The sequence below is a fragment of the Mastigocoleus testarum BC008 genome, assembly GCF_001456025.1.
Lineage (GTDB): Bacteria > Cyanobacteriota > Cyanobacteriia > Cyanobacteriales > Nostocaceae > Mastigocoleus > Mastigocoleus testarum.
The window spans coordinates 1-57671 of record NZ_LMTZ01000142.1; the positions used below are offsets into that span (position 1 = coordinate 1).

At 38.2% G+C, this 57671-nt stretch carries 48 protein-coding genes (1 of these 48 running past the window's edge); 27 read left to right on the forward strand and 21 right to left on the reverse strand.

Annotation, left to right across the window (positions count from 1 at the left end):
* Window positions 1-466 precede the first annotated feature (466 nt).
* The gene (locus BC008_RS45905; RefSeq protein ID WP_063800850.1) at window positions 467-3037 is read right to left on the reverse strand and encodes an AAA-like domain-containing protein; all 2571 of its coding nucleotides are present in this window, start codon (window positions 3035-3037) and stop codon (window positions 467-469) included.
* On the opposite strand from BC008_RS45905, the gene BC008_RS48930 reads away from it, so the two are divergent.
* Complete coding sequence (locus tag BC008_RS48930; RefSeq protein ID WP_153009735.1) at window positions 3011-3265, forward strand: hypothetical protein; 255 nt, start codon at window positions 3011-3013, stop codon at window positions 3263-3265. The genes BC008_RS45905 and BC008_RS48930 overlap by 27 nt on opposite strands.
* A 47-nt stretch (window positions 3266-3312) precedes the next feature.
* Here BC008_RS48930 and BC008_RS38155 read toward each other — a convergent pair whose 3' ends face one another.
* The 3 genes from BC008_RS38155 to BC008_RS38165 are packed head-to-tail and all read right to left on the reverse strand — an operon-like array spanning window position 3313 to window position 8854.
* Complete coding sequence (locus tag BC008_RS38155) at window positions 3313-4353, reverse strand: AAA-like domain-containing protein (RefSeq protein ID WP_058184529.1); 1041 nt, start codon at window positions 4351-4353, stop codon at window positions 3313-3315.
* A complete protein-coding gene (locus tag BC008_RS51875) occupies window positions 4350-6638 on the reverse strand; it encodes an effector-associated domain EAD1-containing protein (RefSeq protein ID WP_235596006.1) in 2289 nt (762 codons plus the stop codon). Before BC008_RS51875 ends, BC008_RS38155 begins: the two co-directional genes overlap by 4 nt.
* On the reverse strand, window positions 6638-8854 hold the full coding sequence (locus BC008_RS38165) for an AAA family ATPase (protein ID WP_058184527.1): 2217 nt from the start codon (window positions 8852-8854) through the stop codon (window positions 6638-6640). The genes BC008_RS51875 and BC008_RS38165 overlap by 1 nt, the downstream gene beginning before the upstream one ends.
* A 712-nt stretch (window positions 8855-9566) precedes the next feature.
* Here BC008_RS38165 and BC008_RS38170 point away from each other — a divergent pair.
* Together BC008_RS38170 and BC008_RS38175 are read left to right on the forward strand one after the other, a co-directional pair.
* On the forward strand, window positions 9567-10448 hold the full coding sequence (locus tag BC008_RS38170; protein ID WP_082650729.1) for an acyl-CoA desaturase: 882 nt from the start codon (window positions 9567-9569) through the stop codon (window positions 10446-10448).
* A gap of 268 nt (window positions 10449-10716) precedes the next feature.
* Window positions 10717-12009 (forward strand): class I SAM-dependent methyltransferase, encoded by a 1293-nt coding sequence (locus BC008_RS38175; RefSeq protein WP_027845189.1) that lies wholly within the window; start codon window positions 10717-10719, stop codon window positions 12007-12009.
* 274 nt (window positions 12010-12283) lie between these two features.
* On the opposite strand, the gene BC008_RS38180 is transcribed toward BC008_RS38175, so the two are convergent.
* On the reverse strand, window positions 12284-12721 hold the full coding sequence (locus BC008_RS38180) for a hypothetical protein (protein WP_058184525.1): 438 nt from the start codon (window positions 12719-12721) through the stop codon (window positions 12284-12286).
* Window positions 12722-12778: 57 nt separating this feature from the next.
* A complete protein-coding gene (gene cobU, locus BC008_RS38185; RefSeq protein WP_027846620.1) occupies window positions 12779-13327 on the reverse strand; it encodes a bifunctional adenosylcobinamide kinase/adenosylcobinamide-phosphate guanylyltransferase in 549 nt (182 codons plus the stop codon).
* Window positions 13328-13537: 210 nt separating this feature from the next.
* Here cobU and BC008_RS38190 point away from each other — a divergent pair, with 210 nt between their 5' ends.
* From BC008_RS38190 to BC008_RS38200, 3 genes are all read left to right on the forward strand, one after another.
* Window positions 13538-14323 carry a hypothetical protein gene (locus tag BC008_RS38190; RefSeq protein ID WP_027846621.1) on the forward strand — a complete coding sequence of 262 codons (786 nt, stop codon included), beginning with the start codon at window positions 13538-13540 and terminating at the stop codon, window positions 14321-14323.
* Window positions 14324-14628: 305 nt separating this feature from the next.
* The gene (locus BC008_RS38195) at window positions 14629-15558 is read left to right on the forward strand and encodes a glycosyltransferase (protein ID WP_027846622.1); all 930 of its coding nucleotides are present in this window, start codon (window positions 14629-14631) and stop codon (window positions 15556-15558) included.
* A gap of 73 nt (window positions 15559-15631) precedes the next feature.
* A complete protein-coding gene (locus BC008_RS38200; protein WP_027846623.1) occupies window positions 15632-16579 on the forward strand; it encodes a glycosyltransferase family 2 protein in 948 nt (315 codons plus the stop codon).
* Here the strand turns inward: BC008_RS38200 and BC008_RS50040 are convergent.
* Complete coding sequence (locus tag BC008_RS50040) at window positions 16576-16734, reverse strand: hypothetical protein (RefSeq protein ID WP_161938213.1); 159 nt, start codon at window positions 16732-16734, stop codon at window positions 16576-16578. The two genes, BC008_RS38200 and BC008_RS50040, sit on opposite strands and share 4 nt — an antisense overlap.
* A 36-nt stretch (window positions 16735-16770) precedes the next feature.
* On the opposite strand from BC008_RS50040, the gene hpsU reads away from it, so the two are divergent.
* The 3 genes from hpsU to petJ all read left to right on the forward strand — a co-directional run bounded on the left by hpsU (window position 16771) and on the right by petJ (window position 18540).
* Window positions 16771-17358 (forward strand): hormogonium polysaccharide biosynthesis acetyltransferase HpsU, encoded by a 588-nt coding sequence (hpsU, locus tag BC008_RS38205; RefSeq protein ID WP_058184523.1) that lies wholly within the window; start codon window positions 16771-16773, stop codon window positions 17356-17358.
* A 163-nt stretch (window positions 17359-17521) separates the two neighbouring features.
* Window positions 17522-18049, forward strand: coding sequence for a DUF3122 domain-containing protein (locus BC008_RS38210; RefSeq protein WP_058184521.1), 528 nt, complete (start codon window positions 17522-17524; stop codon window positions 18047-18049).
* A gap of 107 nt (window positions 18050-18156) precedes the next feature.
* Window positions 18157-18540: a cytochrome c6 PetJ gene (petJ, locus tag BC008_RS38215; RefSeq protein WP_058184520.1), complete on the forward strand. Its 384-nt coding sequence runs from the start codon at window positions 18157-18159 to the stop codon at window positions 18538-18540.
* Between the two features lie 122 nt (window positions 18541-18662).
* Here the strand turns inward: petJ and dcd are convergent, their stop codons facing one another.
* Window positions 18663-19259: a dCTP deaminase gene (dcd, locus tag BC008_RS38220; protein WP_027845871.1), complete on the reverse strand. Its 597-nt coding sequence runs from the start codon at window positions 19257-19259 to the stop codon at window positions 18663-18665.
* A 174-nt stretch (window positions 19260-19433) separates the two neighbouring features.
* Window positions 19434-19970, reverse strand: a complete 537-nt coding sequence (locus BC008_RS38225) for a P-loop NTPase family protein (protein WP_027845872.1) — start codon at window positions 19968-19970, stop codon at window positions 19434-19436.
* A gap of 382 nt (window positions 19971-20352) precedes the next feature.
* Here BC008_RS38225 and BC008_RS38230 point away from each other — a divergent pair, with 382 nt between their 5' ends.
* The 3 genes from BC008_RS38230 (at window position 20353) to rph (ending at window position 24333) form a co-directional block, all read left to right on the forward strand.
* Window positions 20353-20898: an adenylate kinase family protein gene (locus BC008_RS38230; RefSeq protein WP_027845873.1), complete on the forward strand. Its 546-nt coding sequence runs from the start codon at window positions 20353-20355 to the stop codon at window positions 20896-20898.
* 1242 nt (window positions 20899-22140) lie between these two features.
* Entirely contained in the window at window positions 22141-23469 is a 1329-nt protein-coding gene (locus BC008_RS38235; protein ID WP_058184518.1) for a GAF domain-containing sensor histidine kinase, read from the forward strand.
* A gap of 123 nt (window positions 23470-23592) precedes the next feature.
* Window positions 23593-24333, forward strand: a complete 741-nt coding sequence (rph, locus tag BC008_RS38240) for a ribonuclease PH (RefSeq protein WP_027845874.1) — start codon at window positions 23593-23595, stop codon at window positions 24331-24333.
* A 14-nt stretch (window positions 24334-24347) separates the two neighbouring features.
* On the opposite strand, the gene BC008_RS52355 is transcribed toward rph, so the two are convergent.
* Window positions 24348-24479, reverse strand: a complete 132-nt coding sequence (locus BC008_RS52355; RefSeq protein ID WP_268768278.1) for a hypothetical protein — start codon at window positions 24477-24479, stop codon at window positions 24348-24350.
* Between the two features lie 244 nt (window positions 24480-24723).
* On the opposite strand from BC008_RS52355, the gene BC008_RS38245 reads away from it, so the two are divergent.
* The 6 genes from BC008_RS38245 (at window position 24724) to BC008_RS38270 (ending at window position 29986) form a co-directional block, all read left to right on the forward strand.
* On the forward strand, window positions 24724-25137 hold the full coding sequence (locus BC008_RS38245) for a MerR family transcriptional regulator (protein WP_036268658.1): 414 nt from the start codon (window positions 24724-24726) through the stop codon (window positions 25135-25137).
* Window positions 25091-25513, forward strand: coding sequence for a carboxymuconolactone decarboxylase family protein (locus tag BC008_RS38250; RefSeq protein WP_058184516.1), 423 nt, complete (start codon window positions 25091-25093; stop codon window positions 25511-25513). Before BC008_RS38245 ends, BC008_RS38250 begins: the two co-directional genes overlap by 47 nt.
* 142 nt (window positions 25514-25655) lie before the next feature.
* Window positions 25656-26777, forward strand: a complete 1122-nt coding sequence (locus BC008_RS38255) for an alkene reductase (protein ID WP_058184515.1) — start codon at window positions 25656-25658, stop codon at window positions 26775-26777.
* Between the two features lie 228 nt (window positions 26778-27005).
* Window positions 27006-27734 (forward strand): 6-phosphogluconolactonase, encoded by a 729-nt coding sequence (gene pgl / locus BC008_RS38260; protein WP_058184537.1) that lies wholly within the window; start codon window positions 27006-27008, stop codon window positions 27732-27734.
* Between the two features lie 208 nt (window positions 27735-27942).
* Window positions 27943-28929 carry an FHA domain-containing protein gene (locus tag BC008_RS38265; RefSeq protein WP_058184513.1) on the forward strand — a complete coding sequence of 329 codons (987 nt, stop codon included), beginning with the start codon at window positions 27943-27945 and terminating at the stop codon, window positions 28927-28929.
* A gap of 310 nt (window positions 28930-29239) precedes the next feature.
* Complete coding sequence (locus BC008_RS38270; protein WP_027843781.1) at window positions 29240-29986, forward strand: M50 family metallopeptidase; 747 nt, start codon at window positions 29240-29242, stop codon at window positions 29984-29986.
* 81 nt (window positions 29987-30067) lie between these two features.
* Here the strand turns inward: BC008_RS38270 and BC008_RS38275 are convergent, their stop codons facing one another.
* The 4 genes from BC008_RS38275 to BC008_RS38290 form a co-directional block, all read right to left on the reverse strand.
* A complete protein-coding gene (locus BC008_RS38275; RefSeq protein WP_027843782.1) occupies window positions 30068-30658 on the reverse strand; it encodes a hypothetical protein in 591 nt (196 codons plus the stop codon).
* A gap of 199 nt (window positions 30659-30857) precedes the next feature.
* Window positions 30858-32735, reverse strand: coding sequence for a bifunctional serine/threonine-protein kinase/formylglycine-generating enzyme family protein (locus BC008_RS38280; RefSeq protein ID WP_027843783.1), 1878 nt, complete (start codon window positions 32733-32735; stop codon window positions 30858-30860).
* A 167-nt stretch (window positions 32736-32902) separates the two neighbouring features.
* Window positions 32903-33391 carry a gluconokinase gene (locus tag BC008_RS38285; protein ID WP_027843784.1) on the reverse strand — a complete coding sequence of 163 codons (489 nt, stop codon included), beginning with the start codon at window positions 33389-33391 and terminating at the stop codon, window positions 32903-32905.
* Between the two features lie 126 nt (window positions 33392-33517).
* Window positions 33518-35473 (reverse strand): S9 family peptidase, encoded by a 1956-nt coding sequence (locus tag BC008_RS38290; RefSeq protein WP_027843785.1) that lies wholly within the window; start codon window positions 35471-35473, stop codon window positions 33518-33520.
* Window positions 35474-35676: 203 nt separating this feature from the next.
* Between BC008_RS38290 and BC008_RS38295 the strand changes: the two genes are divergently transcribed.
* On the forward strand, window positions 35677-36324 hold the full coding sequence (locus BC008_RS38295) for an HAD-IB family phosphatase (RefSeq protein ID WP_027843786.1): 648 nt from the start codon (window positions 35677-35679) through the stop codon (window positions 36322-36324).
* A 74-nt stretch (window positions 36325-36398) separates the two neighbouring features.
* On the opposite strand, the gene BC008_RS38300 is transcribed toward BC008_RS38295, so the two are convergent.
* Window positions 36399-36698 (reverse strand): hypothetical protein, encoded by a 300-nt coding sequence (locus tag BC008_RS38300; protein ID WP_058184511.1) that lies wholly within the window; start codon window positions 36696-36698, stop codon window positions 36399-36401.
* Window positions 36699-36852: 154 nt separating this feature from the next.
* On the reverse strand, window positions 36853-37974 hold the full coding sequence (bchI, locus tag BC008_RS38305) for a magnesium chelatase ATPase subunit I (protein ID WP_027843787.1): 1122 nt from the start codon (window positions 37972-37974) through the stop codon (window positions 36853-36855).
* 160 nt (window positions 37975-38134) lie between these two features.
* Between bchI and BC008_RS38310 the strand changes: the two genes are divergently transcribed.
* Entirely contained in the window at window positions 38135-38782 is a 648-nt protein-coding gene (locus BC008_RS38310) for a response regulator (RefSeq protein ID WP_027843788.1), read from the forward strand.
* A 187-nt stretch (window positions 38783-38969) separates the two neighbouring features.
* Here the strand turns inward: BC008_RS38310 and BC008_RS38315 are convergent, their stop codons facing one another.
* Entirely contained in the window at window positions 38970-40337 is a 1368-nt protein-coding gene (locus BC008_RS38315; protein WP_058184508.1) for a sensor histidine kinase, read from the reverse strand.
* A 371-nt stretch (window positions 40338-40708) separates the two neighbouring features.
* On the opposite strand from BC008_RS38315, the gene BC008_RS38320 reads away from it, so the two are divergent.
* Window positions 40709-42121: a serine hydrolase domain-containing protein gene (locus BC008_RS38320; protein ID WP_058184506.1), complete on the forward strand. Its 1413-nt coding sequence runs from the start codon at window positions 40709-40711 to the stop codon at window positions 42119-42121.
* Window positions 42122-42314: 193 nt separating this feature from the next.
* Here BC008_RS38320 and BC008_RS50900 read toward each other — a convergent pair whose 3' ends face one another.
* From BC008_RS50900 to codA, 4 genes are all read right to left on the reverse strand, one after another.
* Window positions 42315-42419 carry a hypothetical protein gene (locus tag BC008_RS50900; RefSeq protein WP_201026220.1) on the reverse strand — a complete coding sequence of 35 codons (105 nt, stop codon included), beginning with the start codon at window positions 42417-42419 and terminating at the stop codon, window positions 42315-42317.
* A 149-nt stretch (window positions 42420-42568) separates the two neighbouring features.
* Window positions 42569-45757, reverse strand: coding sequence for an efflux RND transporter permease subunit (locus BC008_RS38325; protein WP_027843789.1), 3189 nt, complete (start codon window positions 45755-45757; stop codon window positions 42569-42571).
* A gap of 143 nt (window positions 45758-45900) precedes the next feature.
* Window positions 45901-47217 (reverse strand): efflux RND transporter periplasmic adaptor subunit, encoded by a 1317-nt coding sequence (locus tag BC008_RS38330; RefSeq protein WP_027843790.1) that lies wholly within the window; start codon window positions 47215-47217, stop codon window positions 45901-45903.
* Window positions 47218-47644: 427 nt separating this feature from the next.
* A complete protein-coding gene (gene codA, locus BC008_RS38335) occupies window positions 47645-48922 on the reverse strand; it encodes a cytosine deaminase (protein WP_027843791.1) in 1278 nt (425 codons plus the stop codon).
* 1140 nt (window positions 48923-50062) lie between these two features.
* On the opposite strand from codA, the gene BC008_RS38340 reads away from it, so the two are divergent.
* From BC008_RS38340 to BC008_RS38365, 6 genes are all read left to right on the forward strand, one after another.
* Entirely contained in the window at window positions 50063-50545 is a 483-nt protein-coding gene (locus BC008_RS38340) for a hypothetical protein (RefSeq protein ID WP_201026219.1), read from the forward strand.
* A gap of 82 nt (window positions 50546-50627) precedes the next feature.
* Window positions 50628-51110, forward strand: coding sequence for a hypothetical protein (locus tag BC008_RS38345; protein WP_058184501.1), 483 nt, complete (start codon window positions 50628-50630; stop codon window positions 51108-51110).
* Window positions 51111-51144: 34 nt separating this feature from the next.
* The gene (locus BC008_RS38350) at window positions 51145-52521 is read left to right on the forward strand and encodes a hypothetical protein (RefSeq protein ID WP_027845440.1); all 1377 of its coding nucleotides are present in this window, start codon (window positions 51145-51147) and stop codon (window positions 52519-52521) included.
* 70 nt (window positions 52522-52591) lie between these two features.
* The gene (locus BC008_RS38355; RefSeq protein WP_036267328.1) at window positions 52592-54073 is read left to right on the forward strand and encodes a vWA domain-containing protein; all 1482 of its coding nucleotides are present in this window, start codon (window positions 52592-52594) and stop codon (window positions 54071-54073) included.
* 233 nt (window positions 54074-54306) lie between these two features.
* Entirely contained in the window at window positions 54307-55482 is a 1176-nt protein-coding gene (locus tag BC008_RS38360; protein WP_235596005.1) for an ATP-binding protein, read from the forward strand.
* 218 nt (window positions 55483-55700) lie between these two features.
* Window positions 55701-57671, forward strand: partial view of a DUF5682 family protein gene (locus BC008_RS38365; RefSeq protein ID WP_058184499.1) — the 5' portion only. 936 nt of this gene lie beyond the right edge of the window; 1971 of the gene's 2907 nt are visible here — the first part of the coding sequence; its start codon is at window positions 55701-55703; its stop codon lies off the right edge, out of view.

The window sequence follows — 57671 nt, forward strand, 5'->3', positions numbered from 1 at the left end:
AGTCCTCTTCTAATCCTTTTGGTTGGTCATGGATACCTGAGTAACTCCTTACCCCGGAATTTTGAGGGGATACGATTTTTTGTTGCTTATCGATTTCATTCACGGGTATTGGGTTTAAACTGAGATATTGCAGTCAGTATTCTCAATTAATCCCGATAATCCGCCTTGGAATAAATTCCCAGGCTCATAGGCGAAGTCTGATAAATCAGACTGGGTAAGGTTTGTAGTGCGTTTAAACGTACTTTGCTTATGACCCTTGTTCGCTAGAGCGGCAAAACTTTAGTGTTGAAATTGATTTCAAGGTGGGAATTTGGACAGAATGAGGTTGCTGGAAATTATCAGAAGCGGATTTTGTACGAGGTACAAACATACAGTTGTCTAGGTATTTACTTATGATTTTTTCCTAACGGCTAATCCTTCAAATCCTCTGTGGGGACTAGTTTATACCCAACGAACGCACTATATGTTACACTTTACAAGTCGCAGCGCGAGAAAATAAAATCCCCAGGAGTGAGCCCCCACCCCCAAACCAATCTCGTGGGAGTGATCCTTCTCGTGGAAGTGTACCTTCTGGTGCTTCTTGATAATTTTTATCGACTGTATTTATCACTTCTGTATACTGTGACCAATCCTTCCCACTATCATCATACCATCCCAGGCGGGAAATCCAACGAATATAAGCCTGTTGATCTTCTTGTTTAAACTCATCATTTATACCAATTCGATTTCCTGTCTTTAGCCAAATTTTCTTTTGTACGCTAAAACCAAAGCGTTGATCTGAGTGTTCTACCCATATTGAGTCAATATCTTGAAGGTCTTCGCAGGAGAAGTTTTTGAGGGAGTCTGAGTTCAAATAGTTTTGTTCTTCTCTATTCGCAACATAGAGCATAAGCTGATTCGTTCTTCTATCAGCTTGTCCCCATTTTTTGTTTACAAGTAAATTATTAAGGTCATCTAGATAATGTTCTTTTAAAGATTCCTTTACAGCCGTCTTAAGATTTTCATCCCCAGCTTTTGATAGTAAATCAATAAATTCTCGATGCAATGCTTCTACATTTTGTTTGGATAAAATTTTGATTTGCAGATTTTGGAATGGAGGACTGATATTAGCTATAGCTTTTCCTCTTTTTCCTTTGGATTTCAGACTTTTAAGGATATTGTAAGCTGATTTATATGCGTTAATCGCTTGCTGATTATTATCTTGCTCTTTAAATAAATTTCCTGAAGTTTTTAAAGTAAGGATACGAATTTGTGAAGCTGTATTAGAACTATATGCGTGTACTTTCTGTACATTACTGCGATCTAGATAATACTTTGCTTTTTTTAAATCCTTCGATTTTAACTTTTGGTAAGCATAAGATATACCAGAATATAGAACTGCTTTTCTGAGTTTATGGTCTTTTATATTTACGGATTGACCAGCTTGTGAAAACAATTCTTTGGCTTCAGAGTCAGAACCTTCATCTTCAAGTTCTCCTGCAAGTTTAGCCAATTTTTCAACTATTCCAAGATATTCATTACTATCTTGAATTTCTATGACTTTTTTTGCTGCTACAAAAGTTGATATCGCTGTAAATAATAAAGTAATAACTAAAACAATAGAACCAATACGAATCCGCTGTTTAGCTTTTTGATTCGCTTCACTCAATACCCGATTTATCTGTTCTATTGCTTCCTTTTCCTGAACAGCAATTTTCTCCTGAATTTCCTTCTCTCTACTAGCAGCTAAAAACTGCTTATCCTGATAACTTAAATTCTTATCTTTCGCCCATTTATCAGCATCTGCTAAAGCCTTTCCCCGCAAAAGTCGAGATTCATCTTTACCTCCAGAAGCAACCCAAAATTTAAAATTTTCCGAGTAGGGACGCAAATTATTTAATTCATTTTCAACCCAATTTTGGTTAAAAACTTCTTGATATATTTTGTTATAAACCCTTAATTTACCTTCTCGTCTCGCAACTAACCCCGAAAGCAGTAATTCACTTTGTTCAATAGTATTATCTGCTGTAATACTAATTGATAATGAACAAGATTCAAGCCCCCCTTCATAAGGGGGGTTGGGGGGATCTAAAATATCAGACTGCTCTTCTGAACACCGAATTTGTTGATATAAATCTAACAAATACCCAGCACGTTCCTCATTTCTAAAAATTCTGGAGCGAATCGTGCGTAAATGTTCCGGTTCATCTTGAGATTCCCAATTTTCAATAATTCGCGATTTGACAACTTCCTCAACAGTGCGCGAATTTTCTTGCTCCGATTCTTCGAGTATGAACTGACACAATTTTTGCGTCAGAAATGGTTGTCCCCCAGTCCAATATAAAATTTCTTCCATCACTGCTTGAGGTTCGCTAAATTTACCCTGCAAACCTTGTATTAACGGTTCAGTTTCATGCAATTGAAAACCTTTAAGAGAGATTGCTTTACCAATATTAAATGGGGTACGACTTTTATCTTGAATTAAATTTCCGGGTGATGCGACTCCCAACAAACAAAATGTGAGGCGTTTATATACGGGATTATCAACTCGCTGATTATAACAAGCACGAATAAAAGCAAAAAAATCATCCGTGGGAAACTTCAGACTGAGAACGCTATCAATTTCATCAATAAAAATAACAATATTTTCTTCAATTTCAACTAGTAGATGCTTTTCGAGAAAATTACTAAATCGCATCAAAGGTGAGTTTATTTGGTTTTTCTCCCACCAGTCTTTGAAGTTCAAATCCAGAACAAAGCTATCAATGAGCTTGACAATTAAATCTGCATACCAATTTTCTTGGGTAGCACTTTGAATACTTACAGAAGATAAATCAATCGATGCACATTCTACTCCAGCATCGGTTAGACGACTCATAGTTCTCACCCGCAAGCTGGATTTTCCCGATTGTCGGGAGTTCAGAACATAACAAAATTTACCATCTTGTAGCGCCTGATATAACTCATCATCAGCTTCCCGTTTGACGTAAGTGCTGGCATTTTCGGGTAAGCTGCCAGAAAATATATACTCATGAATATATTCGTCTTCGTCAAACATAATTCATATCACACCTATTTAAATAACCGTCATTGCGACATACACACTTACAGCAGTTCTCATTTATTTGAACAACACACCTCTTTCTTTCCTCCCTTGGGGGAGGTCAGGAGGGGGTTGGGGAGGTCAGGAAGAGGTTGGGGAGGTCAGGAGGGGGTTGGAGAAGGTCAGGAGGGGGTTGGAGGAGTTCAGGAGGAGGTTGAAGGAGTTCAGGGGGGGGTTAATTAACGCTTGGTATGTAGTAATCTATTTAATGGCGATTTGCTGGACATAAATTACCCTAAAAATTCTGAGAAGTACTGACGATATAAATTGCAACTAGGAACACAATCGTTACGAAGAATTTTAACCAAACCCAAACTGTGCAGTTTAAAAGTGATTTTCTGATCGAGTCGTACGGGTCGATCTGCATTCACCACTTGTTTATATGCTACCTCTAACTGAGAATCATTTTGTAAACTTTCTAACTGTTGTCCTAGGTGGTAACTAAAAATTCCTTGTACTGTGGGTGCAAGATTAATAAGTTCTTTTAAGGATATTTCCTGACTACCAAGGCTAGAAATTGCTTCCTGTAATAAATAAGGATGTCCTCCCACTAAACCCATTAATTCAATTATGTCTTGTTCTCCCAACTGACGATCTAATTCGTACTTCTTCACCAGTTCTTGTACTTGGTTTTGGTTAAACTCAGGTAATTCAACAGCTAATCCAACATTAAAGGGGGAGCGATTGATATCTAAAGTGGGATAAAGTTCAGTGGAATTAACCACCACTAACCGCAGTTTCCGCCAAATTTTACCCATTCTGTCCCCTTGCTTCGCGGTTTCATACCAACTCCGTAGCAATAAACAGAATTCAGGGAAAATATTTTCACATTGAAATAAACGCTCAAAATTATCGATCGCTAAAACTATAGGTTTATCAGTATTCGCTAATAAATATCTTTGAAAATAACGAGTACAACTAGTATTTAACCCCAAACTATCTTGCCAGTATTCATCCAAATTTGGCGGTTTATCTAAAATATCTGAAACATCAATACATAACCACTGTAAGAAACTTTTCAAGTCATTGAGAGTAGACTTATCCGCAAGCTTCAAGTCTAACTTTGCTGTTTGATAACCCTGCTGTCGAGCATGTTCCAATAATTTCTCTAACAGCAATGTTTTCCCCATTTTCTGCGCAGCTTTGATCCGAATTAACGCACCGGGTCGCAAAATTCCTTTTAAGCATTTTTCCTCAATGGGGGGTCGGTCAATATATATACTTATATTTGGATCTGGATTTCTCTCTGCTTCTACAGAATCTTCATTCACAGTTTTTTTTTCATCACCGGTATGGATTCTTGGGAAAAATCTTCCATTGCGATCGCAACCAAACCTTCATCAAAAGCTCTTTGGAAAATATCTTGATTGCTATCTTTTACTTCATACCCCAAAGCATCATAAAATCCTTGAGTAAATGCGATCGCAGTTTTGTCTTCAATCGGTTGGTTCATCCCGATCGCATAATTAATATGCTGACTAATTGCATTCGCAGACTCAAGAGAATTACAAGCATTGAGCAACACACAATTTACGTAATCAGCATGTAACCGAAACAGTAGTGCTAATCCTTGGGGTGGAACAGGTTTTTCATTACCTCCATCATCTTCTAACAGCAAACTACCATCTTCCAAACCATGTCCGCAGAAATGAACGATTTGGGGTTTTTCTTCAGCGATCGCTCTACGAATATCTTTGGGACGAACAGCAGTTCTTGTCCTAATATCAAATAAATCCCGTCTGCTTGCTCTACGGATTGCATCTTCAATTTCTCGTATTTCTTGATCCAAACGCAAACCAAGGGGGATTGCAGTCAAAATCAAAATTTTCTGCTGCTGAGTGTTTTGTTGTATGGGAGTATTAGGAATTGATATTACTTCTGGCTGGGAATTTTGTAACAGTTCTTCAGCAATAGCCTGTAAACTTAAATTTCCAGGATTTGACCTACGCGCAGCAGCAATTAAATCTTCAATCCAATTCTCAGCCTTTGATACTTTTATTAAATTAAATACAATTACTTGTAAGTTACTTCCACCAGCAATACTATCTAGATTTTTATCTAATTCAAAAGATAACATTTGCTCCAGTGATGCTTTGTTGGGAAAAGCATCCATCAAAGCATAGGTTAATTTCTTACTTTGTGGACCGGAAATATTCATATAACTTAATATAACTTCTTCCTCTTGTGAGAATTCTTGTTTGGACTGTCTATTTTTTCCTACCCTAATATCATCGGCAATTCTACTAAATACAGCTTCAATCAAAATTTTATTAAAAGGTGTTTGAGACTGTATTTGCAAGTTACTCAAATTTCTAATCCATTCTTTAGGAGATTCTGTAGCAATTTGTTTAAGACTAACCAAGATAGTACTTTTTGACTTACCCTCAAGTATCATCTCCAACAAAGGAACTAATTCAACATTAGCTGAATGTACAGTAAGAGAAACTAATTCCTCAGTACATTCTGCTAGTTTTCTCGCATTAATTGAACTTTTTAAAGTTTCTTCCAAATATTCTAATCTTTCTAGTAAACTATTTCTAAATAGAGTAGATTTAGACACATCTGTATCTATCTGTGCCTGAGTAATAACAAATGCTAAATGGATAGGAGAGCGCCAAGTCAATTTTCGATATCTGAGTCTTAAGAAACCCGCCCAAAAGACTTCTTGCCAGATTGGCGAATCATAAAATTTAGGAATATGAGGGCATTGATGATCCAACTGATAGCTAGGAAATTCTTGGCCTGATTCTGCTAATTTTTTTAAAGCTTGTTGAGCATAAATCGACAAGGAATTCCAACTATTTTCTAATGGTTCAAAGCAGCTAGATAAATCTTCGAAATATTCTGTTTCCTGACTGATTAATTCAACTAATGAGGGAACTCCATCTGCTAAGTCTGTTAAATTCAGAGCTTGTTCAATTCCCATTTCAGTAAATTTGCTTTGAACTTCCTGGTAAGAAAAACCCTTGACAAAAATTCGTTTAGCAATATTAAAAGGAGACTCTAAATCAGAAGGTTTATGACAACAAAGATTCCATAAAGGAGCACCTCCTACTACTAGAAAACGTAGTTTTTCACCGCCTTGTCCAGGAATTCCTATTTGCCTATGATATTCTCGTAGTAATAACAATAAGTCTTTTAATGGTTCTTCTGCAATACTAGTTAAAGCATGTAAAACAATTACTAAATAATTGGTAGTAGATTTCTTCCCCAAAAGATCCAGAATACTTCTTATTTGAAGGATAACGGGACATTCGGGATCTCGAGCAACTGCTTGCCTAAATTGGTTACATAAATCTGGTTGTGGTGGAATTTGAATAGATGCATCGATCAAGTTGTTCAGGAATATCTTCATAAACCGATCGCGATCCTGCACTCCTTGGGGGAGAGCCACAGCAATGAATTTCATGCCAGGTAAAGGAGATTTATTTGTGGCTATCAACTTAACTAGTGTTTTACAACCACTTCCACGTTGCCCCAATAAAGCAACATAATCTGATTTTAAAATTTCACATAAATCTTTTCTTAACTCTAAACGCTCAATTAGGACTGACATTACTCAGCCCTCCCCTTGTCTAACTCCGATTCCAAAAGAGAATGAGGATCGTTAGCTTTGATCGCATCAATTAAATAACCAGATAAAATCCGGAAACGAGCATTTTTTAACTTTTGCAGAACACCAAATTGTTTGAGAAAATCCAATGCAATATCGAGTTTATCCCTTGAAATAATAATGCCGTGGTGTTTGAAAACTTCAGTAATATCGCTTCTTTTTACTTCTCCTTTTATTGCAGTTAAGAGAGTAATCGCCATAGAATCCCATGTTTGAGCATATCTGTAATGCTCAAGTACGATATCCAAAAAATCAGGAGATTGCTCTATCTCTTCAATCATTGGATCACTAATTTCTGATACATCACTTTGACGAAGTTCATCTAGAAGCTGGAGGCAAAATTCTTGGATTAATACTGCAACACCTGCTGTACCCTCATAAATGCGATATGCTTGATTTTCATCAACTTCAAACCCCAATAGTTTCATCGGTCTTTGAATCAAATCTTTAGCAGCTTCTTTCGTGAGTCCTGTTAACGTCATTTCTTCTGCAAAGTTGCGAAATGGTCCACCTTCTATGGTGATCGCTTCCCGCAATTTAGCATGACCAGCAAGAAAGAATTCACAATAACCCTCATTTTGCAGTGCCCGCATCATATGTCCTAAATTAGAGCCACTGTTTAAATCTTTTTGGATCATTCTGTCTACTTCATCAAGCAGAAACACAAGGCGACTTTCTTGTTTATTTTTACTGTATGCTTTCAAAGCTGAAGACCAATCTTCTAAACTCATACCGATTGAGAAATCTTTACCCAACAACTCTAGGGTGTCTTTAAAGAAAGACTGGAAATCAAAAAAAGTCAACGGACCAATAACCTTCCATTCCCGTTTCTGCAATTTTCTCTTCAGCTTTTCCAGAAAGGAGGTTTTACCACTGCGGTGAGCACCAATAATGATTCCTCCTCTTTGCTCGCCACTGGTTATGCGTGCTAATTCATTTTCACGTCCAAAAAAAAGTTTAGCAATTCCCCTGGTTTTGTAAGGTAGCATCCCCGGTAAGGCAACTACATTAATTTGTCCAAATAGAAACCTGGCTAACCAAAAGAGTAAATTATTTTCCGGTACTACAATCATTTCTGTCAAAGATGAGGGACTAAACCAAATCACTTGTAATGGCGATAGCCCGTGAGGACATTTATCAATCACAGAAGCAAAAATTAAGAATGCTCCATTTCTTTGTTGGGTAATCTGCTTTAAGCGATCGTGTTGCGTACAGTCTTTTTCTCGACTCAAATAAAAAATCGCGTTTTGTGTTGGGAGTTGCAGACCAGTTTCGGGAAGAGTAATTTCCCAAAGACTACCATTAGAAAAATATGGAGAAGTAATGAGAGTTAAGTCTGTAGCTCTCATCTGCCGCATAATCGCTTGTGCTAACCGCTGAAAATCTCGAATTGATTGATTATTGATTGCTAGACGAATTTCCTCAATATCTTCAATGCGCGTTTCAATTGCTTTTAAATCTTCGTTTCTGATTCCTAAAACTGAGCTAAAACGGTCACATCTGTAACGAGTTTCCTGACTGAGTGGATATTCTTGTTGTACAGCTTTTGAAAACTCCTCTTCATAGTGCTTCAGTACTTGCTCATATTGTTGTAATTTAACTTCACCTCTCTTTATGAGAACTGGGGTCAAATATTCTGGAATTCCTTCTAGTTGTATAGCATTACAGCTAAATTTATAAGCAGACTCAATTGGATATCCAGCACCCAGTACATCATAAAAAGCAATTGCAAATTGTAAAGCAGCACGATCACCAATTGCATGATTTGTTCCAATCACATAGGGAATATATTGAGCGATCGCAGTAGCTTGTATTTGCGAATAACAACCATCTAGTAATACACAATCCACCCGATCAGCAAATAATTTAAATAGATTTGCTAAAATCTCAGCACTCACTACACTGGTTTTTCCAGTTTCATCTTCAAGGGCTAAACCCTCTTCTGCACCATGTCCCAAAAAATGCACAATCTGAGGTTCGCGATCCAATAAACCGCGAAATAAATCATCAGTCCGCACTGCCCATGTGGAGGTAATTTCAAATCCCTGGCGACGTTTACTACGTCTCAAACCTTCCTGAATTTCCCGTATCTCCTCATCTAAAAGTAGCCGCGTTGCATCCTTAGGATTTGCTGCCAAAATTAAGATTTTTTGCACCATTCACTTAAAACTCATAAGGTTTTCTTACTCAATAGGTTTTGCCAGTCACCAGAACACCTAATTTGGCAATATATTTTTACTACTCACTTACCTTAGTTTCTTGAACTCGTTACCTTCCAGCCATTGACCAATCAATTCAGTTACTGCTTAACTCATTTTTGCTATGTAACGTTTAATCAGCATTTAAATGTTTCTTCTGTAACTTCAATAGCATGGATAAATATTACACTTTATCAGGATTTAATAGCTAATTATACTGAAACAAAACTACAAATGCACAAAATCTGATTCCGGACTATCTTATATTTCACGCATATTAATATTTTATTGTCCGAACTGTGCCGTATGTTATCTGCAAAGTATAAACCTTACCAATAATTTTATTTTTCATAAACGCTGTTTAACTTATTTCTGATAGACAGCTTGAAATTGAAGTTGATAATATTACCCAATCGCAAATCCCTAATCCCCAATCCCCAATCCCTAGTCGCCATATGCCGCTTGCGGCGGCACGCAGTGCTATCCCCAATCCCCCAAACGTACAGCAGTTGTCAGAGGTAATTCCTAAACAAAGCTATACTTAATACCGACTCCCGCTCCTAAACATAAACGTAACCCCCTACAAACGGTAGGGAACAATTATGCTTAGGTTTTTAGTCCGTGTCAGAAGTGGGAAGAACTCCAATTTGGTGTAGGGTGAAAAAATAACTTCATGAATAGTAATTTATCTCAAGCTTCTTTATCTCAAGCTTCTTTATCTCAAGATAATTCACCTTCTCCTCGACCGGCGGTGATTATTTTTACTAGTGTACTTCATCTAGCAGTACTATTGGTATTCCTACCCCACACTTTTAGCTGGGCTGCTGTAGGGGTCGCAGTCTTATTACACTGGATGACAATAGGTCTGGGAATTTCCTTTGGCTTTCATCGTTTAGCAACCCACCGCAGCTTACAGACTCCCAAATGGTTAGAGTACTTCCTGATTCTTTGTGGTACTTTAGCCCTGCAAGGAGGTGTGTTTGGCTGGGTTGGATACCATCGACTACATCATCTGCATTCTGACCAACAAGGAGACCCCCATAACTCCCGAGAAGGTTTTTGGTGGAGTCACATCAACTGGTTAATGCACACTGTTCCCAGCAAAAATGAATATCCACGTTTTATCAAAGATATAGCTGATGACCCGTTCTATCGTTTTTGTCATCGGTATTATATTGAACTTCAGGTAGCATTAGCAATTATCTTATATTTTCTTGGTGGCTGGTCTTTTGTTATTTGGGGAATATTTGTACGCTTATTTGTCGGACTTCACTCTACTATGTTCGTCAACAGCGCTTGCCATATGGTAGGGTATMGCAGTCATGATTCAAACGATACTTCTACTRACTGTTGGTGGGTTGCTTTCCTAACCTTCGGTGAAGGCTGGCATAATAACCATCATGCTTTTCAGTATTCTGCGCGTCATGGTTTGAAATGGTGGGAAATTGACATTACTTGGATGACCATTCGATTATTGCAAATCCTTGGATTAGCTACCAATGTCAAAGTTGCACAAAAGTCATCAAGTACAAGCGACCGCAAATTAGCAGATTAAAAGGGAATGGAGAAGGGAGAACACAGAAAAGAAACCCGATCCAAAATACTCTAGTTAATAAATAAATCCGTAGCTTTTTTGCTTCCCTAAACCCTTTAAAAGCGATAAAACTAGCTCAAAGTCCCCCTTCCTAAGGGGGTTTTCAAATAATTTTGTCTTTCAAACATGCTGCACTTACACCATCTTTCCTTTACAATTAGCAACTAAAAAACAATTCCCTTCTATCTCCTGCTCAAACTTCCCTTCTCAATCAAAGGATATTGAATATATGACCCCAACCCAAGCACCAGAAAAAAAAGAACAAGAAATCATTACTCCTTCTAGCCCTAATTGGAGCGATCGCATTTCTCATCTACCAACCGGAGAACGCTATCTTTACCAACTTTTTAGCTTGATTAAAGAAGGTAATTTAACAGTAATTAACCCAGCAGGTAAAGTTTTCCATTTTGGTCGGACAGATATTTTACCAGCCCTACGTTTGCGGGTTCGTAACCCCGGTACCTACGATCGCGTCTTGGCTTTCGGTGCGCTTGGGTTTGGTGAAGCGTATATGGAAGGTTGGTGGGATGAGGAAAACGATAATCTCATTGAACTTCTTGGTTTGTTTTATCGTAGTAACGTATACGCAAAAGCGAACCAAAGAGTAACAATTCCCCTATTGTTCAAAGTATTAACACAACGTCTGCGCACATTACCCACTCAAATTCAAAATAGTCGTAAAAACGTACAATATCACTACGACTTAGGAAACGATTTCTATCAACTTTTTCTCGACCCAACATTAACCTATTCCTGTGGTTATCGGATTCAAGAAACCGATTCCATAGAGCAAATGCAGCTGCAAAAATATGAATTAATTTGTAAGAAACTAGCGCTAAAACCCGGAGAATCCCTAATTGATATCGGTTGTGGATGGGGTGGAATGCTGATCTACGCTGCTGAAAATTATGGCGTTACTGGAACGGGTATTACTCTGAGTGACGAACAAGCAGCACTAGCAAAAGAAAGAATTAAAGCAAAAGGTCTGAGCGACAAAATAAAAATCGAGATTGCTGATTACCGAGAAATAAAAGGACAGTACGATAAATTTGTCAGCATCGGGATGTTTGAACATGTTGGTAAAGATAGTTTTGCAACCTTCATGGAAAAAACATCAGAATTATTAACTCCCGATGGAGTAGGTCTGTTGCACACAATTGGGACCGAAGGTAATGAACGAATCGGTACTTGGACTGCTAAATATATTTTTCCTGGTGGTTACATTCCACAGCTTCGGGAATTGACGCAAGAACTTTGGGGCGCTAAGCTATCTGTTGCCCATTGTGAAAATCTCAGACCTCACTACGCAGAAACTCTAAAATATTGGGCTGAAAATTTTACTGAAAATAGGGAAAAAATTGCATTGTTGGGAGAAACATATAATGAAAAATTCCTACGTATGTGGTATCTCTATCTACAATCTTCCGAATCTTCTTTTAGGTATGGTAGCTTACATGTTTATCAGCTACTTTTTTATAAGGGTAAGCAATGGAAGTTAGATTATCCTTTAAGGTTTAGTTAAAAGCTAATTGGTAATTGGTAATTGGTAATTGAAGATTTCTCAATACCTGTATAAGTTGCAGATTTAGGAATGTATCGATAACAGTCAGCAACGAATTAAAGGTATTTTGTTACATTTAATTGAATAATACCAAATAAAAATTAAGAATAGGTTCTGACTTTTGTTTAGCTTCATCATTGCCAATTACCCATTACCCATTACCCATTACCCATTACCCATTACCCATTACCCATTACCAATTACCCATTACCCATAAAGCTCTAGATAAGGAGTATTAATCAATACATCCTTTTCTTGACCCTTGTGATTTTGCAACTTTGCTACAAATTTCTTGGAGTTTCTCCTGAGAGTTTACCGGAATACGTGGTTGTGGTAAGTCAGTGTTAGGCCAGTTCCCTAAATCGTGACAAGGACATATATGTGATGATACACCCGCATCAACTATTGCAACTGGCATAGAACAGCGGGCGCAAGAAACTATCTTCCAAGAGGGTTGGAGCAATTGAGAAATAGTTTGCTCCGTTGTTTCTAAATGCCATTCATCACTCTCAGAAGACATGATTAAATTCCAACAGTTCTCAAATTCCTGACTGTAGCCACGATCACTAAAAATCTGACTAGGTAATAAAACTTGAGAATCACTACTTATAACTCGCTTATTTAGTTGAAACCAACAAGCAAGATATTGTTTAACTTCATTTGTATTTGCCATATACTAATTTTAATTTTGTCAGCCAATGATTTGGAGCAATCAAATCGGAATTTTAAGTTAAGATTTGGAGTTTGGCAGGGGATAACCGAGTAAGCTCAAGTTAAGAACATGGCCTCCAGTAACTAAATATACATCTTCAGATACGGTGCCTAATTTTCGCACCAAAGAACCGAGACGATCGCGAAAAATCCGACCAACAGGGTAAGCTGGTATGACACCCCAACCTGTTTCCTCGGCAACAAAAATCATCTGGGCTGCAACTAAATCAACAGTATCTAAGAAATCTTCAACGATTCTTTCCCAGGTAGATTCATCTTCCTCAAGAAGATTGGCGACCCAGGTTCCCAAAGAATCTATCAACACACAGGTGTTGGCTGTCGCATCTGCAAGAGATGCTGGGAGATCCTCCGGTACTTCCAAGGTAGACCATTCTGGTGGACGACGTTTTTGATGTTTTTCAATGCGTTCATGCCATTCTTTGTCGTCCAGATTATTAGTTGCTGTTGCGATATAAACAACGGGTTTCTTCGACTGTATGGCTAACATTTCTGCCCACTCACTTTTTCCTGAGCGACAGGGTCCGGTCACAAGAATGACTTTACTCAAAGTTATTTCCTTAGTATCTTAAATAAGCTGGGATTGTATTTTTTATTTTCCCTCTTTAGGGTTAAGAATATATTTGTCCGATAACTGTTAAAAAGTAAAACGATCGCCGGTATCTTTGATGTACTTGTCTGGCACATACCAAAAATCCCATCAAAACAATCAAATCATCACCAAGCAAGATCTAGAACTGCAAATATTTGGGATGTAATTATGAACGCAAGGTTAAAACGGATTGAGGCAACTTTACATAATTTAGATGACACGGAGAACAATAAAGTGTCTGAAGTTACACAGAATCCCCAACAATCCTTTTCGTTTACAATTGACACCTCTGTCCCTACAGAAGCAGATGTCACTCGAGATTCTTCAGTCTCTCCAGAACAAACTGTAGAAGAAAATATGTTTGTTGAGAATAACGGAGTACAGGCATTTAGTACAAACAAACACGATTTTCCCATGCCCAACCTCCCCAAATTCAAGACTCCTAACTTTACTAGTCACCACAATAGCGCTAATCCTGCATTAGCTACCAATATCCTACAAGAGATACAGCAAATGGCTAGCTCCTGGCAAGCAGAATTACAACAAATAGTCCGCCAAATTCAAGATCTTTATTTGCAGGGACCGATCATAAATGGCTGGTTAGAATCAGACGTCAAAGAAAAGCCAAAAGGTTCTAGCAGCGAAGGGAAAGCAAAACTACGTCATGGTGATGTCGATCAACTAATGGACTATGTGGAGAAAATTTGCGCTGCACAAACAGAAGCATTAAATAAAGGACCTACCACCGGCTACCGCCTGTGCGGTTTAGATTCCTCCGGTAAAGTTTGGTCTCGTCCTTGTCCTGCAGAACAGATTCCCAGCATCAGTATGGGAATTGCCAGGTATAAAAAACTAAGGCAAATGTTAGGGCGCAAACAGTACTTAGAAAATCGCCTGAATCAATTAGCTCAAACATTAGTAGTTTTGCACGGTCATCTTAAGTCTGAGGCGTAATAGATCGCTTGTTATTTACCTTGCATTTGTTCTGATGGATTAAACCGTATCTTTCAGGATTCCTCAGCGCGCTCGCGTAATATAAATTCTGCTTATTCTTTATCCTCCTTAATATTTATTCCATTGTATTCCCTATTACCTCTAGTCTTATTTTTGACAAATACATAATTTCCGAAAAAACTCGGTTGGTAGGTATGTATCTTCTGGTTTAGATTAGCTCTGAGCAAGCAGTTACTGGTTAATTATTTTGTCACTGACTCAGAATATTTATCGGTAATTATACTAGCATTAAAAGTATTTAGCTTATGCCAGACACGCAAATCTCTGCCATTATCTGCACTCACAATCGAGATACTTATTTAGGAGCAGCGATTGACAGCCTACTAGCGCAAAACTTTGCTGCTGGCTTTGAGGTGGTAGTTGTCGACAACAAATCTAGCGATCGCACTCGTGAAGTTGTCGAGAGAAAATTATCTGATCCCCGTCTCAAATACGTATATGAGCCACAAATAGGTTTGTCCGTTGCTCGAAATACGGGTGCTAAAGTTTCTTGTGGGAAAATACTAGCATATCTTGATGATGATGCTGTAGCTAGCGAAAGTTGGCTGCAGATTTTATATTTAGCCTACGAACAAAACCCAAAGCTAGCAATTGCTGGTGGTAAGGTGACATTATTATGGCCCCCAGGAAAGCAAGCACCTGTATGGCTGTCAGCTAGCTTAGCTGGAAATTTAGGAGCATACGACCTGGGTGAAAGCACTGTTTACATTAACAATCCCGGTTTAACTCCCAGAGGTTTAAATTATTCAATTCGTCGCTGTTTTCTGGATGAAATTGGCGGTTTCGATCCCAATCTCGGTCGAGTAGGTAAAAATTTACTATCCAATGAAGAATTACAAATGACGGAGTTAGCCCTTAGTAAGGGTTGGGAAGTGGCATATCTACCTGATGCTTTAGTTGCACATAATGTCTCTGAAGAACGAATCAAGCGTTCCTGGTTTTTCCGTAGAGGTTGGTGGCAAGGTATTAGCGAATGTTATCGAGAGCAATTGGCTGGAACTGCTGGTGTCGGTCAACTGGTACGTGGTAGTGAAAGATTTTTGCGCGGTCTATATAAAGCATTGCAATGTATTTGGAACCCAGCAGAACGCTTTGACAAAATTGTTTATACCTATGGTCAAATTGGTTATTTGAATGCAGCTGTTCGGGGTCTCGTCTCAAAAAATAAACACTAAAGAGAAATTTACAACTTAAGAAATACTAACTAAGAAATAACAACACAAAGATAAAATAAAAAATAATTATATTATGTCTAACAAAATTCCCGTTTCTGTCTTAATCCCAGCCAAAAATGAAGAAGCGAATTTACCTGCTTGTTTAGAGAGCCTGCAAAAAGCTGACGAAATCTTTGTTGTTGATTCCCAAAGCGACGATAAAAGTGTTGAAATATGCGAAAGCTATGGAGCAAAGGTTGTCCAATTTCACTTTAATGGACGCTGGCCAAAGAAGAAAAATTGGTCTTTAGAAAATATAGAATTTCGTAACGAATGGGTATTAATTGTTGACTGTGATGAACGGATTACTCCCGAATTATGGCAAGAAATTGCTTACTCAATTAATAATCCTGAATTCAATGGTTATTACCTCAATCGTCGCGTCTTTTTCTTAGGTAAATGGATTCGCTTCGGTGGTAAATATCCCGATTGGAATTTGCGATTATTTAAACATAAACTAGGTCGCTACGAAAACCTAAATACAGAAGATATTCGCAACACAGGTGATAACGAAGTTCACGAACATGTAATTTTAAATGGGAAGGTGGGCTATCTCAAAAACGATATGCTTCATGAAGACTTCCGGGATTTATACCATTGGTTAGCGCGACATAATCGTTATTCCAACTGGGAAGCTCGCGTATATTACAACTTACTTACAGGTAAAGGTGATAGCGGTACAATCGGCGCGAGTTTGTTTGGCGATGCAGTTCAACGCAAACGATTTTTGAAGAAAATTTGGGTGAGATTACCGTTTAAACCATTGCTCCGCTTTATTTTGTTCTACATTCTTCAGGGTGGTTTTTTAGATGGGAAAGCCGGATATATCTACGGCAGACTTTTGAGTCAATATGAATATCAAATCGGCGTCAAACTCTTCGAATTACGTAACTGTGACGGTCAACTCAATACCGGAAATAAAACAGTCAATCGCGATCGCTCATCATCCCTGACTCAAAAAATCGAACAAACTGCTACTTAGGAATGTGGATTAAATAAAGACAAAAGTAGGGTGCTGTTAGCATCGCGTAACGCACCATTCCAAATTTCAGAATTACTATTACCATCCCAAAATCGCCATTCACCGTAAGGTGCGGGCTCACCCCAGTCGCCAGTCGCCATATGCCGCGGCGGCACGCGGTGCTATCCCTAATCCCTAATCCCTAATCCCCAATGAATACTGCACCATTCTCAGTTAGTGATACAAAACCTTTTGTAGATCTGCGTAAATACGACCAATCTTGGTTCGACCGAGGGCGTCCCGGTTGGTTTGTATTGTTGTGGTGGTTTGTACAAGCAATTGCTTTTCCCTTGACACCCCATCCCATGAATGGTTTACGCTGTGCTATTTTACGGTTATTTGGCGCTCGTATTGGTAAGGGAGTACTGATTCGACCTACAGCACGTTTTACTTATCCTTGGAAAGTTACTATTGGTGATTACAGTTGGATTGGCGATGACGTTGTTTTATATAGTTTTGAAGCAATAAATATCGGTAATCATAGTATTGTATCCCAAAAAAGTTATCTGTGTACTGGTAGCCACGATATTCACGATCCAGCTTTTGGATTAAAAACTGCAGGTATTACCATTGGTGATGGAGCATGGATTGCTACTGATTGTTTTATTGCTCCGGGAGTAGAGATTGGTGCTAACGCTGTAATTGGTGCTCGGAGTAGCGTTTTTACAAAAATACCTGCAGGACAAGTTTGTTGGGGAAGTCCTTGTCGTCCTCAATATCCGCGAAAAAACATTGGTTAAAATTCTACCAAAATAATATTTAATAGCTGACTGTAGGGGCGCACCGAAGTGCGCCCTTAATTTTGGTATTATTTTTGATCGCTGCAATGGGTGACTTATTCTTCTTCGTGAATGACATGATTTTTGGTACTGTACTATTGGAGCAGAGCAAAAGATAAATATAATGATAGGAAGTCGCAATTGGGACAATTTCTGGCGACTTTGGCATTACTGGTTAATTGTTTTATTTCTAATAGTAATTAACTTAGTATCAATGCCAGGAGAAGCATTAGCATTACTACGCCAGCATCATGAAACACCTGGGGTTTTACGGTATCATTCCCAAGTTTCGATTAAAGATGATTCGGGAATGGCTTGGCAAGTGGTACTTTATAAAAAAAACAATCCTGGCGCTGCAGAAAATATTAACCTGCGTTTAGTAGGCTTTCCAGGTGTGGTAGAAATTTCTCATCCCCAATCCTTGGAAATATTAACTAGGAATGGGAAATTACTCAGTGCGATTGATGTTTACGCCAAAACCTCTCCTGCGCCCAACGTGGGGGAATACAGACTGACAAATATATTAAGTCAGTTATCCACAACAGATTCTTTAGAGCTTCATATCCCATTGCAATTTCAGGAAAATCTTACTTTGAAAATTCCTAGCAACGTAGTTACAGAATGGCAGTGGTTATTAACTGATTTTGATTGAATTACAACAGGAGCCAGAAGTCAGAATGTAAGAGTCCAATGCTATATAAAATCTATTTATGTTAAAGTCCAAAATCTGCGAACGAAAAATCTGCAAGTAAAAAATTTATGTATTCACTCAAGCAATTATGGAAATCGATAAAGCCTTTAAAGTTACTCTATATTTTGTTTTTTCTCCTATTACTTTCCAACACAGTTTTCCTCCCCAGCGCTTCAGCAATGAATATCCCAGCAGATATAACCAATGGCGAGAAGATTTTTAAAGCTAATTGTGCTGGTTGTCATATCAACGGTGGAAACATTATTAGGCGGGGAAAAAATTTAAAATTAAGGGCGTTGAAAAGATACAAAATGGATTCAGTAGAAGCAATTTCTGCGATTGTGGCAAATGGCAAGAATAATATGTCAGCCTACAAAGACCGTTTGAGTGTAACAGAAATTAGAGATGTTGCAGCTTATGTCCTAGGAAAAGCTGAAACTGGATGGAAGTAAGTTTTCACTATCAATTTTGTCACTATCAATTATTTACTATCAATTTCCAACTATTCGTCATACAAAACCAAAGCCCTGGTCATGGAACCTGTATAGGGCATTGGAAACTTCTTATTTAAATTTTAAACTCTTGGGAGTACAACTTGATGAGGTTGGTCTTGATATTTTCCTAAACGATCCTCATAGGTGACATCACAAGGTTCTCCCTCAAAAAATAATAGTTGAGCAATACCTTCGTTTGCATAAACTCGACAATCTGCGCTGGAACTATTACTTAATTCCAAAGTTAAATTGCCGCGCCAACAAGCTTCAGCAGGAGTAGCATTGAGAATAATAGAACATCTTGCATATGTTGACTTACCAAGACATATGATGGTGATGTTCGGCGGTACAATTAATTTTTCTAGGGCAATTCCTAGTCCATAGGAATGTGCCGGAATAATAAAATAATCTCCATTTTCATCATGATGTAAAGGTACAGATTCTAAATTATCTGGATTAAATTTTTTTGGATCTACTACCGTACCTGGAATATGTCTAAAAATTAAAAACTGCTTGGGACTTAAACGAATATCATATCCGTAGGATGAAGAACCATAGCTTAAAACTTTTCTAAATTTTTTATCTGGTAATTCTATTTCACGTACTAAAGAAGATTCAAAGGGTTCAATCATGCCTGTCTTGGCTTGCTCAATAATCCATCTGTCATTTTTCAACATATATATTCTTTTTTGTTAACAAACACAGTTTCTAATCGTATCTCAAAAATTTTTGCGATGGAACAGAGCTTTTAAGTTAATGAGAGTTTAAGAGTCTTCTTTTTTCGGTAAAGTGGGCATTGCCCACACTACACCTTAGTTAACTCCACGTACTATGGAACTTGTCAAGCAGTTTTATGATTCATGAGTGCGTCGAATTTCTGTAATTTGGTCTGCTAAATCTAAAATTGATTTAGGCATTTGAGCACCTGTAAGTATGATGTCCACATGTGGCGGACGCTTTGCCAAAAATTCTAAAACCTCTGCTTCAGGAATTAAACCAAAGTGAATTGCTAAACTTAACTCATCTAAAACAACGAGAGAATACTTACCCTCCCGTACTACTTTTTGTGTATGTTGCCACAATTGATGTAACGATTCAGTTTCAGCCTCATCTAAATGGGGTGTGTCAATACAACGGGGTAGATCGCAACGAATCCAATCTAACTTTTGTCCTAATCGAGTCGGCTTTTCATAGCCTTGTCGTATACCACCTTTGAGAAACTGGACTATTAATACTGAAGTTCCTTGACCAGCTATCCTCAGTGATTGAGCGATGACGCTTGTAAAAAAACTACGATGATTACTAGTGAAAACTTGTAGTAAACCTTCTACTGAATATGGTAAGCTGTTGGTTAAATTTACGTTTGGACTTTCCAGTTGGGCGACCATGATTCCCTGTTAAAAAATTACTAGAGAGTAAAGAGAATTTACTGATATCTATTGTTCTAAATATGCTTGTTTAAGCAAGCTATATCTAGTTATCTGTAGTTGATTGTGCTTACAGTGCATTATTAGTCAAACACTTGCTTTGCTGTTAAGTCAAGGTCTTTCAAAATTTGTATGAGTTATTATCGTTAAAGGTTTTTAGTAAAAATTTAAACATTATTACAGCAGTACAAATTAATTCAAAATAATTAGGAATATGACATTAGTATTTTGATTTCTTGTGTTTTGCAAATCCTAACGAGATATAAATGTTAAATTTATCGTTTATTTGGGAAAAACTAATTTAGATAGCTGTTAATGTAACATTTGATAGGAGCACTTTGTTGTGAAATTGGTAATTTTAGGAGGTTCGGGTTCTGGTAAAAGTACGCAAGCAGAGATGCTTTGTACGAATTTGAATGTTCCTATAATTTCCACAGGTGAGGTTTTACGGAAAGCAATTTCTAATTCTTCTAATTTAGGAATTCGCGCTCAACCATATTTAGAAGCTGGGGAGTTAGTACCGGATGAAATGATGATTGAGTTTATTAAAAATCACCTCAAAGAACCAGAATTCCAGGGTGGTTGGTTATTAGAAGGTTATCCTCGTACAGCTTTTCAAGCAGAAGAACTGGATTTTTTGTTGGAAGAATTGGGACAACAACTGAATTGGGTTATTTATTTGCAGGTAACGCAAGACGCAATGATCGCTCGTTGTTTGGACCGTTCGCTTCCGGATGACCAACCAGAAATAATTCAACGTCGCATTGAATTATTTTACGAGCGTACTATTCCTATTCTTGAATATTATGACCGGCGTTGTCGTTTGTTGAAGATTGACGGTGATCGAAGCTCTGAAGAAGTGCAGCAAAGTATCAAGAATTTGATTTAAATCTATTTGATTTTATTTTCATAATGCCTCAAGCATTGATCCATAAAGCATTTAGGCTTATTTTATGAGTTTTATATAATGATTGCATCAAAAAATCAAATTATGAACATACGGTAGTTGATGATTTCTATATCAAAAGATAAATGTACACAATTCTTACCAAAAGAAAGACCTTGAAGTATTTTTGATCTCAATTAAAACTTTTCTTAACTTATTTATTTGCTGAAGTGTGTTTGGCTGAAGTGTGTTTGAGAGATAAACTGCTTTTCCAAACATCAAAATATAAGCTGCAAAATATCGACTTAAAATATTGACTTAAAAATATAATATTCAAAAGATATTCAGACGTAATAATACATTGATATATAAAATATATAGTTAATTTTTTTTGTAAGTATTCTGAGTATTTACATTCATCAAGGTTACCAAAAGATTAACAAGCAATAAATGACATCAAATAATTTTAGATATAATTCACTTATTTAAGTATATTCAAACTAAGCTACAAAATGTTGAGTTTAGTAACAAAAATAGCTATGAAATTAATCTATAATTGGATTGTAAGCTTGTCAAGTCACTTACATTCTTGGCATTTTACTTTTTAGCGCAGCTAAAAATCGTTGTTTCTTCAAGAGTTAAATAAATTTAAGAATTATTTTAGCTAATTTTATTGAGAAATCCTCTTGGATGTGTAGTAATATTTATAACGCAATTTAATTTGTTAACTCATAAATCAACAAATTAATTACTATCATTGCAATGGATAAAGATTTAAGACATTAATTGTAACCTACTTACATATTGGAATAAAAAGGGTAAATCGATATATACACTTAGAGATACAAGAGAAAGACAATTGTAGACAAAAGTCAGAATTTTAGAAAATTATAAGTTTTTATCGATGGGAAAAGCTTTAAAGTTTTAATACAGAGAAACTAATTTTTATACACAATCTTCCAATTAAGTAAATATCCATTGTTCTTACTAACGATCATTGGGTGCGTTAATAAAAGTTTTGAAAGTTATTAGAACTTTTTAATCGCTATAAATAGAATCAAGTCTCAAAGATGTCTTAAATATATTTAGGTAGTATTTCTCACGGCACTGTCAGAAAATATGAATAAAGTGAAAATATTTTAACTGGGAGGATTTAATTACTTAGGGAGGAGGAGAATGAAAAAGAAACAGTTATAAATTAGTCATTTTTAGTCTGTACCCAAACTAACTTAACACTACAAAAAAATGCGTCGATGTCTTACAGTGAAAAATCGGAACGAACTCCAGGATAAACTTCAGGTTCGCGAACAAGTTACATCTCAAATCCAGGAAAAAACTTGTCCATTACAACAAGCACTCAATTTTGAGGCATCAATCAGACGGATTACTGAAAAAATTCGTGATAGTTTAGATGAAAGTCAGATTTTACAAACAGCGACTGAAGAATTAGCCAGAGTACTTCATATTGAGAGTTGTCATATTGAGCTTTACGATCAATATCATACAACTGCGATTGTTGCTTATGAATGCAGTAATATAGTATCTAAATCCCAGGGAATCAGTATAAGGATTGCAGACTTTCCTGAAGTTTATCAACAATTATTACAAAAAAAATCTTTACAATTTGTTGAAAATATTCCAGATTTAAATCATAAAGTAATTCAATCAGCTTGCTTAGCTTGCCCTATTTTTGAAAATCACGGAGTGGAGGGTATTTTAGGTAATCTATGGTTGCTCAGACCTAGAGAAGAAATATTTAAAGATGTTGAAGTGCGTTTGGTACAACAAATCGCTTCCCAGTGTGCGATCGCTATTCGCCAAGCACGACTTTATAAAGCTTCACAAATACAAGTTGAGGAATTAGCAAAACTGAATCGTCTTAAAGATGATTTTCTCAAAAGTGTTTCCCATGAGTTACGAACACCTATGAGTAGCATTCAACTTTCTATCCAAACTTTAGATAAGTTATTCGAAGCAGAAACTAATATCAAAAAATCACCTAAACTAGCAAAAGTTATAGATATATTTCATCACGCTTCCCAAAGGTACAATAAGTTAATTGATGACTTACTCACAGTGTGTCATATAGATGCAGAAGCTGAAAGTTTGACTTCTGAATTTATCGATTTAAATATTTTGATTCCGGAAATTGTGGAACCATTTTTTCCGGTAAGTAAAAATCAACAACAAGAATTAATAATTGACATAGAAGATAAATTACCTTTGTTAAAATCTGACGTTTCTATGTTGAAGCGGATTTTACATGAATTACTAAGCAATGCTTGCAAGTATACGCCAAATGGAGAAAGAATAATTATTATTGCTAAGTCAAATTTTTCAAAATTAGAGATTAGCGTTTTTAATAGTGGTGTAGAAATACCCCCCTCAGAGATAGAACATATTTTTGATAAATTTTACCGAGTTCCCAAAAATGACCCCTGGCGTTATGGTGGAACAGGTTTAGGGTTAACACTTGTCAAAAAAATGGTAGAACTTTTAGGTGGCGAAATTAATGTAGAAAGTCAAGATCGCCAAACAAAATTTTCTGTTTGCTTCCCTAGGGATATAACTTAATTTAGTTAAAAGCGATGTATAGTAATAAACCTTGTAACAAAAATGCTTGAATAGTTTACAGAGATTTTTGTGAAAAGATTGTCTTTTCGTTGTACCTTGTATTAAGTTTTTGAGGCATCTCAAATGGTTTGGCAGCGTCCGGACAATCGGCAACCCTATCAACTTCGTCCAGTTAATTTTGAAAAAGGTTTTACTCGTTTTGCTCCCGGTTCTGTGCTAGCAAAATGTGGTGATACTAAAGTCCTTTGTACTGTCAGCGTTAATGAAGGAGTTCCCAAGTTTCTTGCAAATACAGGGAAAGGTTGGTTGACAGCAGAGTATCGCATGCTACCTTCTGCAACTTCACAAAGACAAGCAAGGGAATTTTTAAAGCTATCTGGACGGACACAAGAAATTCAACGTTTGATTGGACGTAGTTTAAGAGCGGCGATTAATTTAGAAGCTTTAGGAGAGCGAACTTTAATAGTTGATGCAGATGTATTGCAAGCTGATGCAGGAACTAGAACCACAGCAATTACAGGTGGTTTTGTAGCATTAGCAGATGCAATTTCTTATTTGCTAAAACAAGGAATTTTAGAAAAATCTCCACTTGTCGGACAGGTCGCAGCAATATCTGTAGGTTTGTTGGAGGGAGAACCTTTTTTAGATCTCAATTATGAGGAAGATGTGGCTGCTAGCGTTGATTTTAACGTAGTCATGAACCAAAATTTGGGAATTATTGAAGTTCAGGGAACTGCTGAAGAAGGGTCTTTTAGTCGCAAACAATTAGGTGGACTTTTGGACTTTGCAGAAAAAGGTATTCAGCAATTATTAATTGCTCAGCAAGATGCTATCCCTGATTGGAATAACATTTATCAAGTTTAGTTTTTTAATTGGAATTAGTAATTGGAATTGGTAATTGGTAATTGGTAATGGGTAATGGGTAATGGGTAATTGGTAATGGGTAATGGGTAATGGGTAATGGCTAATTGGTGATTACCAAAACGGCTGTTGCTCTTTTTGCATTTCAATACACTGATGAATCTTCCTATTGCGATCGAGATAATATGCGTTCGAGATAATAATACCAAATCCGATTTTTAAAATCCCTTTATATTTTTTGGGATTTCCCCCCACACTTTCCACTCCCCCACACTTCTCTCTCTGATTCTAAAAGGGGTAATTAACCCGGACTTAGTATAATTTATTAATTTACTTCATCTCTATTTTTTTACCCTTGACTTAGAGTGTACTCTAAGTTGCAAACTAAGTTTTATGGATGCAGAATTGACCATTCAACAAGTTGCAGCCCTAACTCAACTGAGTACCTATACCTTGCGCTATTACGAGCAAATTGGGTTGCTAGATCGGATAAGCCGCGCTCCAAGCGGTCACCGTCGTTATTCTAAGCAGGATATCGCCTGGATAAATTTTCTTACCAAGCTCAGAGCTACAGGTATGTCGATTGTTAAAATGCAGCAATTTGCTAAACTTAGACGACAGGGAGATAGTACAATTCCTGAGCGAAGATTTTTGCTGGAAGTTCATCAGCAAGAGGTGCAAGAACAGTTGAATCGGCTCAATCAAAATTTAGCACTCATTCAAGACAAGATTAAACTCTACAAAAAAATGGAGTTGGATTATGACGACACAGGATCATCTGAAGAAAGCGGAAAAGAGCCGTTATGAGCGCGGTTGGGAAAAACTGTTAGAAATTGATGGTGATGCAGGAGAAAGTGTTATCAAAAGTCTGAAAAACATCGCACCCGATTTGGGACGCTACATAATTGAATTTGGATTTGGAGATGTTTACTCGCGATCGGGATTGGATTTACAGAAGAGAGAAATTGCGACAATTGCAGCATTAACAGCACTGGGTAATGCTCAACCCCAACTCAAAGTTCATATTAACGCTGCATTAAATGTCGGTTGTAGTCGCGAAGAAATTATTGAAGTAATTATCCAAATGGCTATTTATGCAGGTTTCCCCGCAGCATTAAACGCAATGTTTGTCGCCAAAGATGCTTTTTTCGAAAGAGATAGAAATAATATTACCTCTGCTTAATTATGCGGTAATGAAATTCTAACTACATCAACGCTTGTTGCATATGGATCCTAATTGCGATATATTTCTTTTATTCGGTATTATCGAATAAATATTGAGAACAAACTTCTTATCAATGCCATAAATATATTGGAGATCCATTATGTCATCAGTTGTACCAGTAGTAGATAATAAAGTTGCCTCGTTGTTCCAGCCCTGGGAACTAGGTGCAATCCGTTTGCAAAATCGAATTGTGATGGCACCTCTAACGCGAGGTAGAACTGGTGTTGAGAGAGTCCCCAATGACTTGATGTTAGAGTATTATACTCAACGTGTAGACGCAGGTTTGATTATTACGGAAGCAGCACAAATATCGGAACAAGGTATAGGTTGGATTGATACACCAGGAATTCATACCGCGGAGCAAGTGAAAGGCTGGCAAAAAATTACTGATGGAGTTCACAAGCAAGGTGGAAAAATTTTCTTGCAACTATGGCACACTGGTAGAGCTTCACATCCAGATTTTCAACCTGATGGTGCAATACCAGTTTCAGCCTCAGCAGTAAAGCCTGCGGGTGAAGTCCATGTTCCTGGAGGTAAAAAACCTTATGTAACTCCTCGTCCTCTGAAAACCGAAGAAATACCCTCAGTTGTACAGCAATATGTTGATGCAACAAAAAGAGCCCAAGAAGCTGGGTTTGATGGTGTAGAGATTCACGCAGCTAATGGTTACTTAATAGATCAATTTTTACGAGACTCTACTAATCAGAGAACAGATGCTTATGGTGGGAGTATTGAAAATCGTGCTCGATTTATGTTGGAAGTAACAGAAGCCGTAGTGGATGCTTGGAGTTCGGACAGAGTAGGTATTAGATTATCGCCAACAAACGCCTTTAATGATATAAGCGATCGCGACCCTATTGCCCTATTCACTTATGCGACCGAAGTGCTCAACCAATTCAATTTAGCTTATCTTCACGTTCTGGAAGCATTACCAGGTCACGTGTTAGCAAATGATATTGGAGAACGCGTAGCTCCTCATATGCGACGAGCATTTAAGGGTACATTTATGATTAACGGTGGTTATGATGCTCTCATGGGTGCTGAAGCGATTGACAATAGTAAAACAGACTTAGTCGCCTACGGCGTTCCTTTCATTGCAAATCCAGACCTAGTGGAACGCTTTCGCCGCAGTGCGCCGCTAAACCAGCCCGATCCTTCTACATTCTATAGTCCAGGTACTAAAGGTTATACAGATTATCCAGTGTTATCAGTTGTCAGTTAACAGTTATTATTTTATGGCTTACGCCATACCCTTACCGACTAGAACTCCTTATCCCCATATGCCGCTTGCGGCGGCGGCACGCAGTGCTTATGGGTAACGCCACGCTTCCGCTAACACCAGTCGCCAATCCCCCACTTTCCTTAAAAGTTTCAAAAAGTAAAGCACATACCATAATAATTTCGCTATCGTATTGCCAGAAGAGAAGTCGGCAATATAATGACAATAGCGATGAACAAAAAGATCGAAGTTTTATCAGACAAACCAGCATTAGTAAACAGAGCCCTGGAACTAATTTTGTCTAAGATAGAGCCAGCTATTCAACAAAGAGGTCAATTCACCATCGCCCTGTCTGGTGGTAGTACACCCAAGCCGTTGTACGAAGCGATCGCAAATCAAAAACTACCATGGGATAAAATTCATGTGTTTTGGGGAGATGAGAGATATGTTTCCCCAGAACATCAAGATAGCAATCAATTGATGGCTCGCCGTGCGTGGCTAGACAAAGTGGAAATAAGCGAAAGTAATATTCATCCAATGCCTACCGATGCAGCACAACCAAGTCAAGCAGCTGTAAAATATGAGGAACACTTACAAAAATTTTTCCAAGTATCTCCTKGAGAGTTTCCAGCTTTAGATGTTAATTTGTTAGGGATGGGCGACGATGCTCACACAGCTTCTTTATTTCCCCATACAGAAGCACTCGCAGTAAAAGATCGCCTAGTAACAGTAGGTAATAAAGATGGAAATTCTCGCCTCACCTTTACATACCCATTTATTAATGCTGCCAGGTGCGTAATTTTTTTAGTTGCTGGTGAAAATAAAAAACCGGCGTTAGCACAGGTCTTCGCTCCCCAAGCTGACTCGTCCACCTATCCGTCTCGCTTAATCCAACCCCAAGGCGAACTTTGGTGGTTATTCGATCAAGCAGCAGGCAGTGAAGTCGCCCACCAAAAATAGGGTTTGATCCGCGCAATTTAAGCGTAAAGTTTATTTTGTGAATATGAGTCATGCTAGCGTTTCCTGCAGGGTGTATTAGCCCATAGTTTTGCGAGCATAGCATGACCCTAATTGTTATGTTTGGAGTTATGAGTATCGAAAGCTAAAATTGCTCAATACTGTGCTTGCACAACTTTAAGATTAAGATGATGAATAAGGGCTTAATTCCATGATTGTCTGTCCAAATTGCAGCCATCCCAACCCAGATGGTGCAGTGCAATGCGAAGCTTGTTATACTCCTTTACCAATGACAACAAGTTGTCCTAACTGTGGAGCAACAGTTCAGGCTGATGCTTCCTTCTGTGGTCAATGTGGTTATAACCTTCGTTCGGCTGCTAGCGCTAATGCTGCACCCACAATTGCTCCCGATATTCCTCCTTTAGAAGTACCGCCTTTGGTATCTCCCGATCCAATTCCATCATCAGAGCCAATGGTGGTAACCACATCTAGCGATCCCCAATTTCCAGATCCTTCACCTTTACCGCCCACTGCAGTTGCAGCTCCTAACTCAAATCCAGAACCTTTTCCAGTTAATCCTGAAGAAGCTGCAGAGTCTTTATTGGACCCGATGTTTCTGGAACAAGAGGAAATCTCACCACCAGAACCTCCAAAGCCAGAACCTCCCGAAGCAGAAGCAGAAAGTTATAGTTCTGAGGTTCCTGACGATTCATTTCCACAAATTCCAGAAGGTAGTGTTCCTCCGCCAGTAATTAGTCCAGAAGTACCAGATTTTCAGGTAGAAGCACCATCTCCAGATCCAATTCAAGCACCACTATCATCCCCAGCACCTCCATCACCCGCACCAGCAGCAAGGACACAACTGCAACAGGTGTGTGGAAGATTAGTTCACTTGCAAAGCGATCGGGAAATCGAACTACCACAAAATCTTTCTGTAATTCATATTGGTAAGCCTAACGACCGTATTCCTCCGGATATTGATGTATCAGGTTTTCCTAATTCTGAGATTGTTTCGCGAATTCATTCAGATATTCGCGTTGAAGGAGATGCCTACTATATAGAAGATGTGGGTAGTTCCAATGGAACTTACATCAATAACTTACCCTTGTTACCAGGAAATCGGCACCGTCTCAGACCTGGCGATCGCGTAAGCTTGGGTAAAGGAGATTTAGTAACTTTCTTGTTCCAAATTTCCTAGCAAATTGTATTTTTAATTCTTGTCCCCAAAACAACTCTGGTTGAGAAATATATATTTTCTCCAGATGTTGAGGGGATTTGTTATTGGTAAGTCAGAAGTCAGGAGTCAGGAGTCAGGGGTCAGGAATTGGAAATTAACAATCAGGAATTAAAAGTGATAATTTACTCGGGAAAAATGTAGATTTAGTATCATAAACAACAAAATAACAAAATAACCTTATTAATCAATTCCGACACACAAAAAAACAAAAGTTAGGATAGAAAAAAGTTCACTATTATTAATTGGGTTAAAAATTAAAGGTTACCAACCCATGAAGGAATCAAAAAAATATTTAGAATATTTATATTCTAGTCAAGCTCCCAGTATTGTAAGTCGCATGGGATTTACTTGGCTGATTGCAGCAGCGTTTGTGACTATTATTTTGTGGCAAATACCTGCAGGAGACTACATTTTATACCCATTTTCAATTTTGGCAACCTGGTTCCATGAAATGGGTCATGGTTTGATGGCATTATTATTAGGGGGAAATTTTCAGCAGCTACAAATTTTTTCTAATGGTTCGGGTGTAGCAACTTACAGTTTAGCTAGATCGTTAGCACCGATTGGTCCATCACTAGTTGCAGCAGCAGGACCTATGGGACCACCAATTGCTGGTTCTGCTCTGATTTTGGCTTCCCGTAGTTTTAAAGCAGCTTCTTTAAGTTTAAAAATTTTAGGTGGATTTCTCATAATTTCAAGTCTTTTATGGGTAAGATCGCCTTTTGGTTTGATCGCAATACCCGTTTTGGGTTTAATTACTTTATTGGTTGGTTTGAAAGCACCTCGTTGGTTACAAGGCTTTGCAATTCAATTTTTGGGAGTCCAGGCTTGTATTAGTACATTTCACCAACTTGACTATTTATTTAGCTATTCCGCTGGGAATTTGGGACTTTCCGATACAGCACAAATTCAAAATAATTTGTTGTTACCTTATTGGTTCTGGGGAGGATTAATGGCGATCGCATCCTTCGCAATGCTGTTCCAAAGTTTGCGGATCGCCTATAGCAAAGGACAGTGAACAGGGAACAGTTAACAGTTCACAGAAACTGATAACTGTAGCCCGTAAGGGCGTGGCGTTAGCCATAAACTGACAACTGATTCACCCAAATGGTTGACCCCAATATTGCCAATTTTCCTTATTAAATGGGGGCTTCCATTTTTGAATTAAGGCTAATTCTAGTTCTTGTCTGGGTCGGGTTTTTTCTGGTGCGTCCCACCAAAAAGCTATGTTGACTGCTGTATTTAACTCATATTTGTAATGTAAATCTAGATACTTTTCAATGTAACGCTTACAATCGTGCGTCCCTTTCCATCTTTTATTTGATTTACAAGTTTCACCAATATAAAGCAGTAGATCGGTAGCCATATCTATAACGAAATAAAGACAAGCCTGACCGGGACTATCCGTTGGTAAACGATAAAATGACAGGGGTGATGGTTTGAGATTAAAAGGATCGATAATATCTGGATCTACATGTTTTGGAGATTCACAAAAAACCACAGCCGGTGAAAGTGCAAATAAACTTTCCTGCTTTACTGGTTGAGTTTTTTTAATCCTTTGTTGGTGGGAAAATATTCGCATTTTCCACTTACTTAAAGCAGCAACATCCATGGTTAAAACCGGTGGTTTGTTGCTGGAAATAGTATTAATCTCTGATTGTGAGAATAAGTCGAGCTGATTGGGTTTCAAGGCATTCCCATTGAATGCATCTTGGGAATGTTAGCATAAATGGGGATTGGGAATTGGGGACTGGCGTTCGGAGCGCACGCTCCGCGTACGAACAGGGATTGGCGACTGGGGACTGGCGATCGGGGACTAATAAATTAATTACTTCTTACTTCTTACTTCTTACTCCTGACTCCTGACTCCTGACTCCTTACTTCTTACTTCAGTTCAAAACATAATCGCGATCGCAGACAACCCGAAAGCCACAAGTATAACCAAAAATATCCGGTTTGCGTAAATCTCGAGCTGCAGAACGACACTTCTCAGGAGCAACATTCCACGAACCACCCCTTACCACTCGGAAAGAATCAGGTTTACTGATCCAAGGGCGACTATCAGTAGGAGCTTTTTCATAATTTGCATGCCAAGTATCTTGACACCACTCCCAAACATTACCGTGCATATCATATAACCCGAAAGCATTAGGCAGAAAACTTCCTACAGGTGTAGTTCCCTGAACATGCTTACTTCTGGGTCCAGAAGCATAAGTTTTAGTACTGTCATAATTGGCAAGCTTAGCATGAATTGTTTCACCGAAATGAAATGGTGTAGTCGTTCCGGCTCGACAAGCATATTCCCACTCAACTTCACTAGGTAAACGATAGGTTTTGCCGGTCATTTGAGTTAATTTTTCACAAAACTCAACTGCTTTGTGCCAATTCACTCTATCTACGGGTCGCCTTACTCCTTTAAAATCAGAGGGGTTTTCACCTATTATTTTTTTATATTGCTCTTGGGTAACTTGAAATTTACCCATGAAAAAAGGAGCGACCTTAACGTGATGTAGTGGTGCTTCATCATTTCTTCTTCCTTCCTCGGTTTGTGGTGAACCCATGCGAAATTCACCGCCGGGAATTTCCACCATCTCCAATATGAGACCATTTCCTAATTTTTCCGCGAAACACCTCGTACGAGCAGGACGACGATTAGTAACTTCTCCACGGCTATTAACTGTTACAACTTCAAAGTCAAAAGTCTCAAGATTAAATCCCTTATTATTTGCAGTCGGAGTTAGTTGAGGAAATGCTTTTGGGGGAATTTTTGCTGTAGATTCCTTGGGTTTGCTCGCAGTCTGAGCTACTTTCTTATTGCGTTCAGAATTTGCTCTGATGATGGTTTGTCCTCCAACCGCAAGCAAAAAACCACCTCCCGCTAAGCCGAGAACTTCCAGAGTTTTGCGACGCGAAAGATATTTCCCTTTCCCAGATAAAGGCAAGGAAGGTATTGATACTTGATGGTCGTTGAGGTCGGAGCTTAAAGCTTTTAATGCATCACGTGCAGAAGAATAACGTAGGCTATGATGACGCCGCACCATCGTGTTGATAATTTCTCCAAAGCGCCGACTAACTCTCGCTTGGTTTCGCCAAATAATTTCCCCTGTCTCGGGATTTTCTTCTAATTTAGAAGGCAAAATTCCAGTTAAAGCCTGAATTGCAGTCATCCCTAAGGCATATATATCACTTGCCAAACAGGGTCTACCCAAACTTTGTTCGCTGGACATATATCCTGGCGTTCCAATGATAACACTCGAAGCAACTTGACCTTGAGTGTCTACCAACAAACTTCCTATTTCTTTTACCGCGCCGAAATCTATTAGGAAAATTCTGCCATCAGCATTACGTACCAAATTTTGGGGTTTAATATCGCGATGAATGACTCCGTACCGATGAATAAAGGAAAGTACCTCCAAGACTTCTTTTAAGAATTTAATAACATAACCTTCACTTAGACGTCTTCCTGGAGATATTTCTTGACTTAAATTTTGTCCATCAATAAATTCTTGAACAATATAAAGACTTGGACCTTCTCGAAAATGATTTAGCAATTGAGGTATCTGAGGGTGCATCCCCAACTTGCTCAAGGTAGCTGCTTCCTTCTCAAAACAATCTACAACTTCAGGGTAAGCTTGATTAGGACGTAGTTGCTTGACTACGCATGAAGGATTATTTGGTTGCAAAATATCTCTTGCAACGTAAGTGATTGCAAAGCCTCCCCCACCTAATTTACGGGTAAGTTCATAGCGTCCTGCCAGTATAGTCACGGTTCAATCGAATGTTTCAGACCTTGGTTAGTTCAGAGTATAAATGTAGGTCTGAGACTCTGACAAGAAGATAAAATGAAGAACAGTAATTTTTATTTCATTAAATTTTATGTATTAAATTAATTTTCAATTAATATTCTCAAAGTAATGAAAATCATTATCGCTAATTAACTGCTTCTTAATATTTCTCTAATAGTTGCCACTATTTTTTCTGGTGGATTTGAAATATCTATTGTTGGGATATTAGAAGGTTCTTCCAAAACATCAAATTGATTTTTCAAAAGTCTTTCCGACATAAAATGATTTTCACGTTTTTGTAAGCGCTTTTGAATCAATTCAAAAGATCCTTTGAGGTAAATAAATTGGATATTTTCTCTGTCTATTAATAGCAACTGACGATAACTTTCTTTCAAAGCCGAACAAGCCATTATTATGTTTTGATTTTCCTGCAACCATTTTGCGATCGCATCTGCTATAGCTTGCAACCATGGCATTCGATCGCTATCCTCTAAAGGAATTGCAGCTTGCATTTTTTCAATATTTTTTGCTGAATGGAAATCGTCAGCGTCATAAAATTGCCAGTTGAGTGAGTCTGCGAGTTGTTTACCAATCGTAGTTTTACCAGAACCAGACACACCTATGAGGATTATTATCATGTGTATTAGGNGAGTGTGGGGAGTGTGGGGAGTGTGGGAAGTGTGGGGAGTGTGGGGAGTGTGGGGAGTGTGGGAGGAATGTAATACTCATTACCCATTACCAACTACCCATTACCCAACACATATTTATTTCAACAAAAAGCGTTTAACAAACATCACCGTAGAGTAAAACTGAAAGTCAACATTTTTCTTCTTACTAAAGCCATGTCCTTCGTCCTTCGCCATTAAATACCAAACAGGGACATCATTTTTTCTAACTGTCGCTACTATTTGCTCTGCTTCCTTCAAAGGAACACGGGGATCGTTTTTACCATGGATAACAAATAAAGGTACGGTTATTTTATCCGCATTATTTACGGGAGAAATATTCAGTAAAAATTCCCGCATTTTTGGATCCCGTTCGTCTCCATATTCCACCCGTCGCAAATCTCGTCGATAGCTTTCGGTGTTTTCCAGAAAGGTTACAAAATTAGAAATTCCAACAATATCGATCGCCGCACGAATTTTATTACTATATTTAGTTGCTACGGCTAAAGACATATAGCCACCGTAACTACCTCCGGTTACTAGGATCCGATTTTTGTCCAAATTCGGTTGAGTACCGATCCAATCTAACAACGCGCCAATGTCTTTTACTGAGTCTTCGCGCTTATAATCGTTATCCAACTTTAAAAAGGTTTTGCCATATCCAGCAGAACCGCGAACATTAGGAAATAAAACTGCAACTCCCAATTCATTGAGGTAGTAATTTAAACGCCCCAAAAATGTTGGTCGAAACTGTCCTTCGGGACCACCATGAATGTTAATTATTACCGGACGTTTACCTTTAAACTTGGCAGGAGGACGATATAGAAAGCCAGAGATGATTTTATCGTCGAAACTTTTCCAACGTACTAATTCTGCTTCAGGGAAATTTTCGGTGTTCAATCCCCCCGTTTCACTTTCTGTCCAACGTTCAACTTTATTATTAATAATATTCAAAGAATAAACATCTGCTGTTGAACGAGCTGAAACTAGTGTAAAACCTAAATCTTGGTTGTTACGGTGCCATCTTACACCATATATTTGCCCTACAGGTAATTTTGGTAGTGGTTTTTCCTTCCTTGTGGTGGTATCCAATATATGTAAAACCCCCGTACCATCTTCGTTGGTCACAAAGGCGAGATTCTTACCATCTTCCGAAAGGTCAAAATCTTCCACATCCCAAGGAATATCACTGGTTAAATAAGTATGCTCAAAAGTTGTGAGATTCAGATAAGCTAATCGAGAAAATTCTGAGTCGCGATCAGTTATGACATATAAACCTTTACCATCTTTAGCAAAGATCCCGCCATTGTAAGCAACCTTCTCTTTACCCTCTTTTTTGGCTGTAATTAAACTTTTGTCACCCGTACGAGTATCAAATAGCCACAAATAGCTTTCGTTAATCGAAACATACTCGAGCATCAAAAACTGAGAATCATCAGGAGACCAATTCAAACCAAACCAACCACCCCCATCCACCTCAGCTAGCAATTTATCGCTTTCAGGCTTTTGAGGTTGGATAATATATAGATCTCTATCCTTACCGGTGCGTCTGGTGGAAGAATAGATCATGCGATCCCCGCTATTAGACCAAACACCACGACTGTTTTTTGACTTTCCATCAGTCAGTAGTTTAATATCACCAGTTGCAAAATCATAGCGAAAGTTCTGGTTGAATTCATTACCTCCAATATCTTTACTGAAAACAAAATAATTACCTTTTGACGGTTGGAAAGTTGCACCACTAACCCTTTCTGAGAAAAAAGTTAGTTGTTTGCGAGCAGCCAAAGGGAATTCAACTAAATGAACCTGACGGGTATCGCCAAAGCGAGTTGATATTAGCATTTGCCGCTTGGTAGGATGCCAACTAGCAATACTCGCAGACCTAAACTGGGTATAACGTTCGACTGTATCCACTAGCGAAACTGGAATTGGGGGGAGACCTTCAACAACAAGATTGTCTCCAGGAGTAATCGTAGGCTGTTGTGCAGAAACCATGAGAACAGGTAGCAAAAATACTGCGAGCAGGGTAGCAAAAAATCTTGAGAAAAAATGCATCTCATCATTATGCCAAATAGGAAATAAAATTGAGCAGTTTATAGCATATATTGTCCGTAGTGCTGATAGCTATTAGTTGTTTCAAGAGTATTCATTTCTAAAAGGATTGAGGACAAAAAATCCCCCATAAACGGTTTGTGTGAGCGTGCTGCAACTATAAACAACTGATAAGATACTCATTATAGATAAGGAAGCATCGGATCGTGGCTAACAGCAAAATTATTATTTTTGATTGTGATAGTACCCTAAGCAGTATCGAAGGAATTGATGAATTAGCACGAACTGCAGGTGATGATGTTAGTCAGCAAATTGTCCAGATGACCAATGAGGCAATGGGAGGTAAGATCCCCATTGAAAGTGTTTTTGCAAAACGTTTAGAAATTATTAAACCTTCACGAGATGCTGTTGCAAAAACCGGCGAACTTTATGTTCAAATGGTTGAACCTAATGCAAAACAAGTAATTGCAACTCTCAAGCAAAAGGGATGGACGCCATTTATTTTAAGTGCTGGATACGTACAAGCGATCGCACCTTTAGCCAAATATCTTGGTGTTGAATCGTCGATTGAAGCTGTTGAATTATTCTTTAACGAAGACGGTAGTTACCGAGATTTTGATCGCGATTATCCTACAACTCGAAATGGAGGGAAATTAGAAGTCGTAGAAAAATTACGTCATAAATTTGCGCCAGAAAAAATAATTATGGTAGGTGATGGTGTCAGCGATTTGGAAACCAAGCCAGGAGTGGATCTTTTTGTTGGATTTGGGCGTTACGCTGTAAGAGAAAAAGTGCAAGCCGAAGCTAGTTGCTATATATATGATTTTAATGAACTCTTATCATATGTTTTTTAAGCCCCATCACACCTGCAGCACAGTTAAAGTGGGGAACGGCTAAAAAAGCAACACTATAAACATACTTTTAGACTTTAAAGATGCTGTATCAGATCTGCAAAACCATAGATACTGACAACAAGTAATAAAACTGCTGTAATTTGTGTAATCAGGGTCCGGGGCGACGGTGACATCACTTCTCGCACTAAAATTGATAAAGATGCTCCAACTACAAAGCTCAGACCTAAGATTAAAAATGCCTCTTTTCCAGGGAAAAGTGTAGAAATTGCCAGCATAATAATCGCCAAGGATAACATCAAAAGTTCAACAAACCTAGGCGGATTGTGCTGGCTGGATAAAATTACAGCATTTAACCAAAAGCGCCAAAATCTCATGAATAATGGGGATTGGGGATTGGGTAGTGAGTAATGAGTAATGAGTAATGTTAGCGTAGCGGGGCGCGACCTAGCGTAAGCGTACTGTAAGTATTGCGCACAGTAATGAGTAATGGGTGTAGTTACTGCATTGTTGGTATCTGACAACTAAAAGTTAATTTCTAGCTCCAACTTTTCTACTGGTACCATTACTTTGATTTACATCTTCTGGGAGTTCTACCCCGAATACCCGAGCAAATGCTTTTTCAACTTTATAACCAGAATCAATTGACTCGAGGGGGTCTTTCCGGAGTCGGTGACGCAAACACAAGGTAATAACTCTACGAATGTCATCAACTGTTACTTCCTTGCGAGCTTCAAAAGCTGTCAAAGCTTTAGCTGCACGATTAGTAACAATATCGCCACGCAAACCATCCACATCTAATTCCGAACAAACCTCAGAAATCTTCACCCGTAGTTCGTAATCGAGGTTTACTGAGGATAAATTTTCCTGTGCTGTGACAATGCGCTTTTGTAGTTCTTCTTGTTCTGAGTGATATTTTTCCAGAAAACTAGGAGGATTTTGGTCAAATTCTGAACGCTGTTCGACGATTTGTACCCTTAATGCTGGTTCTTTAACAGTATGAATTTCAGCATGCATCCCAAAACGGTCAAGTAATTGGGGACGCAATTCCCCTTCTTCTGGGTTACCGGAACCTACTAAAACAAAACGTGCGGGGTGACGAATGGAAATACCTTCCCGTTCTACTGTATTCCAACCACTTGCAGCCGAATCTAATAATACATCAACTAGGTGGTCGTCAAGTAAGTTAACTTCATCCACGTAAAGAATACCCCGGTTAGCTTTTGCCAAAAGTCCGGGTTCAAATGCTTTAACACCTTCAGATAAAGCTTTTTCAATATCAATTGTGCCGCAAACCCGGTCTTCAGTTGCACCCAAAGGTAAATCTACCATTTGCACTTTTGCTCGGGTTACTTCTGGATCAACCCCTTGCTCTACTTGCTCGCGGACTCCATCGCTCATCAATTCTGGATCTTGAGGATCCGAATTGAAAGGGTCGTTTGCAACCACGGCAATTTCTGGTAATAAATCAGCTAAAGCCCTGATTGTTGTTGATTTTCCAGTACCGCGATCGCCCATGATCATCACGCCACCGATTTTGGGGTCGATCGTGTTCAATATCAGAGCCAGTTTCATTTCTTCCTGACCCACAATTGCTGTAAATGGAAATACTACACGACCTTTCATTGCCGAAGTTTGAGCAGTAGGACTCACTAAATTAACCTTAACCTTATCTATATTTTTTTCTTAGTGTCTTATTATTGTGCCACAATTGTCGTTTTTAAAATTTTTCATATATCTAGAGATAGTAAGCGTGCAAATTATGGGATGCTGTTTTTTGATGTTCGGATAAAGTACCTCTACAGTCTTACAGATGAACGCACAAACCCCACCCCAAAGAATTTTAATTGTGGAAGACGATCCAGTCATGCAGTTAGGTTTGGAGCAGTTCTTTGAGGAATCTTCCCAATACCAAATTGTAGGGATAGCAGCAGATGGTTACCTGGGTGTAGAAACTGCAATAAAACTTCAGCCCGATTTAGTGATTATGGATCTTGGTCTTCCCAGATTGGATGGAATTGCGGCAACACAACAAATAAAGACTAATCTATCAACAGTCAGGGTTGTAATATTAACTTCCCATAATGATGAAACGGAAATGATTGCTGCTCTTGCTAGTGGTGCTGATGCTTGTTGTATCAAAGGTACCAGTTTGGAGCAATTATTGATCGCAATAAATGCTGCTGAGGTTGGTGCAACATATCTGGATCCCCAAATAGCTCGTAAAGTTATTGATAATCTTAAACCGCCTGTGTCCCATAACAATATAAGTGAGCTTTCCAATCGAGAACTAGAAGTTCTAACACTTATAGTTGAAGGTCGAACTAATCCAGAAATTGCAACACAACTGTATATAAGTTTGAGTACTGTGAAAACTCATATCCGCAGTATTATGAACAAACTTGCTGTTAACGATCGCGTCCAAGCTGCTGTTGTAGCTTTACGTAAAGGATTAATTTGATATTTAACGCCCATTACTTATTACTGTGCGCTGTAGACACTAAAGTGTCTCACTTTGTGAACGCGCCCCGCTTACGCTAACATTACTTATTACTCATTACTTGTTACTTATTACTTATTACTCATTACTCATTACTTATTACTTATTACTCATTACTTATTACTTATTACTTATTACTCATTACTTATTACTCAATAATCGGTAGGGTAAACCAAAATGTTGAACCTATTCCCGGTTGACTTTGGACCCCAATATTTCCACCATGAGCGATAATAACTTGTCTGCACACATATAACCCTAAACCTAAACCAGGCATAAAACGAGCATTTTCGCCTCGCGTGTAAAGTTCAAATATTCGCTTACATTGGTTTTGAGTTATACCTACACCATTATCTCGAACTCGACAAAGAATTTTTTCTCCTTGAGGATTTGCATCTATTGTTAAGGTGATTTCGTAAGGATTATGTTTTAGAGCATTGCTAATCAAATTGCTGAATACTCGACTCAACTGGGTGGGGTCAGCACAAATTAAAGGTAAATTATCGCTTAATAAGTTATGAACAGTGGTATTGTTTTCTCTAATAAACGGTTCTAAATCATAAAGAACTGAATTTACCACAGTACTAACTTTTATTGGTTCGCAATGGAGTTTCACACCCTGCACCTCCAAGGTGTAAGCTTCCCGCAAAGATTGAATTAGATTGATTTGGCGGGAGTTACCCTCTAGCAAACGTTTGAGAATTTTTGAACTGACAATTACTTCTGAATCGGACTTTTTGAGCAAGTTTTGAAATACAATTGCGTTACCCATCAATGGGGTACATAGGTCATGGGAAATAGCATGTAGAAAAATTCGTAATTCTCGGCGCGATTCAAACTCATTACGTTGCAAGCGATCGTAGGAATATACACCCAAGTCACAGATAAAGCAGAACCAAAATATGAACAATATAAGTTCTACAGTGATAAGTGGATAGCTCCGGTATAAGTTGGTAAAACCAAGTACGGAATTGACGCCTATATAGTAGCCCAGTAGAAGTAATTGAGATAGGAGATGCAGTCGCCAGCGTACAGGCATAATAGTTGCTTGTGCAGTGAATGTTAAACCCCAACCACCAAGATTGAGTATTGCAACACCACAGAAAGTCCCAATTATTTGTTGGATCAGTGTTAATGAGAAGAATACGCACAAAAAAAGTGCGCCTGGATATTTGCGACCAAATTTGGTTTTGTGAAATTTTAGACAAACCAGTAAAAAAAATCCCATAACCAAGTTTTCTATCACCAAAAGATGTTTTAACTCTTGGGGATAAAATTCAGTTTGATTCAGATAGAAAATACGGTAACAATCTAAGACAAAGCTACAGAAGATGACAGGAAATGCTACCCAAAAGCACAGACCAAGACGTCGCCATAGAAATTGATTTCGCCAAGCTATGTAGTCTGCGGAGTCATTAGAATAAATTAATTGCTTAAATCGCTGGGAAATTTGGCGAAAGAGCCAACTGAAAATAGCTTTACCTGTTAACAATAACTTACTGGCGAGGGATGCCATAAGGCAAAAATAGTAGGTTGCTCAAAAATTCACTGTTCAATTCTGAGCAGTGGAGTATTTTTAGGGGTTTAGCTCGAAATTAACATTAATAGCCATCTGAAAATATCGTCCGGTCGGTCATTTTATCTGGTCTTTTTGGTTTCTCCACTCGGTTGATGTGTAGCCGGAGCACCTAATTGTAAATTGACTGAGGGTGAACCAATAACCCAAACAAACAAAATAGTTAAAGCCTGTGGTTCAGTTCTAAAAATTTTGCTCCTTGCGACCCTCCTTTTTTAGGAGGGCTTACTTGAACTAATCCTATTGAAGTTAACAGCTTCAAGAAACTGTCATACAAGTAATGTCATGCAAGTAAATAGAGGAAAGAAAATATGAACTTATTGTGGAAGATTTCTGTTAGGGCAACTTTAGCATCAATGTTGATGGTCAGTATAGCAGGAACAGTTCAAGTTATACCGATTGCTTTGAGTATGGAAAACATAAATATCAAAGTCAATGGAAAAATATCTAATAGTATTTTTAATTTATCGAAGAAAAGATTTGTAGCCCTAATTGATAATGAGAATGAAGGGGAGCAAACTTGGAAAAATTGGAAACAAAAAAAGCAAGAATTAAAAGAACGAAGACAAGGTCGAAAGAAAGGACGAAAACGTAAAAGAATCAGTGCAGAATTAGCCCAAAAATTACAAGTCACACTAGACCAAGTAGTTGAAGATAATCAACTTCCTGGTGCAACTGTGGGAATAGTCACCCCTCAAGGGATGTGGTTCGGAGCAAGCGGTGTTTCTAACCTAGAAACAAAAGAACCGATGCGAGTAAATGACATATTTGGTGTTGGTAGTGTTACCAAGATATTTACAGCTGTGACAGTACTAAAGTTGGTAGAGGAAGGAATACTAAGTCTGGACGATACCCTGGAAAAATGGCTTCCTGAAGTCGCAAGTAAAATAACTGACGGTAAAACTATTACGATTCGCCAACTCCTAAACGGTACAGCTGGCGTTTACAATTACCCAGATGATGAAAAATTCCTAGCAGATTATATTGCCGAAACTCAAAAGCAATTTGCTACTGGTGAAGTTAAACGTTGGCGTCCGGAAGAATTACTTGAATATGTTTACGGTAAACCGCGCTTTCAGGGAGGGGGATGTATTGGTGGTAAATGGTGTTATACCAATACAAGCAGTGTTTTAGCTGGGATGATTGTGGAAAAAGCCACAGGTTCATCTTTCGCCAGAGTTCTCCGCGATAAAGTTCTCAATCCCCTGCGGCTCAAACATACATTTTTTAGTGGAGATGAGGACATTGTCGGTAGACAGGCTCGTGGTTATCAAGATTTATTTAAAGCTGATGGGAGTTTTGGTCAAGATGGTATCCCCGACGATCTCACCGAAGCTAATTTTTCAGCATATTGGGCAAATGGCGCGCTGTTCTCCAATGCGAAAGACTTAACAAGGTTCATGCTGGCGCTTTCTGGAGATAAGTTACTCGAGCCAGAATCCCTGAACCAAATGCTGACCTTTATAGATATAAGTCAGTTCGGTTTAGGTACAGAGTCCAGGGAATTCCCTTGGGGAAAAGCTTGGGGTAAGGGTGGTGACCACCCTGGATATCAAGCTTATGCTCTACACTTCCCTGATAGTGGCATCACTATTGTTACTTTAGTGAATCGACAATATGAGATTGAAAATCCAGAAAAACAGTTCACAGCGCTAACACCTGCTGTATACACTGCTATTCTCAATACTTTGCAAGCAGAAATTCAAGAAAATAGCTCCCAATAACTAATTTTGCGATATCCCCACAGCCAAATAATCATTACTCCTAAACCACTTACTGCAACTACTATGTTGGGATAAAAAACCATTAAAGTTTCGCTAGTTTCCAAGATGTGATCGCAGTTTTCAGTGGAGAAGTTTTAGCAATTCCCGCTGCTGCATATGCAGCTAAACATACTGGAGGTGTAACATTAGAATCCTAGGAAAGCCAAAAAATAATTAAGTGAGCTAACTGTCCTCCAACGGAAGCCGCTGTTTCCACTCCTGCGGCAAAATCGGCTTTGAAACCAGTCCATTTCATCATTGGAATAGTAATCTAACCAGTAGAAACCGTATTAGGGATAGTCCTAAAAAAATCACAATGGCGATCGCATCTAATCTGCAAAATCATCCATTGTGATTTAAAAGTAATAAAAATTACTAGTCATCCCCGTTCCTAGTTACAAACAAACTTTAAGAGATAGGATGTTCCACTTCTCCAGGAACTTCCCCATCTTCTCCTAGTTGTTTGTAAGGTGGTTTTTGATGGGGTGGGCTGAAACTTTCTCGCAGAGAAACAATAATGATGTACAAAACCGGTACAACAAACAAACTTAAGAAAGTAGCAACAAACATACCACCGAACACCGCATTACCAAGAGATTGACGGCTAGGAGCACCCGCACCCGTTGCAATCATCAGGGGGAAAATTCCTAATAGCGTAGAAAAAGCAGTCATTAAAATTGGTCGCAAACGTTCCTGGGATGCTTCCAGTGCTGCTTTAACTATGGGAAGTCCTTGTTCTTCCCGTAATTGATTGGCAAATTCAACAATCAAAATAGCATTCTTGGAAGCCAAACCAATTAACATCACCAAACCAACTTGACAAAATATATCGTTGGGTACGCCTCTAAGTGACTGTGCAGATAATGCTCCCAAAATAGCTAAAGGTACCGAGAGCATAATAATTAACGGGTCCACATAATTTTCATATTGGGCTGCTAGGACCAAAAATACGAATACTAGACCCAAACCAAAAATTAAAGGTGCTTGTCCGCCAGATTCTTTTTCCTCAGCAGAAATACCCGACCACTCAAAACCCATGGAAGCTGGTAATACTTGATTTGCCAATCTTTCCATTGTATTCATTGCTTCTCCCGAACTGAATCCCGGAGCTGCTGAACCGTTTATTTCAATTGACCGGAATAGGTTGTAGTGGTTAATTGTTTGCGCTCCCGTGGTCTGCTTGATTCTCACCAAATTACTCAAAGGAATCATTTGGTTAGTTGCAGAACGGACATATAGCTTTCCTATGTCCTCAGGATTGGAACGATGTTTTGCATCTGCTTGGACATATACCCGATAAGTACGTTGTCCGAGGTTAAAGTCGTTGACGTATCGAGAACCTAAATATGATTGCAGGGTATTAAATATATCACTAATCGATACTTGTAATGCTTTAGCTCTATTGCGATCAACTTCAACCTCTAATTGAGGCATATTCGCTGCATAAGTACTGAGTACACCCTGTAATTCCGGCTGCTGATTACTTTCCCCGATTAGCTGGTCTTTTACTTCCAGCATTCTAGGTAAACCAGTAGTTCCCCTCCGGTCTTGTAACTGAAACTGAAAACCACTAAAGTTACCCAAACCTGGAATCGCTGGCGGATTAAATGGGAAAACATTCGCATCGGTAATGCTAAAAAACTTTGGCATTAATCGACCCATAATTTCTTGGGCTGATTGTCCTTCACCGGTACGTTCGCTCCAAGGTTTGAGTGTTGTCCAAATGACCCCTGTGTTTGCAGTTGCACCGCTAAAACTAAAACCACCAACAGCAAATGTACCAACAACTTCAGGTAATTTAAGAATTTCTTCTTCCACCTCCAGCATTACCTTGCTGGTGTAGTTGAGTGAAACTCCTTCCTTTGCTTGAATTACGGTAATAAAATAACCTTGGTCTTCATCAGGAACGAATGCAGTAGGTACTGTATTATACAGCCAAGCTGTAATCCCTAACAAACTAACAAAAACTGCCAAAACAACAAATCTAAGTCTAGCAATCTTATTGAGAGCCCAACGGTAATTTTTGCGCAACCCATCGAGGAACCAATTAACTCGACCAAAAACCCAACCAAGCAATCCTCGTGGTTTTGGTTTCTTTCTTAACAGCAACGCTGAAAGAGTAGGCGTCAAGGTCAGAGCGAGAAATGTGGATATGGTAATTGAAAAGGCTATTGTCAAAGCAAATTGACGATAGATTTGACCCGTTGAACCAGGAAAGAACGCAACGGGAACAAATACAGCCATCAATACTAATGAAGTTGCAATCACAGCCCCAGATAGCGATCGCATGGCGCTAGAAGCAGCTGACTGAGCTGACATTCCCTTCTCTTGAACCAAACGAGAGATATCTTCTACAACAACAATCGCATCATCAACAACCATCCCGGTTGCTAATGTCAGACCAAATAAAGTTAAAGTATTGATGGAAAAACCAAAGGCTTTAACAAAGCCAAATGTTCCAATTAAAGCCAAAGGAATGGTAATAACGGGAATAATAGCCGTCCGCCAATCTTGTAGGAAAATAAAAATTACTAGAACTACGAGAAAAATCGCTAATAACAGTGTTTTTACGACTTCTAATAAGGATGCTTCAATAAACATGGTGACATCAAATGCCACCTGATATTTCATCCCGGGTGGAAAATCTTGAGCCATTTCAGCCATGGCTTTTTTTACGGCTCTAGCGACTTCTAGGGCATTACTTCCTGGAGTTTGTAATACACCAATACCTATACCATCTTTAGCTCTGAAACGAAGAAAAGTATTATAGTTTTCTGCACCCAGTTCCGCCCTACCGACATCTTTAAGCCTGATCAGCGAACCATCAGCCCCTGTCCTAATAACAATATTTTCAAACTCAGACGGATCTTCTAAACGACCAGAAACCCGTATATCTTTAATATACATCTGGTCCTCTGGAGCAGGCTGTTGACCAATTTGTCCCGCACCGACCTGGAGGTTTTGCTCGTTAATTGCATTGACCACATCTTGAGCCGTCAGATTACGACTTGCAAGGCGATTTGGATCGAGCCACAGACGCATTGCATAGCGCCGTTCGCCAAAAACCTGTGCGTTACTGACACCCTCTATCTTTTTCAGGTTGTCTGTTATATATAAATCTGCATAGTTACTAAGAAATACATTATCAAACTCTTTATTGTCACTATATAGCCCTATTCCCAAGACAAAGTTACTTGACTGTTTACTGACGGTAACGCCTGTTCTTTGTACCGATTCAGGTAGTTGGGGTTCAGCAAGAGATACTCGATTTTGAACGTCGACCGCAGCAATATCTTTATCTCTTGAGGGGTCAAATGTGACTGTAATAGTGCTTGTACCATCATTAGTACTGGAAGAGGTCATATATTTCAGACCTTCAACGCCATTAATTTGACGTTCTATGACGGTAGTTACTGTTTTTTCTACAACTTCAGCACTAGCACCTACATAGTTAGCAAGTACTTGAACTTGGGTTGGACTAATCTCTGGATATCTGTCTGTAGGGAGAGTCGGAATACTGATAGCCCCTATCAGCAGAATAATAATCGCGCAAACACTGCTAAACACAGGGCGCTTAATAAAAAAGTCAGCGAACATAGGTGTTAAGGAATTGGGGATTGGCTATTGGCTATTAGGGATTAGGTATTGGGTATTGGATATTGGGTATTGGATATTGGGTATTGGATATTGGGAAGATGGATTATCAATTATCAATTACCAATTACCAATTACCGATTACCTCATTTCTCAGTTTCTTGCTTTGGCATAATTGGTATTCCATTTCTCAGATTAAGTAAACCCGAGACAATAAGTTTCTCTCCGGCTTCCAAGCCATCTAAGACTCGGTAGCTATTACCTCGAACATCTCCTAATTTGACGCGTTTCTGTTTCGCCTGCATTTGGACCTTACCATCGGCAGATTTTCCATTTTCAGCGACATAGACAAATGTTTCTCCAGCTACTCTGACGACTGAATTCACTGGAATCACAACTCCTTGACGCTGTTCCCAAATGATTTTGGCGTTTACAGATTCCTCAGCCCGGACTTGACCTTTGGAATTGTCGAAAAGTGCTTTAATTAGAATAGATTGCGTATCATTTATGACACTAGGAGAGATAAAAAATATCCTAGCCGTACCAATAGAATTTCCCTGGGCGTTGATAACTTCAACTAACATACCCTTTTCTAATTCCGGTGCACGTTCAATTGGTACTGAGATATTGACCTCTAACGGTTGATTCTGAGTAATAGTTGCAAGTTGGGTAGAAGTATTAACAAAATCACCAACTTTGACCGGTATATCTCCTACTGTTCCAGTAAAAGGAGCTGCGATCGTGTAATACTGCAACTGAACTTGTTGTTCTTTAGCATTGGCTTTTTCCTGTTCTAGTGCTCTTTTTGATTGGGATATAGCTGCTTTTTGAGCTTCAATTTGAGCATTAATTGTACCGAGACTTGCTTGTGCGGCATCCAACCTATTCTTTGCTTGGTCTAAGTTTCTTTGAGATAGCGCCCCTTCTTTTTGGAGTTGTAAGTCACGCTTGTATTCTTGTTGGTTTAACTGCAGGTCGGCAACTTTAGATAACTTATCAGCCTCTAAAGATTTCAAGGTAGCTTGAGAATTTTCCAGTCGAGACTGTGCTACTCCTATTGCTGCTTTGACGCTATTGAGTGATGCTTGTTGTTCTCTTGGATCTATTTGGATAATTGGAGTTCCAGCAGGAACTCTGGTTCCCGAACGAGTCAAAATTTGGGTGATTTGCCCTTGAACTCTTGGTTGAAGTGTTATGGAGCGTCGTGATTCTAAACGAGCTCTGTAGGTCTCGGTGTTACGAACCAAGTCAGTTCCTACGGTAGATAGTTCAACTGGTACCCCAGGAGGTTGATTAAGATTAGCAAATCCTTCTTGTCTGTTGGATGAAAGCACATACCAAGTTGCAGTACCACCACCAACTAAAAATATTCCTAACAATAACCAAAGCCACCTTCTTTGTAATTTTGGTGGCTTCAATGTATTTTTAGATCCAGGATCTGTTTGGGGAGCAGAATACTTCATGATGTCAGAGATACCCACTGTAGATGCGATCGATTTCTTTTTTTGAGAGCTATTTGACTGTTAATTCTTAGTCATCGGAATAAAAAAACAGGTAACAATATCGCAAAACAGCACTTTTTCTTACTTTATTAATATAAATATATAATTTTACAGGTTTTGGGTTACTCTACCCAAAGATCAGTCTTTCTTAAATTGAAATAGCACTCAAAAAAATAAAAACTTTTGTTATTCAAAGCTTACAGCTAAAGAGTTTCGCTTGTCTTTCAAATTCTTGCTGAAAACTTTCGCAAATTGCGAGCATGAATTTGACATAATACGCTTTTTAACAGTTTAACAGCACATCTAACTCTTTTTGCATCTTTTCTTTAAGTATGCTTGAAATTTAGTGTTTTCGTTGTAAGTGAGAAGATTTAGGTGGAAATATTTTCTATATGCGAAAAGTTTCTACCCATTCTATTTGCTCTGGTTTTGTACTAGTCAGCAATTTGCCTTGGGAAATGACGTATCGTGGATTAGACCGACAGCGTATCGCATCATAAGGATTACTAACATCCAAAACAATCATATTTGCTACATCGTTAATTTTACAACCATAGTTATCTTTAATACTTAGGGTTTTAATACCATTAATTGTCACCATATCATAGCAGGCGTTAACTTCTGACATTCCTGTCATTTGACAAATATGGGCTCCCATATGTGCAACATCTAACATGCTACCCGTACCCAAACTATACCAAGGATCCTGAACGCAGTCATGTCCGAAACTAAGATTTAATCCTTGTTCCCAAAGTTCCTTGACTCTGGTGACTCCACGGCGTTTGGGATAACTATCTCCCCGACCTTGAAGGGTAATATTAATCAAGGGATTAGCAATAAAGTTAATTTGAGCGCGTTGCAGAAATCCCATTAATTTGTAAGCATAGGCGTTATTGTAAGAACCAAATGCTGTGGTATGACTTGCTGTCACTCGCGAACCCATTCCGGAGCGAATCGCACAAGCAGCAATAACTTCTAAAAATCTAGATTGCTCGTCATCTATTTCATCGCAATGAATATCAATTAAACGGTTATATTTTTCAGCTAATTCAAATATCCTATAAATCGAACGCACTCCATCTTCACGAGTTAGTTCGTAGTGGGGTATTCCACCAACGACGTCAGCACCCATTTCTAAAGCTTTCTCTAAAAGTTTCTCATTATTTTTTTGAGAGTAAATACCATCTTGAGGAAATGCGACTACTTGTAATGTCATCCAATCTTTGACTTCTTCCCTGACCTCAAGAAGTCCTTGTAAAGCAATTAATTTTGGTTCGCTCACATCAGCATGGGTACGTACAAATAAAGTCCCCTGTGCTGCTTGTTGCTTAAGCATTTTTTTCGCACGGGTTTTAACATCTTCTAGGGACAGACTTTGTTTGCGATCGCCCCAAATTTTTATTCCTTCAAATAATGTTCCGCTCTGATTCCAACGTGGTTCTCCAGCGGTCAGTACAGAGTCTAAGTGAATGTGAGATTCTACGAATGGAGGAGAAACTAGTTTCCCTTGCAAATCTAGTTCTGTTTCTCCGTATTCAACTATATGGGGGCTAATTTCAGCAATTATGCCGTTCCTAATCCCAATGTCTACTAGCGAATCGTCCTTGTCGGTGTATCCTAACAATTTACCGCGACGCAGTAACAAATCGTAGGTGTTGTGGGACATAGTAGTTTGTGCTGGAGATGAATGACATGAACACTTAGTATAAGTTGTATTTTAACTTTGCGATCGCAAGCGTAGCAAAAAAGTAATTTTTATATAAAAAAGTAAAATAACAGGAAACATAAAATAGTATCAGATTCAAATTGCAAACTAGTTATTTAAATACTGGATAGATAGTATTTAAAAGCACCTATATTCGAGGACTAAATGTTTATTAATATACCCCTGAGCAAAATTATTAAAACCTCTTTTTAGGTGAAATTACTTAAGCGTTTTAGCTCTGTAATTACTTCTATAGCTAGTTTTTATTAGAAAATATAATACCAATTCGATAGATAATTGCAACAGATTCTCCGGTAGAGACGTTGCATGCAACGTCTCTACAGAGATCTATCTGTCTCATTATTTTTCCAAATTGGTATAAGATTCTCGTTAAGGCGTATATAAAAACCCCTAATTTATAGTTTTGAACAAAAATATTGCGATCTAGATCACAACTTCGAGGTGTGTCGTCGCACAGATCTGGATGGCAATAGGAGTGTTAACTAAGGATGTAGTCATTTTATAGCTGATAACATATCGACAAACCTGGTGTTGCACAAACACGGAAGCAGAGCGTTTCTTCGAGTTATGAAGATTTCGTAAATATGCTTGCGACATCATGCCATTATCAAATACAGTACTTATGTACTAAAAATATAGTTCCTGTACTTTGTGATTCAAAACTAAAAGTAATATTATTGACGCATTTTTATGAGGAGAATGTCAGTAATAATACTCCTGTGCGTAAAAATAAATGATTTGCTGCTGTAAATTTGTACAAATTGATTGATTTTGTATCTCAATTCAAGTAATAGAGATAGTGTGTTAACTTTAGTGCGCCAATAAAATGTAGATATTTATAATAAAATAATTTGGCGTTTTGTACCACTAAATAATCAATCTAGATCAAATTTAAAGTCTTGTTTTTGAAGTCTAAAAATAGTTTTCAGACTATTTTCAGGCTAGTCTGAAGAATATTTGTTTAAATATTTTTCTATGCAAAACAATAAATCATTTGCTTACCCACCGATATTTTTTGAATTATTAGGTCTGGAATTATTAAATAAAGTGCCCAAATACTAGTATTTGATTTTGACAGCTATGATGTTAAATATTTCCAGTTCGTCCTTTGATAATCGGAATGAATTACTTACAGCAACCCAACGCAGTGTTAAAACAGTTCCTTTTGTCGAATTATTCAACGGTCGATTGCAAGGAGTGATATCTAGCGGTTCTAACTTAGATAGAGTATATGTTTCTTTTTTTGAAGCTGGAACATTGAATTATTATTGTAGTACGAATAATAATCGTCCCTGTGGTGGTTTGCGTGGATATCCTTGTAAGCACCTCTATCAGTTACTAGAAGAAGCTACTTATACTTATGGAGTTAAAGAAGTGGCTAAATATTTAAAAATTTCCGGTGATATTTCACAAATCAATAATGCCTATGATTTTCCCATCAATTCAGGCATAATTAAAAAAGAATCTGCTAGTAACGTTTTTAGTCGTTTCCTAAATTATTTACATTATTTAGAAATTAAATCTTCCTCACAGCCGATTCCGGAAATGAATTGGTTTGTTTAAGATAATATTTAAGCTAAAAAATCAGAGTTTAAACTTATTTTCAATAATCTCAAAAAAATTGAATAATTCATACTTAGTGAATATGATTTTAAAGTCTTCACAATCATCTTTTGATGCTCGCAAAGATTTATTTAAAGTCACAAGGACAAATATTAAAAAAGTTCCATTTGTAGAACTTTTCAATGGTCGTTTACAAGGAGTCGTTTCCAGCCGTTCTAGTGACAAACTAGTTTATACCGCTTTTTTTGAAGCAGGAACATTAAATTATTATTGCAGCACAAATAATAATCGTCGCTGTGCAGGATTATTCGACCATCCTTGCAGTCATTTATATCATCTACTCAGGAAAGGAGTTCATGCTTATGGAGTTGAAGCTGTTGCTCAATATTTAAATGTTGCTGGTAAAGTTGCGAAAATCAAAAATATTGACGATTTTCCCATTCGTTCCGGCAAAATAAAAAAGAAATCTGCAAGCGAAATTTTTAGTCGTTTTCTCAACTATTTACGCTATTTAGAACTTGAATCTTCTTCCCAACCAATCCCAGAAATGAGTTGGTTCATTTAAATATTTTCATCCTCTGTATTTCGATGTATGTTTTATGGCTTTTCCCCACAGACTAAAGGATATCCCTGAAGGAATTGAATCAACATATGATTTAATTGCTGAATTTGACCAATGTTTTTTAACTGGGTTTGCAAATTTAGAGTCTCAGCATCAAGAAACCTTAAAATCTTGGCAATATATATTTATAGGTACGCCGTTAGAAAAGCCTGTAAATGATGCTTGTAGGGCAATAGAAAAAAATGAATTTATCGAAAAACATTTTTTAACTTTAGCAGCAACAAGGGCAGCTTTACAAGGTTCAATATTTGATGGGTTACAACATCAACTTCTTGATGTATTGGAACGTCCGCAAGTTATGGACGCAGATCTGAAAATTACATCAATAGACATACCTTCTCATATTCAAGTTTGCCAAGAAAGTATTCTTCAGTGGTTAATGGAAATTGCTTTGGTTGGTTTTTCCTGCTTGGATAGATCGACTTTAGTTCCCTTTATCCCTAATTTGGAAAAAATTCAGGAAGAACCGTTATTAATTCGTCAAGCAGCATTATTGACAGGATATTTTAATGAATTAATCCGTCAAGTTCCCGTTAAGGATAGCAATTCAGTCTGTTTATATCGTTGGGTGGATTTGTGGACGCAAGCTGCGATCGCAGGATTGGGAACGACAGTAAATTCTCAACCACAAACTGTTTCTGGTAGTTTCACCGCGTTGGGAATGGATTTAAAAACCCATGCTAATTTAGTTAGTTTTACTATTTACGGTTTATTGCAGGATGAAAATCGCACCCAATTAGCTAAAATCAGTCAATCTGCATATAAAGTCGATGCAATTTCTAGCGACGAGATTTGGTTATTATTTCCCGATGCAGAGATTTTATTACAAGCTTTTGCAAACAATAAGATATTGTATTTGAATAACATACCCATGTTACCGACGGGAGATTTGATTTGGGAAGACACAGCAGAATTTGGTTGCAAATACAGGTTAATGGAAAAAGCAGCAGAGTATTTTGCTCCTAGTTCTCAGATTAGTGGATGTTATACAAACCCAGATACTCGTCATCCAATTCAAATTGGCGAACCTGTTTATTTAAATAATTATCAGATTGTTCGACAGGATGGTGAAATAGTAATTGATTTGGGAGAAAAAGGTTCTTTAAAGATAGATCGAAATCGTATGAGTCAGTTTTCTCCAATTACTGACGAAAATATCCTGAAATCTAGTGAAATATTTGGATTGATACGATTTGACGATCGCAGTTGGAGTCTCCAACCTTTGGCTGTAATGGCGAATCAAAAGACTATTTATACGGGAGAAAATGCAGCCAAAATCCTGAGAAATAAATCGAGAACAACAACGGTAAGTATTTTACGAGAGCGTGCTAGCAAGTTATTAAGGAAAAATTAGTAAAACTTAAAAATTGAGGTTCATAAACTAAAAACTGAATATCGCAAATCCATAATCGAAGATCCACAAGATGAAAGTGCAAATAGTCCAACGTCGTCAGGTTATTTATTGGCGATTAATAACTACAATGTTTGGTTTAAATGAGCAGGGGGCTAATTTTGATCTGATGTCCAGTGAGATTGTTGATGAGTTATCCTTACCCCAGCTAATTCTCGATCCAAATATTAGTATTGAAAATTTACTACAACGTTACCCCGAACTCGAAGCAGATTTTAAGCAAAGAATTACTCTTCAGGAAATTATGGGAGAGTTAAGCGAAGAGTCACAAAATCTGGGGAATCAAAATCTGAAGAATAAAGATCCAGAGAAAAAACATCTAGAAAAACAAGAACAAGAAACTGATACTCTACGACGCGGTTTAGTGTTCTCAAAAATATTGCTCAATACCTTTGGTCCCAACACCCAAACCAATACAGTTACCGCTCAACAATATTCCCAATGGCTCAAAGATGTGGGATATTTAGAGCGATCGCTAGGTTGTAGTTTGCGTGGACAAGCTGCAAAGATAAGTTACGGACAAAAAAATCAGAACGAACCTGGAAAATTAGGAAATACTCAAAATAGTTTTACGACATCTGACTTTAATGCAACTGAAGAACAGTTAAGAGCAACTGTGAAGACTTTAGAAGGGGAATTAATTCAACGTATGGCTCTACGAGAAGTTCTTCAAGACGATCATCTAGCAAGTCAGATTAACCCATCCATGGCTTTAGTCGAGCAATTATTACGGGACAAAGCTAATTTATCAGGAAATTCCCTCAAAAATGCCAAACGTCTAATTCGTCAGTATATTGACGAACTTGCAGAAGTTTTACGTTTGCAAGTCACTCAAACCGCAATTGGTAAAGTAGATCGTTCAGTTCCACCAAAAAGGGTATTTCGTAATCTGAATTTAAAACGAACAATTTGGAAAAATCTTACCAATTGGAGTCCCCAAGAGGGGAGATTATATGTAGATAGACTTTACTACCAAAATACAGCGAAAAAGAAAATACCCACAAGAATGATAGTTGTTGTCGATCAATCCGGTTCGATGGTCGACGCGATGGTTCAATGTACGATTTTGGCTTCAATTTTTGCTGGTCTTCCCAATGTTGACGTCCATTTAATTGCATTTGATACTCAAGTTTTGGATCTAACTCCTTGGGTTAGGGATCCCTTCGAGGTTTTATTACGGACACAATTGGGTGGTGGAACCCATATTTATAGTGCATTACAGGAAGCAGCACAGAAAATTTTAGCTCCACAAAATACAGCTTTAGTATTAATCTCTGACTTTTATGAGGGAGGGAGCGACCAAGTTTTATTTGACTATATTAAATCTTTGCAAGAGTCAGGCGTCCATTTTATTCCCGTAGGAGCGGTGACGACTAGCGGTTATTTTAGTGTCAATCAATGGTTTCGAAACAAGTTGAAAGAACTAGGTACGCCAATTTTAACTGGAAGTCCCAAGAAATTGATTCAAGAGTTGAAAAAGGTAATTGTTTCTTAAAAGGTGTTTATAAATAAATAATTATAGCCCTACGCGCAAGTTAAAAAATGACCTGCGGTCACGCAATAGCTATAGCTTAATATCCCTCTAAATTCCGGGTTCACGTAGTGCATCCAATGTATTGGGAGACTTTGACGCTGTTCCCTATTCCCTTTTATAAACGTTCGGCTTGTCGCCTTTTAAGTGTACCAATCTTAAAGGAAATTGGTATTACAAATTTGGAGATCAATAAAATGAGAAGAACAAGAAATACTATGGCGAGAACTAGCAGCAAAACAAATAGTAAAACACATAAAAATGAAACTATCTTACGTCAACCAGCAGAAGTAAAATATCGCCAAGAATTAGACTATTTAGCTTCAATTGATAAAGGTGCAAAACCTTTTTCTTGGAAATTATCCCCTCACATGGTGCGAACATTTCTCTTGGGTAGTACCCCATCCCAAAAACTCGATTGCTCCATCGAACCAAAATGGTATGGAGATAGCGCGATCGCAGAAAGGGCGATTGTAACTTTAGCTTCCGACCGGGGTTTACTATTAATTGGCGATCCGGGTACGGGTAAAAGTTGGTTAGCTGAACTATTAGCTGCAGCTATTTGCGATAATTCAACCCATGTCGTCCAAGGGACTGCGGGAACAACAGAAGACCAAATTAAATATTCTTGGAATGTGGCGATGGTAATTTCTGCAGGACAATCCCAAGAGTCGCTGATTCCTTCACCTATTATGACCGCAATGCAAAATGGAACTATAGGTAGGTTTGAAGAGTTAACCCGTTGTACCTCTGACGTACAGGATGCATTAATCTCTATACTGAGCGAAAAGTATATTTCAATTCCAGAATTGAAGAGCGATAATGTGGTTTTTGCCCAACCAGGATTTAACACGATCGCAACTGCGAATAGTCGTGATCGTGGAGTGAACGATCTATCTTCAGCATTAAAACGGCGGTTTAATTTCGTACATATGCCGGTTATAACCAATAAAAAGCAAGAAAAAGAAATTATTTTGTTCCGTACCCAAGAGTTAATGAAACGTCATGGCTTTGAAGTAGATATTCCACCAACTTTATTAGATGTATTAATACAAACCTTTGCCGATTTGCGAGAAGCAAGTAATTCTGCAACTTCAGATGACCAGAGACTAGAGTCAGCCCTATCTACAGCGGAACAAATTGGTGTATTGGAAGATGCGATTTTACACAGTCGTTATTTTGGAAATACCAGTTTAGAACCAGCCATTTTAGCGCGATCGCTTGTAGGTACTTTAGTGCGTCGTCTTCCGGAAGATGTATCGGTTATCAACCAATTTTGGCACGCAACTGTAGAAAGACGCAGTGAAGAAGAAAAAGGCGAATGGAAAGATTTCTTACAAGGAGGGAAAGAGGCTATGGGGTTGATTCGGTAGGAATTGGGAGGTGTGGGGAGTGTGGGAGGTGTGGGGAGTGTGGGGAGTGTGGGAGGTGTGGGGAGTGTGGGGAGTGTGGGAAGTCTAGTGATTAATGACTCTTAACTCCTAACTCCTGTACAGACATAGCATCCTACGTCTTTACGAATCCTGACTCATTACTCATTACTTATTACTTATTACTCATTACTTATTACTCATTACTTATTACTCAACTCATGAAACTACCTCAATCTTTCCAGCCTCTCCAAGAACAATTACTGACCACAGCAGAACAATTTGCTACTGATTCCCAACCTTTAAGCGAATTTTTGACAGCTTTGGTTGGGGATGTCGAAAAAGCGATCGCCGAACCTTTAGAAATTTTTCCCGTATGTCATCACTCTCCTGCTTCAGCTTTACAAATTTTGCGACGTTTACGTTTGAGCTCCAATCCTCCCAAAGCGATCTATATGGAAATGTGCGAGGATTTGCGACCTATTACCGAAAATCTTCATAATTGTAAATTACCTGTAGCTCTACAAGCCTTTGCAGGTGAGTCACAGACATTTTCACCCCAAGAAATACCCTTAAGTGTAATTGCACCTTTAACTGAAGCTTCGGCTGAATATCAGACTATCGCTTATGCTCTCCAACATCCTGAAACTGAGTTAGTATTTGTTGATCGGGCTGTAGATTATGTATTTCAGTGGGAAGAGCAAGAAACAGAAAACCTAGAAGAAAAACAAACTGATGTACCTGAAGAAGCTAAAAGACATGGTACGGCTTTAGGATTAGAAATGGGGAATATGATTCCTAAATTTGATGTTTTTCTGGAACTTATTCTCAAAAATTCTAATACTCGACATTTTTCTGAGTGGTGGGATCGATATGTCGAACAAGCAATTATTAATGCAGATTACCAAACCTACCGTCAAGTAATGTTCCTAATTGGTAGTTTAATGCGACGCTTGGGAAGTCGAACCAAAGATTTAGAAAATGACCGTTTGCGCGAACGCTATATGTGGACGCGAATCAAGCAACATATGAAAGCAAAGAAAATTCAGCCACAAGATGCAATTTATATTTGTGGTGCAGTTCATGCTGCAAGTGATGTTGCAGAATTTGGAACGGAAAATGATACAATTTGGCAGATTCCAGAGTTGAGTCAAACTAAGTGGTTATATGGATTAATTCCTTCTAGCTTTGCCGCAATTGAATATCAGTTTGCTCATCATCCCGGTACTGTTTCTATAGCGGAAACAACTTGGAAGAAGAATATTAAATTATCTAATATCAAACCTTTCAATCTAAATAAAAAGACTAAATCAAAAACTAAATCATCTAAGAAAAAAGTCAAAGCAATTGTAACTAATAACACTCTTACAGGCAAGCAAAATGTCTCAGAACTAGTATCTTTTCTCAACATTCCCCCCGCTCAAGCAGAAGCAGATACAGAACAATTACTACAATGGTGTGCAGATATTGTTAATTTAGCGCGCAAAAATGGTTATTTAGCTAGTACTGCTGATTCCATCGCAATTTATCAGACTTCCATGTTACTTGCAAGAATGCGTAACCGTCTTCATCCCACACCCTATGATTTTCAGGATGCAGCAATTACCTGCTTAGAAAAAGACCGTACTCCAAAGAAACGTAATATTTCCCAAATTTGTCAAATTCTTTTGGGTGGCGATCGCGTGGGAAGAGTTGGTTATGCTTCCCTTCCACCCTTAGTACAAAATCTGTACGACCGACTCGCACCCCTAAATATTAATTTGCAATCCCAAACGAAACAACGGGTTTTAATGGATTTCAAACAAAAACCACAATTGTTTGACTGCTCCGATGTCTTGTGGAGAATCAATTATTTATTAGGCGATCGCATCGTTCAACCAATTATGGGCGATCGCAGTCTTGGTTTCAAACCGGTTCAAGAATCATGGGAAGTTCGGATTGGGAAACACCAACGTCCATTAATTATGCTGGGTTATGAAGGTGTTAGTCTCGAACAAGTTATCGAGCAACATTTGCGCAAAGCTGTATTTGACAATAAAGGAACAGCAAAAACAGTTCTGAACGCAGTTGAAGATAGTATTTTATATCTTAACAATCCTCGTTTGACCGCTGAACTAGGCGAATATGGAATTTCCCTACTCCAGCAGGAAACGGGTGCAGAGGATGCAATGGAAATATTTACGATTGTTCGA

Excerpts from the sequence above, each read along its gene's own strand:
- BC008_RS48930 (WP_153009735.1), top strand. The coding sequence starts at position 3,011 with ATGAATATATTCGTCTTCGTCAAACATAATTCATATCACACCTATTTA.
- BC008_RS45905 (WP_063800850.1), bottom strand. The coding sequence starts at position 3,037 with ATGTTTGACGAAGACGAATATATTCATGAGTATATATTTTCTGGCAGC.
- BC008_RS51875 (WP_235596006.1), bottom strand. The coding sequence starts at position 6,638 with ATGTCAGTCCTAATTGAGCGTTTAGAGTTAAGAAAAGATTTATGTGAA.
- BC008_RS38165 (WP_058184527.1), bottom strand. The coding sequence starts at position 8,854 with ATGGTGCAAAAAATCTTAATTTTGGCAGCAAATCCTAAGGATGCAACG.
- BC008_RS38175 (WP_027845189.1), top strand. The coding sequence starts at position 10,717 with ATGACCCCAACCCAAGCACCAGAAAAAAAAGAACAAGAAATCATTACT.
- BC008_RS38180 (WP_058184525.1), bottom strand. The coding sequence starts at position 12,721 with ATGGCAAATACAAATGAAGTTAAACAATATCTTGCTTGTTGGTTTCAA.
- BC008_RS38190 (WP_027846621.1), top strand. The coding sequence starts at position 13,538 with ATGAACGCAAGGTTAAAACGGATTGAGGCAACTTTACATAATTTAGAT.
- BC008_RS38195 (WP_027846622.1), top strand. The coding sequence starts at position 14,629 with ATGCCAGACACGCAAATCTCTGCCATTATCTGCACTCACAATCGAGAT.
- BC008_RS38200 (WP_027846623.1), top strand. The coding sequence starts at position 15,632 with ATGTCTAACAAAATTCCCGTTTCTGTCTTAATCCCAGCCAAAAATGAA.
- hpsU (WP_058184523.1), top strand. The coding sequence starts at position 16,771 with ATGAATACTGCACCATTCTCAGTTAGTGATACAAAACCTTTTGTAGAT.
- BC008_RS38210 (WP_058184521.1), top strand. The coding sequence starts at position 17,522 with ATGATAGGAAGTCGCAATTGGGACAATTTCTGGCGACTTTGGCATTAC.
- petJ (WP_058184520.1), top strand. The coding sequence starts at position 18,157 with ATGTATTCACTCAAGCAATTATGGAAATCGATAAAGCCTTTAAAGTTA.
- dcd (WP_027845871.1), bottom strand. The coding sequence starts at position 19,259 with ATGTTGAAAAATGACAGATGGATTATTGAGCAAGCCAAGACAGGCATG.
- BC008_RS38225 (WP_027845872.1), bottom strand. The coding sequence starts at position 19,970 with ATGGTCGCCCAACTGGAAAGTCCAAACGTAAATTTAACCAACAGCTTA.
- BC008_RS38235 (WP_058184518.1), top strand. The coding sequence starts at position 22,141 with ATGCGTCGATGTCTTACAGTGAAAAATCGGAACGAACTCCAGGATAAA.
- rph (WP_027845874.1), top strand. The coding sequence starts at position 23,593 with ATGGTTTGGCAGCGTCCGGACAATCGGCAACCCTATCAACTTCGTCCA.
- BC008_RS38245 (WP_036268658.1), top strand. The coding sequence starts at position 24,724 with ATGGATGCAGAATTGACCATTCAACAAGTTGCAGCCCTAACTCAACTG.
- BC008_RS38250 (WP_058184516.1), top strand. The coding sequence starts at position 25,091 with ATGACGACACAGGATCATCTGAAGAAAGCGGAAAAGAGCCGTTATGAG.
- BC008_RS38255 (WP_058184515.1), top strand. The coding sequence starts at position 25,656 with ATGTCATCAGTTGTACCAGTAGTAGATAATAAAGTTGCCTCGTTGTTC.
- BC008_RS38265 (WP_058184513.1), top strand. The coding sequence starts at position 27,943 with ATGATTGTCTGTCCAAATTGCAGCCATCCCAACCCAGATGGTGCAGTG.
- BC008_RS38270 (WP_027843781.1), top strand. The coding sequence starts at position 29,240 with ATGAAGGAATCAAAAAAATATTTAGAATATTTATATTCTAGTCAAGCT.
- BC008_RS38285 (WP_027843784.1), bottom strand. The coding sequence starts at position 33,391 with ATGATAATAATCCTCATAGGTGTGTCTGGTTCTGGTAAAACTACGATT.
- BC008_RS38290 (WP_027843785.1), bottom strand. The coding sequence starts at position 35,473 with ATGCATTTTTTCTCAAGATTTTTTGCTACCCTGCTCGCAGTATTTTTG.
- BC008_RS38300 (WP_058184511.1), bottom strand. The coding sequence starts at position 36,698 with ATGAGATTTTGGCGCTTTTGGTTAAATGCTGTAATTTTATCCAGCCAG.
- BC008_RS38310 (WP_027843788.1), top strand. The coding sequence starts at position 38,135 with ATGAACGCACAAACCCCACCCCAAAGAATTTTAATTGTGGAAGACGAT.
- BC008_RS38315 (WP_058184508.1), bottom strand. The coding sequence starts at position 40,337 with ATGGCATCCCTCGCCAGTAAGTTATTGTTAACAGGTAAAGCTATTTTC.
- BC008_RS38320 (WP_058184506.1), top strand. The coding sequence starts at position 40,709 with ATGAACTTATTGTGGAAGATTTCTGTTAGGGCAACTTTAGCATCAATG.
- BC008_RS50900 (WP_201026220.1), bottom strand. The coding sequence starts at position 42,419 with ATGATGAAATGGACTGGTTTCAAAGCCGATTTTGCCGCAGGAGTGGAA.
- BC008_RS38325 (WP_027843789.1), bottom strand. The coding sequence starts at position 45,757 with ATGTTCGCTGACTTTTTTATTAAGCGCCCTGTGTTTAGCAGTGTTTGC.
- BC008_RS38330 (WP_027843790.1), bottom strand. The coding sequence starts at position 47,217 with ATGAAGTATTCTGCTCCCCAAACAGATCCTGGATCTAAAAATACATTG.
- codA (WP_027843791.1), bottom strand. The coding sequence starts at position 48,922 with ATGTCCCACAACACCTACGATTTGTTACTGCGTCGCGGTAAATTGTTA.
- BC008_RS38340 (WP_201026219.1), top strand. The coding sequence starts at position 50,063 with ATGATGTTAAATATTTCCAGTTCGTCCTTTGATAATCGGAATGAATTA.
- BC008_RS38345 (WP_058184501.1), top strand. The coding sequence starts at position 50,628 with ATGATTTTAAAGTCTTCACAATCATCTTTTGATGCTCGCAAAGATTTA.
- BC008_RS38350 (WP_027845440.1), top strand. The coding sequence starts at position 51,145 with ATGGCTTTTCCCCACAGACTAAAGGATATCCCTGAAGGAATTGAATCA.
- BC008_RS38355 (WP_036267328.1), top strand. The coding sequence starts at position 52,592 with ATGAAAGTGCAAATAGTCCAACGTCGTCAGGTTATTTATTGGCGATTA.
- BC008_RS38360 (WP_235596005.1), top strand. The coding sequence starts at position 54,307 with ATGAGAAGAACAAGAAATACTATGGCGAGAACTAGCAGCAAAACAAAT.